General features: G+C 42.8%; 58 protein-coding genes (1 of these 58 running past the window's edge). 3 read left to right on the top strand and 55 right to left on the bottom strand.

Translation table 11 applies throughout. The features are described 5' to 3' along the window. The 17 genes from L5M10_RS07525 to rfaH all read right to left on the bottom strand — a co-directional run. Positions 1 to 815, bottom strand: partial view of a DegT/DnrJ/EryC1/StrS family aminotransferase gene (locus tag L5M10_RS07525; RefSeq protein ID WP_263255121.1) — the 5' portion only. 349 nt of this gene lie to the left of the window's left edge; 815 of the gene's 1,164 nt are visible here — the first part of the coding sequence; the start codon lies at positions 813 to 815; its stop codon lies off the left edge, out of view. A gap of 38 nt (positions 816 to 853) precedes the next feature. After that, positions 854 to 2,200 (bottom strand): ANL family adenylate-forming protein, encoded by a 1,347-nt coding sequence (locus tag L5M10_RS07520; RefSeq protein WP_263255120.1) that lies wholly within the window; start codon positions 2,198 to 2,200, stop codon positions 854 to 856. Then, positions 2,200 to 2,904 carry an SDR family NAD(P)-dependent oxidoreductase gene (locus L5M10_RS07515; protein WP_263255119.1) on the bottom strand — a complete coding sequence of 235 codons (705 nt, stop codon included), beginning with the start codon at positions 2,902 to 2,904 and terminating at the stop codon, positions 2,200 to 2,202. Before L5M10_RS07515 ends, L5M10_RS07520 begins: the two co-directional genes overlap by 1 nt. Then, positions 2,904 to 3,197 (bottom strand): hypothetical protein, encoded by a 294-nt coding sequence (locus L5M10_RS07510; RefSeq protein ID WP_263255118.1) that lies wholly within the window; start codon positions 3,195 to 3,197, stop codon positions 2,904 to 2,906. The genes L5M10_RS07515 and L5M10_RS07510 overlap by 1 nt, the downstream gene beginning before the upstream one ends. Position 3,198: 1 nt before the next feature. Then, positions 3,199 to 3,948: an SDR family NAD(P)-dependent oxidoreductase gene (locus tag L5M10_RS07505; protein WP_263255117.1), complete on the bottom strand. Its 750-nt coding sequence runs from the start codon at positions 3,946 to 3,948 to the stop codon at positions 3,199 to 3,201. A gap of 4 nt (positions 3,949 to 3,952) precedes the next feature. Beyond that, complete coding sequence (locus L5M10_RS07500) at positions 3,953 to 4,183, bottom strand: acyl carrier protein (protein ID WP_263255116.1); 231 nt, start codon at positions 4,181 to 4,183, stop codon at positions 3,953 to 3,955. Further along, complete coding sequence (locus tag L5M10_RS07495; protein WP_263255115.1) at positions 4,180 to 5,265, bottom strand: ketoacyl-ACP synthase III; 1,086 nt, start codon at positions 5,263 to 5,265, stop codon at positions 4,180 to 4,182. The genes L5M10_RS07500 and L5M10_RS07495 overlap by 4 nt, the downstream gene beginning before the upstream one ends. Positions 5,266 to 5,271: 6 nt before the next feature. After that, a complete protein-coding gene (locus L5M10_RS07490) occupies positions 5,272 to 5,796 on the bottom strand; it encodes a GNAT family N-acetyltransferase (protein WP_263255114.1) in 525 nt (174 codons plus the stop codon). Positions 5,797 to 5,798: 2 nt separating this feature from the next. Next, the gene (locus L5M10_RS07485; RefSeq protein WP_263255113.1) at positions 5,799 to 6,200 is read right to left on the bottom strand and encodes a sugar 3,4-ketoisomerase; all 402 of its coding nucleotides are present in this window, start codon (positions 6,198 to 6,200) and stop codon (positions 5,799 to 5,801) included. After that, positions 6,190 to 6,747, bottom strand: coding sequence for a dTDP-4-dehydrorhamnose 3,5-epimerase (rfbC, locus tag L5M10_RS07480; protein ID WP_263255112.1), 558 nt, complete (start codon positions 6,745 to 6,747; stop codon positions 6,190 to 6,192). Before rfbC ends, L5M10_RS07485 begins: the two co-directional genes overlap by 11 nt. A 134-nt stretch (positions 6,748 to 6,881) precedes the next feature. Further along, positions 6,882 to 7,757, bottom strand: a complete 876-nt coding sequence (gene rfbD, locus L5M10_RS07475) for a dTDP-4-dehydrorhamnose reductase (protein WP_263255111.1) — start codon at positions 7,755 to 7,757, stop codon at positions 6,882 to 6,884. A gap of 59 nt (positions 7,758 to 7,816) precedes the next feature. Further along, positions 7,817 to 8,677 carry a glucose-1-phosphate thymidylyltransferase RfbA gene (gene rfbA / locus L5M10_RS07470; protein WP_263255110.1) on the bottom strand — a complete coding sequence of 287 codons (861 nt, stop codon included), beginning with the start codon at positions 8,675 to 8,677 and terminating at the stop codon, positions 7,817 to 7,819. 108 nt (positions 8,678 to 8,785) lie between these two features. Continuing rightward, the gene (gene rfbB / locus L5M10_RS07465; protein ID WP_263255109.1) at positions 8,786 to 9,907 is read right to left on the bottom strand and encodes a dTDP-glucose 4,6-dehydratase; all 1,122 of its coding nucleotides are present in this window, start codon (positions 9,905 to 9,907) and stop codon (positions 8,786 to 8,788) included. A 287-nt stretch (positions 9,908 to 10,194) separates the two neighbouring features. Continuing rightward, the gene (locus L5M10_RS07460) at positions 10,195 to 11,157 is read right to left on the bottom strand and encodes a Wzz/FepE/Etk N-terminal domain-containing protein (protein WP_263255108.1); all 963 of its coding nucleotides are present in this window, start codon (positions 11,155 to 11,157) and stop codon (positions 10,195 to 10,197) included. A gap of 243 nt (positions 11,158 to 11,400) precedes the next feature. Continuing rightward, positions 11,401 to 11,760, bottom strand: a complete 360-nt coding sequence (locus tag L5M10_RS07455) for a four helix bundle protein (RefSeq protein WP_263255107.1) — start codon at positions 11,758 to 11,760, stop codon at positions 11,401 to 11,403. A 253-nt stretch (positions 11,761 to 12,013) separates the two neighbouring features. Further along, positions 12,014 to 14,752 (bottom strand): SLBB domain-containing protein, encoded by a 2,739-nt coding sequence (locus tag L5M10_RS07450; protein WP_263255106.1) that lies wholly within the window; start codon positions 14,750 to 14,752, stop codon positions 12,014 to 12,016. A 970-nt stretch (positions 14,753 to 15,722) separates the two neighbouring features. Further along, the gene (gene rfaH, locus L5M10_RS07445) at positions 15,723 to 16,229 is read right to left on the bottom strand and encodes a transcription/translation regulatory transformer protein RfaH (RefSeq protein WP_028761162.1); all 507 of its coding nucleotides are present in this window, start codon (positions 16,227 to 16,229) and stop codon (positions 15,723 to 15,725) included. Positions 16,230 to 16,702: 473 nt separating this feature from the next. Between rfaH and L5M10_RS07440 the strand changes: the two genes are divergently transcribed. Next, positions 16,703 to 18,208, top strand: a complete 1,506-nt coding sequence (locus L5M10_RS07440) for a peptide MFS transporter (RefSeq protein WP_263255105.1) — start codon at positions 16,703 to 16,705, stop codon at positions 18,206 to 18,208. Positions 18,209 to 18,322: 114 nt separating this feature from the next. Here L5M10_RS07440 and L5M10_RS07435 read toward each other — a convergent pair whose 3' ends face one another. Together L5M10_RS07435 and L5M10_RS07430 are read right to left on the bottom strand one after the other, a co-directional pair. After that, the gene (locus L5M10_RS07435; RefSeq protein WP_263255104.1) at positions 18,323 to 19,426 is read right to left on the bottom strand and encodes a response regulator; all 1,104 of its coding nucleotides are present in this window, start codon (positions 19,424 to 19,426) and stop codon (positions 18,323 to 18,325) included. 121 nt (positions 19,427 to 19,547) lie between these two features. Then, positions 19,548 to 20,333 (bottom strand): VacJ family lipoprotein, encoded by a 786-nt coding sequence (locus L5M10_RS07430; RefSeq protein ID WP_219233968.1) that lies wholly within the window; start codon positions 20,331 to 20,333, stop codon positions 19,548 to 19,550. Positions 20,334 to 20,552: 219 nt separating this feature from the next. Here L5M10_RS07430 and L5M10_RS07425 point away from each other — a divergent pair, with 219 nt between their 5' ends. Together L5M10_RS07425 and L5M10_RS07420 are read left to right on the top strand one after the other, a co-directional pair. Then, positions 20,553 to 22,460, top strand: a complete 1,908-nt coding sequence (locus L5M10_RS07425) for a hypothetical protein (RefSeq protein WP_263255103.1) — start codon at positions 20,553 to 20,555, stop codon at positions 22,458 to 22,460. A 61-nt stretch (positions 22,461 to 22,521) separates the two neighbouring features. Continuing rightward, positions 22,522 to 22,830: an EscU/YscU/HrcU family type III secretion system export apparatus switch protein gene (locus L5M10_RS07420; protein ID WP_028761167.1), complete on the top strand. Its 309-nt coding sequence runs from the start codon at positions 22,522 to 22,524 to the stop codon at positions 22,828 to 22,830. A 53-nt stretch (positions 22,831 to 22,883) separates the two neighbouring features. Here L5M10_RS07420 and L5M10_RS07415 read toward each other — a convergent pair whose 3' ends face one another. From L5M10_RS07415 to L5M10_RS07240, 36 genes are all read right to left on the bottom strand, one after another. Continuing rightward, complete coding sequence (locus tag L5M10_RS07415; RefSeq protein ID WP_028761168.1) at positions 22,884 to 23,282, bottom strand: DUF2802 domain-containing protein; 399 nt, start codon at positions 23,280 to 23,282, stop codon at positions 22,884 to 22,886. Between the two features lie 230 nt (positions 23,283 to 23,512). Continuing rightward, positions 23,513 to 24,007, bottom strand: a complete 495-nt coding sequence (locus tag L5M10_RS07410; protein WP_006082380.1) for a chemotaxis protein CheW — start codon at positions 24,005 to 24,007, stop codon at positions 23,513 to 23,515. A 7-nt stretch (positions 24,008 to 24,014) separates the two neighbouring features. After that, the gene (locus L5M10_RS07405) at positions 24,015 to 24,998 is read right to left on the bottom strand and encodes a chemotaxis protein CheW (protein ID WP_263148463.1); all 984 of its coding nucleotides are present in this window, start codon (positions 24,996 to 24,998) and stop codon (positions 24,015 to 24,017) included. After that, on the bottom strand, positions 24,982 to 25,773 hold the full coding sequence (locus tag L5M10_RS07400; RefSeq protein ID WP_028761170.1) for a ParA family protein: 792 nt from the start codon (positions 25,771 to 25,773) through the stop codon (positions 24,982 to 24,984). Before L5M10_RS07400 ends, L5M10_RS07405 begins: the two co-directional genes overlap by 17 nt. A 69-nt stretch (positions 25,774 to 25,842) precedes the next feature. Next, positions 25,843 to 26,364, bottom strand: coding sequence for a membrane anchored protein in chemotaxis locus (locus tag L5M10_RS07395; RefSeq protein ID WP_263255139.1), 522 nt, complete (start codon positions 26,362 to 26,364; stop codon positions 25,843 to 25,845). Between the two features lie 13 nt (positions 26,365 to 26,377). Continuing rightward, positions 26,378 to 27,505, bottom strand: coding sequence for a chemotaxis response regulator protein-glutamate methylesterase (locus L5M10_RS07390; protein WP_263255102.1), 1,128 nt, complete (start codon positions 27,503 to 27,505; stop codon positions 26,378 to 26,380). A 20-nt stretch (positions 27,506 to 27,525) separates the two neighbouring features. Continuing rightward, the gene (locus L5M10_RS07385; protein WP_263255101.1) at positions 27,526 to 29,775 is read right to left on the bottom strand and encodes a chemotaxis protein CheA; all 2,250 of its coding nucleotides are present in this window, start codon (positions 29,773 to 29,775) and stop codon (positions 27,526 to 27,528) included. A 15-nt stretch (positions 29,776 to 29,790) separates the two neighbouring features. Next, positions 29,791 to 30,528 carry a protein phosphatase CheZ gene (locus L5M10_RS07380; protein WP_028761174.1) on the bottom strand — a complete coding sequence of 246 codons (738 nt, stop codon included), beginning with the start codon at positions 30,526 to 30,528 and terminating at the stop codon, positions 29,791 to 29,793. A 13-nt stretch (positions 30,529 to 30,541) separates the two neighbouring features. Beyond that, a complete protein-coding gene (gene cheY, locus L5M10_RS07375) occupies positions 30,542 to 30,925 on the bottom strand; it encodes a chemotaxis response regulator CheY (protein ID WP_007649667.1) in 384 nt (127 codons plus the stop codon). A gap of 47 nt (positions 30,926 to 30,972) precedes the next feature. Then, positions 30,973 to 31,686, bottom strand: a complete 714-nt coding sequence (locus L5M10_RS07370; RefSeq protein WP_028761175.1) for an RNA polymerase sigma factor FliA — start codon at positions 31,684 to 31,686, stop codon at positions 30,973 to 30,975. Further along, positions 31,679 to 32,560: a MinD/ParA family protein gene (locus L5M10_RS07365; RefSeq protein WP_263255100.1), complete on the bottom strand. Its 882-nt coding sequence runs from the start codon at positions 32,558 to 32,560 to the stop codon at positions 31,679 to 31,681. Before L5M10_RS07365 ends, L5M10_RS07370 begins: the two co-directional genes overlap by 8 nt. Before the next feature lie 4 nt (positions 32,561 to 32,564). Next, complete coding sequence (flhF, locus tag L5M10_RS07360; RefSeq protein ID WP_263176618.1) at positions 32,565 to 33,947, bottom strand: flagellar biosynthesis protein FlhF; 1,383 nt, start codon at positions 33,945 to 33,947, stop codon at positions 32,565 to 32,567. Positions 33,948 to 33,958: 11 nt separating this feature from the next. Continuing rightward, entirely contained in the window at positions 33,959 to 36,058 is a 2,100-nt protein-coding gene (gene flhA / locus L5M10_RS07355; protein WP_028761177.1) for a flagellar biosynthesis protein FlhA, read from the bottom strand. Between the two features lie 183 nt (positions 36,059 to 36,241). After that, positions 36,242 to 37,372 (bottom strand): flagellar biosynthesis protein FlhB, encoded by a 1,131-nt coding sequence (gene flhB / locus L5M10_RS07350; protein WP_263255099.1) that lies wholly within the window; start codon positions 37,370 to 37,372, stop codon positions 36,242 to 36,244. 18 nt (positions 37,373 to 37,390) lie between these two features. Beyond that, positions 37,391 to 38,188: a flagellar biosynthetic protein FliR gene (gene fliR, locus L5M10_RS07345; RefSeq protein ID WP_028761179.1), complete on the bottom strand. Its 798-nt coding sequence runs from the start codon at positions 38,186 to 38,188 to the stop codon at positions 37,391 to 37,393. Between the two features lie 4 nt (positions 38,189 to 38,192). Then, complete coding sequence (gene fliQ, locus L5M10_RS07340) at positions 38,193 to 38,462, bottom strand: flagellar biosynthesis protein FliQ (protein WP_012587225.1); 270 nt, start codon at positions 38,460 to 38,462, stop codon at positions 38,193 to 38,195. Between the two features lie 18 nt (positions 38,463 to 38,480). Continuing rightward, positions 38,481 to 39,227 carry a flagellar type III secretion system pore protein FliP gene (fliP, locus tag L5M10_RS07335; RefSeq protein ID WP_028761180.1) on the bottom strand — a complete coding sequence of 249 codons (747 nt, stop codon included), beginning with the start codon at positions 39,225 to 39,227 and terminating at the stop codon, positions 38,481 to 38,483. Next, positions 39,224 to 39,652, bottom strand: a complete 429-nt coding sequence (fliO, locus tag L5M10_RS07330; protein WP_105251944.1) for a flagellar biosynthetic protein FliO — start codon at positions 39,650 to 39,652, stop codon at positions 39,224 to 39,226. The genes fliP and fliO overlap by 4 nt, the downstream gene beginning before the upstream one ends. A 30-nt stretch (positions 39,653 to 39,682) precedes the next feature. After that, a complete protein-coding gene (fliN, locus tag L5M10_RS07325; protein ID WP_028761182.1) occupies positions 39,683 to 40,063 on the bottom strand; it encodes a flagellar motor switch protein FliN in 381 nt (126 codons plus the stop codon). 11 nt (positions 40,064 to 40,074) lie between these two features. Next, on the bottom strand, positions 40,075 to 41,103 hold the full coding sequence (gene fliM, locus L5M10_RS07320; protein ID WP_105251943.1) for a flagellar motor switch protein FliM: 1,029 nt from the start codon (positions 41,101 to 41,103) through the stop codon (positions 40,075 to 40,077). A 39-nt stretch (positions 41,104 to 41,142) separates the two neighbouring features. Beyond that, positions 41,143 to 41,670: a flagellar basal body-associated protein FliL gene (fliL, locus tag L5M10_RS07315; RefSeq protein ID WP_028761184.1), complete on the bottom strand. Its 528-nt coding sequence runs from the start codon at positions 41,668 to 41,670 to the stop codon at positions 41,143 to 41,145. Between the two features lie 84 nt (positions 41,671 to 41,754). Beyond that, positions 41,755 to 43,350, bottom strand: coding sequence for a flagellar hook-length control protein FliK (locus L5M10_RS07310; protein ID WP_113939468.1), 1,596 nt, complete (start codon positions 43,348 to 43,350; stop codon positions 41,755 to 41,757). 241 nt (positions 43,351 to 43,591) lie between these two features. Further along, a complete protein-coding gene (fliJ, locus tag L5M10_RS07305; RefSeq protein WP_028761186.1) occupies positions 43,592 to 44,038 on the bottom strand; it encodes a flagellar export protein FliJ in 447 nt (148 codons plus the stop codon). Between the two features lie 29 nt (positions 44,039 to 44,067). Continuing rightward, positions 44,068 to 45,405 (bottom strand): flagellar protein export ATPase FliI, encoded by a 1,338-nt coding sequence (gene fliI, locus L5M10_RS07300; RefSeq protein WP_263255098.1) that lies wholly within the window; start codon positions 45,403 to 45,405, stop codon positions 44,068 to 44,070. After that, positions 45,374 to 46,369, bottom strand: coding sequence for a flagellar assembly protein FliH (fliH, locus tag L5M10_RS07295; RefSeq protein WP_263255096.1), 996 nt, complete (start codon positions 46,367 to 46,369; stop codon positions 45,374 to 45,376). The genes fliI and fliH overlap by 32 nt, the downstream gene beginning before the upstream one ends. After that, positions 46,356 to 47,408: a flagellar motor switch protein FliG gene (fliG, locus tag L5M10_RS07290; RefSeq protein ID WP_028761189.1), complete on the bottom strand. Its 1,053-nt coding sequence runs from the start codon at positions 47,406 to 47,408 to the stop codon at positions 46,356 to 46,358. Before fliG ends, fliH begins: the two co-directional genes overlap by 14 nt. After that, positions 47,401 to 49,089, bottom strand: coding sequence for a flagellar basal-body MS-ring/collar protein FliF (gene fliF / locus L5M10_RS07285; RefSeq protein ID WP_028761190.1), 1,689 nt, complete (start codon positions 49,087 to 49,089; stop codon positions 47,401 to 47,403). The genes fliG and fliF overlap by 8 nt, the downstream gene beginning before the upstream one ends. A gap of 45 nt (positions 49,090 to 49,134) precedes the next feature. After that, positions 49,135 to 49,470, bottom strand: a complete 336-nt coding sequence (gene fliE, locus L5M10_RS07280) for a flagellar hook-basal body complex protein FliE (protein WP_028761191.1) — start codon at positions 49,468 to 49,470, stop codon at positions 49,135 to 49,137. A gap of 231 nt (positions 49,471 to 49,701) precedes the next feature. Next, positions 49,702 to 51,045 (bottom strand): sigma-54-dependent transcriptional regulator, encoded by a 1,344-nt coding sequence (locus L5M10_RS07275; RefSeq protein WP_198572626.1) that lies wholly within the window; start codon positions 51,043 to 51,045, stop codon positions 49,702 to 49,704. After that, positions 51,038 to 52,120, bottom strand: a complete 1,083-nt coding sequence (locus tag L5M10_RS07270) for a sensor histidine kinase (protein WP_263255095.1) — start codon at positions 52,118 to 52,120, stop codon at positions 51,038 to 51,040. The genes L5M10_RS07275 and L5M10_RS07270 overlap by 8 nt, the downstream gene beginning before the upstream one ends. Positions 52,121 to 52,229: 109 nt before the next feature. Next, entirely contained in the window at positions 52,230 to 53,663 is a 1,434-nt protein-coding gene (locus L5M10_RS07265) for a sigma-54 dependent transcriptional regulator (protein WP_105251936.1), read from the bottom strand. A 287-nt stretch (positions 53,664 to 53,950) separates the two neighbouring features. Next, entirely contained in the window at positions 53,951 to 54,361 is a 411-nt protein-coding gene (gene fliS / locus L5M10_RS07260) for a flagellar export chaperone FliS (RefSeq protein WP_113939464.1), read from the bottom strand. 8 nt (positions 54,362 to 54,369) lie between these two features. Then, entirely contained in the window at positions 54,370 to 54,723 is a 354-nt protein-coding gene (locus tag L5M10_RS07255) for a flagella biosynthesis chaperone for FliD, FliT (protein ID WP_263181641.1), read from the bottom strand. A 110-nt stretch (positions 54,724 to 54,833) separates the two neighbouring features. Further along, the gene (gene fliD, locus L5M10_RS07250; RefSeq protein ID WP_263181642.1) at positions 54,834 to 56,189 is read right to left on the bottom strand and encodes a flagellar filament capping protein FliD; all 1,356 of its coding nucleotides are present in this window, start codon (positions 56,187 to 56,189) and stop codon (positions 54,834 to 54,836) included. A 148-nt stretch (positions 56,190 to 56,337) separates the two neighbouring features. Beyond that, positions 56,338 to 56,736 (bottom strand): flagellar protein FlaG, encoded by a 399-nt coding sequence (locus L5M10_RS07245; protein WP_411569340.1) that lies wholly within the window; start codon positions 56,734 to 56,736, stop codon positions 56,338 to 56,340. A 292-nt stretch (positions 56,737 to 57,028) separates the two neighbouring features. Next, positions 57,029 to 57,671 (bottom strand): flagellin (locus L5M10_RS07240; RefSeq protein WP_263255093.1); only part of this gene is annotated, 643 nt, incomplete at its 5' end.

Below are 57,671 nucleotides of genomic sequence, written 5' to 3'. Positions count from 1 at the left end.
ATGCGTGGGTTATTAATACCTTCGCAATACATAGCTGCAATGTGTTGACGACGGGCAGTTTCTGCCTCTAAATGGCGCAATTTGACCCGTAACATTGCAGCTTGTATTTCATCTAAACGGCTATTCACGCCTTGGTATAAATTTTCATACTTTTTGTGCGAGCCATAATTACGTAGGGCTTTTAATGTTTGGGCTAACTCATCGTCATTCGTAGTAATAGCGCCGGCATCCCCTAACGCCCCGAGGTTTTTACCTGGGTAAAAGCTAAACCCAGCCGCATGACCCCAATTACCGGCACGTTTGCCGTTAATTTCAGCACCGTGTGATTGAGCGCAATCTTCCAGCACTAATAAGTCAAACTCTGCTGCAAGCGCCATAATTTCAGGCATAGGTGAAATTTGGCCATATAAATGCACAGGTAAAATAGCTTTTGTTTTAGAGGTAATCGCTGCGCGTACAATAGAGGGTTCTAAATTAAATGTTGTTGGATTGGGTTCAACCAACACAGGCACCAGATCGTTTTCAGTAATAGCGAGTACTGATGCAATATAAGTATTGGCTTGGACTATGACTTCATCGCCTGCTTTGAGTTTGCCTAATTCCTTCCAGGCACGCAGAGTAAGAATTAACGCATCTAAGCCATTGGCAACACCTATTGCATGTTGAGTACCGCAATAGGCTGCAAATTCGGTTTCAAATTGGGTGAGCTCGTTGCCCATAATATACCAACCAGAATCAATCACCCGAGCACAAGCGTCTTTTAGCTCCTGCTGATATTGGTTATTAATGGCTTTTAAGTCTAAAAAATTAATCACTATTACCCCCTTACAGATCAATATCTTTTATGTTCGAACTATTTAAGTCTAAGTTTTTTAAAGCGCTCACCAAAACTTGTTTTATCTACAAATTTGAAACGAGCAGGAACTTTATAAGTGTCAAGTTTTGTTCGGCAATAAGCTTGAATAGTTTTTTTAGCTTCCTTCTCTAAAGCACCATCATGTAATACAATCTGCACAGCAACCATTTGCCCTGTAATTGAGTTCTTTTCACTATAAACCATACAGTCATCTACGATATCTAATTCAAGTATTACAGACTCAACTTCAGCAGGCAGTACTTTTTCACCGCCTACGTTAATTATTTCTTTTGCGCGACCTTTTATTTTTAAATATCCGCTATCTAACTCTTCAACTAAGTCACCGGTTTTAAACCAACCATCATCAGTAAAACATTCCATTGATGCGTTTAAATATCCAATAACCTGCGTTTTACTTTTCAACCATAATTCGCCATCAACTATTTTACATTCAAGGTTTGGATCATCAAATTTCATTTGCAAACTGTCTGATGAACGACTTGACGTCTGCGCGATCCCAGTCTCGCTTGTTCCAAATGTTTGTAGCAATTTAGTTCGAGGGAAAAACATTTTGATTTTTTTAAGTAAACTTTCTGGCATTGACTCTGTGCCATAAGTAATCATCTTTAGTGAGCTTAAATTAAAACGTTCTTGCACTCGAGCCATTAGCATCATATTTAAAAAAGTTGGTGATGAAGGTAGCACGTGTATCTGATGCGCTTCAATCAATGCAGCAATATCATCAGGATTACGAGTGTTAGGAAAAACGACTTTAGCCCCCATGGCAAGTGTATTTAATAAGGTATTTAAGCCACCGATATGGTCAAACATTAAAAAAACCAACATGTTGATATTTTTTTGTTTTTTTCCTTGATAGCTGTTAGCTAAGCTGTCCAGATTATGGATCATCGCTTTTGGCTCACCCGTACTACCACTACTGAACAACACTAAACCAGGTTGCTTATTAAAACAGAGCGTTTGTAACATCTGATGTCTGTCTAAGTCATTAGACTTATTCTCAACATGCACTTCACCATGGTCATTGAGTTTTATGATAAAATCTGGGTTCACTACACAAAAGCGTTTATCAATCTCTTCTTTATTATTCGAAACAATAGGGGCAATAATTGATTTTTTTTGTAACAGAGCAAAAAAAAGCGCAACTGCATTGAAATTATAATCTGATAAAATCACAACAACTTGACTATCATCAAATTGTACATCCAGATAATTTTTATAAACATCAATTTGCGTTGCTAGTTGGGCATAAGTAAAGGCCCCTTGAGAATCAACAATAGCAGGTTTGTCTGCTAGAAATCTAAAATGCTCTATAAACCAGGACATTAGTGAAACACCCCACCTAAATAAATAATTTGACCAGTAATGAAATTACTTTTTTCAGAATTAAAAAATTCTATTACATTTAACACATCATCGAAATCACCAAATCGATGAATCGCTTGCTGAGCAAGTAACTCATTAAGTTTGTGTTCAGGTATATTTCTTATCAAATCAGTTTTAACTGGAGTAGGTCCTAAAGCATTAACTCGCACTCCAAATTGAGCTAATTCTTTTGCCGATACGCGAGTGAAACTTTCTATTGCTGCTTTACTCGCCGCATAAACAGCCTCACCTTCAAGATCTAGAGGGACGGCTACTGTAGTGTAATTAACTATCGACCCCATCTTTTGTTTCATCATTACTTTTGCTACTTCACGACTAAACAAGAAAGTGCCAAAAAAATTAGTATTAAACACATTATGAGCATTTTGGTAAGGGGTAGTTAAAATATGATTCATCGCAGCAATACCAGCATTATTTAACAAGATATCAATACTGCCAAAGGCCTTTTTAGTCTGCCTAACCATTGAAACCACAGCTTTTTCGTCTGAAACATCACACTCAAAATGAAGATAATTTTCATGTTCAATAGTAGACTTACCCCGACTACATCCGGACACTCTATGCCCCTGAGCTAGGTAATATTCTGACAAAGATTTACCCAGCCCCTTTCTTGTACCAGTGATTAGATAGACTAATTGCTTCATTACTCAGCCTTAGCCTCTTCAATCAACTTATTTATGTAATTTGCAAGTGCCTTAACACTTCTAAATGGTGAGGTTTTTTGGCTCATCGCTCGTTCATCAGCCAGTGTTAAATCAACGCCGAGATCATCAGAAATAAGACTTTCTAGGTCAGTTACCAAAAAGACTATACCCATGCTATCCAAATTTTCACCGAATAAACGAGTATCTTCTGTGGCATCGATTAGTTCTTGATTATTCTGATCTTCACCGATTTCTTTTACCGTTTCTAAAACTAAATTTAAAATTTTGTCCATTTTAAGCCCCTAAACTTGCACCACCATTAACATCAAACTCACTACCCGTTATCCAGCGAGATTTTTCATCGAGCAAAAAACAAACTAGATTGGAAATGTCTTGTGCTTTCCCAATTCCTAACGGGTATTGTTCATTAATTTTATTAATATAGTCAGCATTATAAACATCTTGCCATTTTTCAATCATCTCAGTCATCACAAAACCAGGCAACACTGAATTAACACAAATATTTCTCGGCGATAATTCCTTTGCCATAGAACGCATAGCACCGTTCAACGCCGCTTTAGATGCGCTGTAGTTTACTAGTCCAGATTGCCCAATCTTGCTGGCTATCGAGGAAATAAATAAGATTGAACCACCTTGATCTTGCATAACACGCTTATCGGAAACGCCTCGCGCCAATGCCAGTCCAGCAAACACATTTAAATTAAAAATCTCCAACATTTTTCCGTAAGTGTTTATCTGCAAAGGGATAATCTGCTGTATTCCGGCTGAATGTACAAAACCAGCAAATCGCCCTCTAAGTTTAGATTGCGAAACTACCCATTTAGGCAAACTATCAATATCAGCGGTTAAATCAACTGATTCAAAATAAAAAGTTAATGGGTAACTAACTAGCAGTTCTTCTACCTTATCATTCGCATTACGGCTTACGCCTAACACTGAATAACCAGATGCGAGCAGATCGCTTGTGATTTGAAAGCCAATCCCTGAACTAACACCTGTTACCAAAATTAGTTTTGATTTCATAAACCTAATCTGTAATTTTATCGCCAGCACGAACCATTAGTTCATGCACCGTATTAAACTTTTTTAAATCATCAAAATTAAGAGTGATGCCATATTCAATATCAAACATCGACATCACACCTAAACTAGCCATAGAATCCCATTCAGGGTATTCAACTAATACCGCATCCTCGGTGATAGTTTCATCTAGTTGCATAATTTCAGTTAGTTGTTCTAAAAAATCTTGCTTATTCATTTCGTACCCTCTTTATTATAAATTGAAACTGGTGGACAAAAAATATTTTCCAGATTAACAATAGCACTAGCCCAAGACAAGCCAACTCCAAAACCAGAAAGAATAAGTTGTTGCTGACTGGTGGCAACTTGTTTATTTAGTGCATCATTAATTGTGCACGGTATAGAAGCGGAACTCTGATTACCATATTTACTGACCGTTTCACACGGTGCTTTTTCTAACGGTAGTTTTAATCGTTTCGCTATATTGGTAATGATGTATTTATTAGCTTGATGAAAAACCACAAAATCAATTTCATCGATTATTTTTTCACTGTACTCTAATATTTCAGTGATCGCTGCTGGTTCAGTTTTAATTGAAAAATTGAATACTTCACCACCATTCATGTGAAGATCATCTTGAGAGCGCCAATTTCCTTCTGAATCTTCTATTGATGTTGCAGTTTCAGAATTCGACGGACAACGAAATCCACCGGCAGGTACTTTGATAAAATCATGTCCAGAACCATCAGTATGTAAGCTGAAAAAAGATGGTTGAACTTGTTCTGATTTTTCAACCAAAGTAGCACTGCCAGCATCCCCAAATAATGGTGCTGTAGTGCGATCTTTAGCATTAACATATTTGCTAATCGTATCGCCGGCTAAAAGTAATACTTTTTTGCATGTACCCGAAGCAATCATCATGTGCGCCATCCATAAACCATAAACATAGCCTGAACAACCTAAATTTATGTCAAAACTTGCACAAATTTTTTCTAATCCTAATCGACCATGCATAATTGCGGCATTAGAAGGCTGAAAATGATCTGGAGTTTGGGTAACGAAAATTAATCCATCTATTTCAGTTTTATTTATACATAACCCTTCGATTAACTTAATAGATGCTTGATAGCACAAGTCAACACTAGTGGTATCTTTATCAGTTACTCTACGTTTATCTAAACCAACTGCTTTTTTTATACGTTGTATTTGTTTTTCATTACCGCCATAAAGGGCGATTTCGTCATCAATAGATTTTTCAATCTGGGGGACGACTGTTACAATTCCTGAAATTTTACAATTTTTGAACTTTGAAAAAGCCATATTAATTTACCCAATATATTTGCTAAATTTAGATTTCATTTTTAGAAAATCATCTTTTATAAATTTATAATAAACATCTTGAGAATCTTCTGATATTTTCATTGACCCGTATGACTCATGAAAACGCTTGACTTTCTTGTTCCCTTGCCTAACATCAAAAAGTATATACAACTTATTGAGCTCATTAAAAACAAAATCATACATTAATAACACACTTTCAAAAGTTGTTTTGAAATCAGTATTATCTTTAATTATCCAACTTCCTGGAGTAGCATGTGAAGACTCAATATTATACAGACGATATGTCCCCACTGGGGTTAAATTTAAATCGGTAATAATAAAATAGTATTCAATGCCATTTACTTCTCTTTCTTTATATAAACTCATCCATTTCATCTGTTCTTGAACAGTAATATGAGATTGATTTAAAAACTTCGACTTTTTCTCATTTTGCCTCAAGCTCAAAATAAATTCACTGTCACTTATATTTGCCAATCTCATTTGACAGTATTTACCAGTTAAAAAAATCATAGTTACAAACCCTTAGCATAAGCTATGAAATCATCGTAATCTCGAATGTAATCACTTTCTTCGTAGAGTTGATCCGCTAATACCATGAGTACACAGTCATCTGAAAAATCGTACATTTCTCGCCACATAAATGACTCGATCAATAACCCTTTTGCAGGATTATCGAGTAACACCTCTACCTTCTCTTTACCGTCATCCAATACAAAACGACACGAACCACGCACGACAATAGCGACTTGCTTGAGAGTCTTGTGAGCGTGATAACCACGTCGCACCCCTTCTTTAGTATTAAACAGGTAATACACCCGCTTAACTGGAAAGGGGATATTGATCCCCTCTTCTAAGGCTATTAGCGAACCACGATCATCACCGTGCGCTTGGAGAGGGATAAGCTTAATTTGCATGTACAAGTTCCTGCTTAAACATTGAGAAGGTTTGTGCTAACACATCTTTTTCTGATAATAAAACGTCCTGATTAGGCCATTGAATATTTAAATCTGCATCATTCCAAACAAGGGCACCTTCACTTTGTTTATGATAATAATTAGTCGTTTTATACAAAAATTCTGCCGTCTCACTTAACGTCACAAATCCATGGGCAAAACCTTCGGGGATCCACAATTGACGCTTATTCTCAGCAGAAAGATGCACCCCAACCCACTGGCCAAAGGTGGGTGAGCTTTTACGAATATCCACCGCCACATCGAATACTTCACCCAGCACACAGCGCACTAATTTAGCTTGAGCATGGGGGGCAAGTTGGTAATGAAGGCCACGCAACACCCCTTTACTCGATTTAGAATGGTTGTCTTGGACAAAATGGACCGGATAGCCGACAGCAGCTTCAAATAACTGCTGGTTAAAGCTTTCAAAAAAGAAACCACGTTCGTCGCCAAAGACTTTTGGCTCGATAATTTTTACGTCAGGGATATTGGTATCGATGATTTTCATTTCTAAAGCCGTTAATGGTTAATAGTTAATGGTTAATAGTTAGTGGTTAGTGGTTAGTGGTTAATGGTGAGTTGTTGGTTTTCACTGACTCGCCGTTTATCTCAAATAACCAATAACTACTTACGAATAACTGCCTATAAAAAACCTTTCAAATTTTTTAACGCTGCTTGCCAGTCGCTGGGCTGAATACCAAAGCTTTGTTCGATTTTACGGCAATCCAGCTTTGAATTGGCAGGACGTTTAGCTGGAGTTGGATATTGGTCGCTTGCTATGGCGTTGACTCGAATCACTTTATTTAAGATGCCTTGCTCATTTGCCTTATTGAAAATGTTACTGGCAAATTGGTGCCAGCTAACATGGGGCAAACCTGCGTAGTGATAAATACCAAATGATTGATTACCTTCGCTAACGGCTTTAGCCATAACGATTAATGCATTGGCAATGTCACCTGCATAGGTGGGGCCACCGAACTGATCGGCTACCACGCCAAGCTCATCACGACTTTGCGCTAAACGCAGCATGGTTTTTACAAAGTTATTACCTGTTTCGCAAAACACCCAAGCGGTACGCAATATAATATGCCGAGGACAAGCGGCTGCAACGGCTAACTCACCGGCCAGTTTACTTTTACCATACACACCTTGGGGATCAATCGCATCAGTCTCTAAGTATTCACCCTGTTTATCACCGGCAAAAACATAGTCAGTGGAAATATGTAACATAACTGCGCCGACGCTGTTAGCTGCTTCGGCTAACCATTGCGGGCCATCACGGTTGATAGCATAGGAAAGTTCGACTTCTTGCTCTGCTTTATCTACTGCGGTGTGCGCCGCTGCATTAATGATCGCATGAGGTTTAAAGTCATTAACTAACTTGGCGACAGCTGCAGCGTCGGTAATATCTAATTGAGTACGATCAACCGCCAAAAATTCAATCTCTGGCATCTGGCTCAATTGTTTAACGAGGCAACTACCCACTTGGCCATTACTACCGGTGACTAATATTTTCATAATTATTCGTTATTCGTTATTCGTTATTTGTGTTTCACTTACCATTAACTATTAACCACTTACACTAGTTTGGCCAAATACTGGCCATAGTCATTTTTAAGCATCGGCTTGGCGAGTTCGTGCAATTGTTCGCGTGTTAGCCAACCATTGCGATAGGCTATTTCTTCTAAACAGGCCACCTTTAAGCCTTGCACATGTTCGATGGTCTGAACAAAAGATGAAGCCTCGTGAAGGCTCTCGTGAGTGCCTGTATCAAGCCAAGCAAAGCCACGACCGAGCAATTCGACATTGAGTTCACCCGCATTGAGGTACATCTCATTGAGAGTGGTAATCTCAAGCTCACCACGGTGCGATGGTTTAACCAGTTTCGCCAGTTCAACCACTTTGTTGTCGTAAAAATACAGGCCTGTGACCGCGTAATTAGATTTTGGCTTCGCGGGCTTTTCTTCAATTGAAATGGCTTTCATATCTGCATCAAATTCCACCACACCAAAACGCTCGGGGTCTTTCACTTGGTAGCCAAATACAGTCGCGCCAGATTCACGCGAAGCGGCATTTTTGAGTGTCTTGGAAAAAGACTGACCGTAGAAAATATTATCGCCAAGCACTAAGCAGACATTCGAATCGCCAATAAACTGTTCACCAATAATAAAGGCTTGCGCTAAGCCATCTGGTGAAGGTTGTACGGCATATTCGAGGTTAATGCCAAAATCGGAGCCATCACCTAATAAGCGCTTAAAGGCAGCGTTATCTTCGGGAGTGGTGATAATTAAAATATCGCGAATACCCGCTAACATAAGTGTTGATAGCGGATAATAAATCATCGGTTTGTCGTAAATTGGCAACAGCTGTTTAGATACGCCGCGAGTTAATGGATATAAACGCGTACCTGAACCGCCGGCTAGAATAATTCCTTTCATAAATCCTCAAATTCGATAACGGTCAACGGTCAACGGTCAACGGTCAACGGTCAACGGTCAACGGTCAACGGTCAACGGTCAACGGTCAAAAAAATAAGTAGAATAACTTTAGATACCTAAACGTTCTCTTTGGTAAGAACCGTCTTGGACATGTTGACACCACTCTTGGTTAGCTAAATACCATTCAATGGTTTTACGAAGGCCTGTTTCGAAGGTTTCTTCTGGTTGCCAGTTAAGCTCATTACTCATTTTCGTAGCATCTATGGCATAACGGCGATCATGGCCTGGTCTATCGGCAACTTCAGTGATTAATGATGAATACTGTGTGTTGAGTGAGTAACCACGCTCGTGCATTGGCGCGAGTTCATCCAAGATTGCACAGATAGTTTTGACTACCTCAATATTTTGTTTCTCGTTATGGCCACCAATATTGTAGGTTTCACCAATTTTGCCCTCAGTAACCACTTTGTATAGTGCGCGTGCATGGTCTTCGACATATAACCAATCGCGGATCTGGTCGCCTTTACCGTAAATAGGCAATGCCTTGCCTTCAAGTGCATTAAGGATCACCAGTGGGATTAGCTTTTCAGGAAAGTGATACGGACCATAATTGTTGGAGCAGTTTGTGACTATGGTCGGTAGTCCATAGGTCCGCAGCCATGCCCGCACTAGATGGTCGCTTGAGGCTTTAGATGCCGAATAAGGACTACTAGGCGCATAGGGTGTTGTTTCGGTGAACAGCGGTAAGTGCTGGTTACTTGTTATTGGTGAATCGTGATTAGCGCCCATCATGATTTCGTCAGGATGAGGTAAATCGCCATAAACTTCATCAGTAGAAATATGATGAAAACGAAAAGCTTTCTTTGCTTCCGCAGATAACTCGTTCCAATAAGCACGCGTTGCTTCTAGAAGTGTATAAGTACCAACGATATTGGTCTGAATGAAATCTGAAGGACCAGTAATAGAACGATCTACGTGAGATTCTGCCGCTAAATGCATTACGGCATCAGGTTGATGCAGAGCAAACACGCGCTCAAGCGCTACACGATCGCAAATATCCAACTGCTCGAATGCGTATCGTTGATTTTTTTCAACACTCACAAGAGATTCAAGATTGCCAGCATAAGTCAGTTTATCGACATTAATTACGCTATCTTGAGTATTGTTGATGATATAACGAACGACTGCAGAGCCGATAAAGCCAGCACCACCTGTAACCAGAATTTTCACTAAAAATACCTCGATAAAATATAAAATGTAACGCTTGTGAGAGTTAGAAAGCGGTTAACGGAACGCTTCGCGGCTAGAGCGGGCTACGCGCCCTGCTAGAAAAAGCAGAGCGTCGCTCGATAACTGCTCCTACGCTCTTATTAAAAAGCGTGCTACCTCCTGCATCTGACCACCATGGATGGTGGAAATGTCAGATTTTGTATGGAACAAAATTGACCATGCAGTCGTTTGCTTCTTCTAGAGTCTAGAACAGCGCTTTTTACTGCGTCCTAGAACTGAGCGTTAGCCTAAGCCTCTTTCCTCATAAAATGCCTTACCAGCACAATCATCACCCCTAACATGCCGCCAAGCATGGTACCTAATACGCAAATTAATGCGCGTTTTGGTTTGGCCTTTTCTTCAGGTATTAATGCTGGGTCAATAGTTTTAAAAACGTATTCATCACGCACTTCGGCAAACATAATGGTTTTAGCTTGTTCTTCTACTAACTTATACAAAATTGTTCGAATATCAGCCACATTAGTTAAGGCAATTTGTTTATTTAAAAACTCACTGCTACGATTCGCCTCAGCAACGTCACGGTCTTTCATCACTTTGTTAATATCTTGGATTAACCAAGCTACCCACTGCTGGGCAACAGCAGGTGATAAATGCTCAACTGAAATAGTGACCATTCCAGTTTCTTTCGCTTTATTAACAGCAATCATTTTGCTAAAAACTTTATAAGCCTCCTGCATTGAAGGCTCTGGTTTAAATGGCGCTTTGACTTCACGTACCCAAGTACTGGTTTGTTCGTTGTAAAGTTCAGGATCATAAATTAATTTATCAGCATCCCTATCCCATTTTTCGACGGCCATTAAATCGACGAGGATATTGTGTCTTTGAATAAAATCACTGGTAAATTGGCGGGATTTCAATACCTCGATGGCGAGCTCTGTTTTATCCGTACCGCCCTTAGCACCTAAATTTACCCCAGCTAAGCTTGCTAAGCCCCCAAACTGCGATGCTAATGCACTTAAACCACCGCCTTGCTCTTCAGATGCGGGAGCTAATAAAGCTTCGGATTTATAGATATTGGGTTGTTTTATAGCAAAAATAACTGCACCAATTGCGAATACAGCTGTAATGGCAATAATTAACCATTTGCCTTGCCAGATGACAGAGAATAATTCACGAAGATCAATTTCGTCATCTTGCACAGTCGACGGAAACTTTGCATCTTGTTTATATTTGTTTATTTCATTAGACATTTAAAACTTATCTCGTTATGTAAGTTCTCGTAGACGGTTGACGGAACGCTCCGCTGGCAGATAACGGTAAAAGCAAAGCTAAGAACGTTGACAGTTGACGGAACGTTCGCAGTCTCACTCACGGAACGCTGCGCTTACGGATAACAGACAATGCTTTTACCGTAAAGGCGAAGCCCGTTCCGTTATCCTAGTAACATCCGTTAGTCACGTAGTGACATTCTGTAGCCGCAAAGCGGCGTGCGCTTATTTATTTTCTGAATTTCGACCTTTAATCGATTTGATTAACCCAGCTAGCATAGCGGATATTCTTTCAGTTTTTATTAGTAAATCATCAACATAATTTGGTTCTAAATAACCAATATCTTTACCAATCATGGCTTGCGTAATCAATTCCGCAAGCGAAGCTTTAGCAATATATAAAAACTGTATTTGCTCTTTAGCGCCGTAACGTTCCATTCCCTCAGCAATATTTGACGGAACAGAAAGGCCGGACCGAGTAATTTGGTCTCTGAAGCCCCAATCTCGGAGGTCTTTTGTAGCTATATAAATAGAAGATGATAATTCGTAACTAAGTTGCCAGACTTCTAGCTTTTGAAACTTCATATCCACTTCTTGGAAAAATTTAAAACCGATCACGGTTGACGGAACCGGAAACGTTGACTGTTGACAGAACGCTTCACTTACAGATAACGGTAAAAGCAACAAGAAATTCGCTTACCGTAAGGGCGCAGCCCATTCCGTTATTGTAGTCGCAACGCGGCGTACTTTTATCCGTAAGGGCACTGCCCGTTCCGTTATCCGCAAGTCACGTAGTGACTTTCTGTAGCCGTAAAGCGGCGCTCCTAGATTCCTAGTTCTACAGGCCTGCGATAACTGATACAGCTACGGCGGTGTTATAGATAATACCCGTGATCTGTGTCCAGAGACTTAGGTTATCTTTATATTCCGTATCTAATGGCACAATAATGGTATCACCCGGTTGTAACTGGTCTTCACTACTAAACCAACTCGAACGACCAGGCATGAGTACTGAACCATTTGCTTGGATAACATAAGTGCGGTCTTCATCAGCACGTTTACGCGCACCACCGGACATAGCTAAATATTGGTCTAAAGTTAAGCCATCTTTAAATCTGTGAGTTGCTGGGTGCTGAACCTCTCCCATCACTGCAATGGTTTGCTTAGTCGATGGAACATAGAGGATATCGGCATCTTCAAGCTGAATATTCGCTTGTTCAATCCCTAATGAAATTGCAGGTAAATCGACAACGAGGCGCCCTACCGCTTTGATATTTTCTAAATCGGCCAACATCAATTGCGCATCAGCATAATTGACCATAGTGCCATCCTGCGATACACCTCGTGTGGCTATATCTCGACGCAATTGATCGGCTAACTTTTTAATCTCTATTTGCTCTTGCTTACGAACAGATTCGCGCACAAATACAGCTGATGGCAAATAAGCATATTCAGTAAACCCACCCACACGAGCGATTAAATCGTTAAGTGTTTCACCGCGGCGGATATTGTAGCGTCCAGGGAATTTTACTTCGCCTCGGATTTCAACAACTTTAGATTCTTGCCAATCAGGAGTCGTCATCACTGTTAGCATGTCGCGCCCAGTTAAACGTATATTGGCACTTTCGATTCCTTGCAATGCTTGTGTTAAATCCAGATTATTATGCTTAATTCTCGAGCCATTGATATCGGTTAAGGTAGTGGTTAATTCAGCTCTAGCGGTATAAGCACCTTCTTTTAAACCACCTGCAGCGATCACTAAATCATTCACCCGAGCACCCACAGTCAGTGGATATACTCCTGGCTCTCTTACCTGTCCATCAATAGCAACTATTTGAATACCCGAGCCTGCTCGCCCTTGGCTATTTAATTTAACCATTACTGGGTAGAGTAACTCTTGACGGCCCATCTGATTACTGAGTTTAAGCAATTCTGTATCGTCAAATAAATTAGCCAACATTTTATTGACTACGCCTTTAACAACTTCAGCCTCTTCAGACTCTTTCTTATCTGTTAGTACTACACCAGCAAGATCGGTACGTTGCGATAACTTAGTTTTATCGAGTTGAACAAAACCGGCTTTAAATAAATCTGAACCTAAAAGATTACTTGTATTTAAAGAAGTGACTTTTTCAACACGCTCTTTTACTAATTTATTTAGCTCATAGCGGTTCTGTATATCATCTGAAAAATTAAACAGAATGATTTTATCTCGCGCATTTAAGCTAAGGTCTTGGCCACTTTCTTTAGCACTAATTGCTTTCCCTGGTGAGAATTGATGCACTTCAATATCACCGTACTGATTCACTTCACGGATCACGATTGCGTAATCGAGATCAGCAGAAGCCGCTAAGTCTCCCCACAGAGAAGGTAATACGTCACTTACTTTTTGACCGGCAAACCATTGATATTTACCCGGACGAACAACAGCCCCGGCTATAGTGATGGCACTCTCGTATTGCTCCGACGCACTTTTCACGCGAACAATATCACCTGCTTTGGCTGGTGTATTTCGACCTTGCTCAGAGGTTAAATCTACGTTCACTATGGTTTTCAAAGATTTACTATTATAACGCTCTATTGAACTGCTTTTAGGATATGCTCCTGTATTTAACCCAGCGGCCATTGCGATAACGTCAGCCATGCTCTCATTGTGTTTTAGCTCGTAAATAGCTGGGCGTCTTACTTCGCCAGTTACGCTTACAAGGCCGCCAATAGAAGGAATAAACACCACATCACCAGAATGGAGTCTTAAATCCCCCGAGGCATCACCTCGCATTAACAGGTCATAAAGATCTAAAGTACCAACTAGTTTGCCATTACGTTTCAGCTGTACATTACGTAATGAACCGATCTCGTTAACACCACCAGCGACAAACAGAGCCTGAGTGATAGTTGATAAACTTGAAACCGTATACGAACCAGGTTTATAGGCATCACCGGCCACAAAAATGCGTATCGAGCGCAACTCACCCATAGTGATGTTGGACTCAATACCTATCATTTGCTCACTAATACGCTGGGATAAAGAGTCTCTGAGCTCAGAGAAACTAAGCCCCATGACTGGTATTGGACCTAGCTCAGGGAACTGGATAACCCCCTCACGGTTAATGACGAGGTCATACTCTTTATTTTCTTTACCATAAAGCTGAACTTTAATGTTATCGCCTGGACCGACGAGATACTCTCCCGGAACCGGTACATCTGACACAGGTGCAAATGTGCTTGGTTCACCAGCAAACATCTCATAACCGAAACGACGCAATTTTATTTTGCTGGTATCTTCAGAAAAATCTAACTCAGCTTTAGCCGCTTTTTTATCGGCATCAGACACACGAGGATTGGTGTCTCTTTCCCCTACTACTTCAGGATTTGTAACCTGAGTTTGGGCCTGAGAACCTGAAAGCATATTAGGATCAATACCGTATTGCTTAGCAAGCCTTGCCTGTTCAGATTTCGGTAATTGCTTGAACTGCTCAATCATTTGTGGAGATGGCGTAACGGCATGAACCTGAGCGCCCATCAATATTGTGGCGCCAAGGCCTACTATGATGAATTTTTTGATTTGTTGTAACACCAGATATCTCCGATTGGATTTAAAATGATAAAAAGCAGAGTTGCTAGAAAAAACAGAGCGTCGCTCGCTCCTTCTAGAGTCTAGGACGCTATGCGGCTAGAGCGGGCTACGCCCTGCTAGAAAAAGCAGAGCATCGCTGCGCTCCTTCTAGATTCTAAAGCAAGCCTGCGAGCGTTCTAGAGCGAAGCGACCTAGAGCGAAGCGACCTAGAGCGAAGCGACCTAGAGCCACGAAGTGGCGTTCTAGCAGACCGAAGGCCGTCCTTTTTTGCTTTCAGACACGCTACCGATCCGCGTGGCGGCCCGAGGTCTTCGGCGTCCGCTTAACGAATGAAACTATTCATTCTTCAACTATATACCTCTATAAATGCCAGTTCGGCATCCATGCCTCTCGTTCGAGAGCTTAACCTGCGGTTTCTCACCTTTCAGACACGCTACCGATCCGCGTGGCGGCCCGAGGCCTTCGGCATCCGCTTAACGAATGAAACTATTCATTCGATGTCTTTCAGACACGCTACCGCCCATAGATTGCGGCTTCTATATTGCCCTTCGCGATGCGAAAATTCATATTTTTCATTAACATAAAACAGCTTTACAATAATAGTTAAGTTCTATGCTAATCCAATTTTATGGTGTAACTAAATCTAGTTACATTAGTAAAACACCTTAAAAATAGGATGCAAACACTTAAGATAAGAGCTTATATTCTAACTTTATGATTACAGAATCTTACTTCAAAGATTCACTACCGATAGAACATTTAATGTTCAAACGGCCATTTTTAAGATCACACCTTAACAGGTTGCATTTTAAAAATGTAACTACAAACCCTAAACAAAATCAACAAATTGATTTTTAAGTAAATATTAAACACCTTGTCGCTTTGGTAAATACTTTATCAACTTCAAGGATAGCTAATATCTTACAAAATACTGAGCATTACTCTTACAACAGGTTTTGTACTTATGCACTTAAACACAAATTCGTTCCACACTTTGCTGTGGTACAGTCACTGTCTTTATCTGCCCCATAATATTAAAAAGAACATGGCAACGTTTGTTTGGGCATTTTTCTTGAAAAATGCCTTCGAGATCAACAAAGGGGCCATCTGTAAAACGAATTTTTTCCCCCGTTTTTAGCTCTAATTCTTCGTCTAATACTGTTTGGGAAGGCGTTAGTTCTTTCATGCGGATGGCATGGATAATTCTGTCGTCAATAGGCGTCATTTTCTCTTGACAATTAACGATTCGATTAACGCCACGAGTAGAATGGACCTGCCTGACACTTGTCTGACTTGGGTCAAAATTGATGAATAAATAATTAGGAAAGAGTGGTACACGACAGACTTGTTTGCGCCCGCGCTGAGATTTCTCTTCAGAGACCATAGGCAAATACGTCTCTAAATTTTGAAGTGCTAAGTTCTGTTGTGCTCTCGCTTCACTACGAGGTTTACAATACAAAAGGTACCATGCCTTCATAAGCTAATCTCACTACCCTATAAATAAGTGATGTCCATTCACGGGTCGCAATCATAGCAAAGATGCTCAAGTCGGTGGAAGTAATTTTTCGACTATTCCAGTCTCTCGCTCGGTATGCATACAATGACGCTCACATTAACTAATTCATAATTAAAATCACAACACTATACTGCTGATAATGTCACCACTTAGCTTACCAAAATTGACTTTGGTTGCTTTTAAGGGGTATATAAGGTGGGATTTTAGCGAAAATACTCATTTTACTGCTAAACACATTACTTTTATTATAAGAACGTAACAATAACCCATACGTAACTAGCGGTTATTCAACAATTAATGAATGCTATAGCGCGAATTAATGGTTGATAAAAACCTGCAGGCGATATTGGGACGAGCAACAACCATTTTTCTGTGGTGACATCATCCTGTTTCAGGGGCCCACAGGCAATCACGAGCTTAAGGTGGAAGACTTCATGAGCGTAGCAAAACCACAAGGAACGATGCTTGGGCATCCCAAGGGATTGTTCCTGCTGTTTACAACAGAACTTTGGGAACGATTTAGTTATTATGCAATGCGTGCCATTTTGGTGCTGTATTTAGTTGATCAGGTGGGTAAACAAGGCGGTGGCGGCTTAGGATTTAGCCAAGCTGACGCTTTATCCTTATATGGTACTTTTACTGCGTTAGTGTATTTAACGCCGCTGATTGGTGGTTGGTTAGCTGATAATTTTCTGGGACAGCGCAAAGCCATTTATTTTGGTGGTGCGTTAATGGCGGCTGGCCAATTTATGCTAGCTGCGCCTCATGCTTGGTTTTCAGGTATTGAAACGACAATTTTTTATATCGGTTTAGGTACCCTCATTCTGGGTAATGGTTTGTTTAAGCCGAACATTTCCACTATGGTGGGCGATCTCTACGAGGAAGGTGATCACCGTCGCGATGGTGCATTTACTATTTTCTATATGGGAATCAATTTAGGTGCGGCATTATCCGGCTTTATTGTTGCTTGGGCTTATACTAGCTTTGGCCACACTGAAATGGTTAATGGCCAAGAGGTTTTTGTTAATAACTGGCAGGCAGGTTTCTTCTGTGCTGGTATTGGTATGCTGCTGTCGCTGGTGATTCAATTTTTATTTGCTCAAAAACTGTTAGGTAACATTGGTACCGTGCCAGCGGCCAAGCTAGAACGTGAACGCCAGGCTAAGCTAGGCAATACCCGTAAAGAACCACTTACTAAAATTGAGCGTGATCGTCTCAAGGTAATTATGGTGCTGGGTTTGTTCACTATTATTTTCTGGGCGGGCTTTGAACAAGCGGGCGGATTAATGAACTTATTTACCAATGAGTTTACTGACCGTTACATAGGTACTTGGGAAGTGCCCACGACTTATTTCCAATCGCTAAACGCTATTTTTATTGTGTTATTTGCCCCTGTAATTGCTTCTATCTGGATCCGTTTAGGTAAAAATGAACCTAACTCGCCAGTGAAATTTGCCTTAGGTTTGTTCTTATTGGCGATTGGCTTCTTGTTCATGATTGGCGCTGTGGTTGAGATGGGTAGCGATCCTACAGCTAAATCAAGCATGTGGTGGTTAGTGGGTGCTTATTTCTTCCATACTATGGGTGAATTATGTTTGTCACCTATTGGCTTGTCTATGGTGACTAAGCTTGCTCCACTGCGTATTGCCTCTTTGATGATGGGCGCTTGGTTCCTGTTTATTGCGATGGCGAACAAGGTTGCTGGGGTCGTAGGCTCTTTGATTGGTCACGGTGGTGGCAAAGAGGAACAACTTGCTAATGCTATGTCAATTTTTGCTGGTATCGCGATTACAGCGGCTCTGTCTGGCGTGATCCTGTATTTTATGGCTGACAAATTAGTCGATTGGATGCATGGCGCAGAAACCAAGCATCATACTGAAGCCGAAGCCTTAGAAAGTGAAATTGCAGTGACGGCTGAACATGAAGCGATAAAACGTTAATTATCCTGTTCAACTGTTTTTGACTGTTAAAACAAAACGCCTTACTCGCAAGAGTAAGGCGTTTTTGTTAAGTCAGCTATTCGGTATACTCAATTTCGCCAAAGCGTCAAAAAACTAAAGGCTTAACTGTAGAAAACCACCTGCGGGTAGCGTTGCATCATAGACTAAGCCCTTAAACTTGTTATCAAGTAAAGCTTGTTTATGCTCAGGCTCACTTGTCGCAATACACAACTGTTCTTGCGGTAAAATACTGCGGAACTGAATGCTCGGTTTACCCCAATCCAACACGCCAAGCTGAAGACTCTCAGACAGTGCTAACGGGCTTAATCCCTCGTCATTACGCAGATAACAACGCAACCCCTTACCCGCCTGTGCAATAGCTGCACGGTACTTAGTTAGCTCAATGGCAACATAAATCATATCGGCTTTGATATCGAGACCAGATTTCACTAAACGCTCGTTCAAATAGCTCATCATGTTAAAAGGCTCAATAATGCTTTGACTCTGACCATTTCGAAAATCTTTAAGCTTCTGATTAACAAAACTTCTCAGCAGAACGCAGGCAAACGCAGCTCGATTATCCTCTGGGTACAAATGGGCCATGTACATAATCAGGTAATCACTACCTACCATAGTTGAATCAATGAAATAACTGCTTATATCGCTATTTTTATAAAGGCTATAGTCAACCTTGGCTGCCGGATAACTAATATTTGAAGCGGGAAAGAGTTGTTGCTGAACTTGTTTTGCTGCAGCAACACTTTGCTCAAGCAATGCTAGATTATCACTTAATTCTTGGTGGGATAACGCGTCAAAATCTGCGGCTTGAGTATCATCAATGTAGGGACTATGAAGGCTTTGTTTAATGGCTTGTTCAATAATAAATAAATCAGATACTGGCTTAACGAGATAATCACTTGCGCCAATGCGTAAGGCTTCTACGACGTCAGCCATGACATTATTACCCGAGATCACGATAGAAGGCACTAAAGGTGCTAACCTTGTCATTTCCTTAAGCATATCGAGCCCACCGAGCTTAGGCATACTCAAGTCTGCAAGAACAATATCGAAGCGCTGCGATTTAAAAACTGACAATCCTTGTTCACCATCACAGGCTTGTGTGACTTGCGCACCTCTGCTATCGAGAAAGCTTGCAACAATCTGCCTAAACACGGGGTCATCTTCAACTAAAAGAACCGCAACACCATTTAACGCCATAAAGGTTCCCGAATAAAGTTCATCGCATAGCCATTACTCAAGTGAATATGCCAATAACAAAATTTAACAAGGCTAGCATTTGACGACTAAAGACAAATGCTGTCAAGTACGGCCAATAGGGTTACTCAAGCTCCTGCATATACTGATCGAGCAACTCATCATCATCTTGCTTTTGAGGGACATTACCATCATAGACTTTATAGTCCATGTGCTGTAAATATGCATCTTTGACAAAGGCATAGGGATCGAGTGCATTATCAACAAGTCGCTCTTGATCGATTGCTGATGCTCTAGAATGAAGGTTTTTAAGTCCCCATTTAACAATGGATTGCCACATTGTTAACTCAGACAATGGAAAGTATAGACCATCAACCCAATCAGACGCGAGTTCTCGCACAACATAAGGACCCGCAAATGGCGCCATAAAGTAAGGTCCATTAGGCACCCCATAATAACCTAGCACCTCATTAAACTCATCTTGCTTGCGGCTCATACCCATCATGTCAGCGACATCAATGACACCTAATAAGCCGACAGTAGAATTGATTGTAAAGCGTCCACCCGCATTAGCTGCCCAGCCCCACTTACCCTGCAGCACGTTGTTTACTAAGCTGCTAGGTTCCTCTAAATTCTGCACAAAGTTATTGATACCTGTTTTAGCAGGCGTAGGAATATAATCGTTATAACCATGGGCTACAGGACGATATAAATATCTATCTAGGTAGAGATAGTTGAAGTCCCACATAGCTCGGTTAAAGCCTTCGAACGGGTCGCGGGGATCATCATAGGTAATTTGTACCTTAGCAGGTGTTTCCTGCTGAATGGTATCTGGTAGGGATACTTCAGCCGATTGCACTTTAGGCAACAGCATTAACCCCAAAGATAATCCCATCCATTTTAACTTCATATCGCTCTCTTAATATAAATGTACAGTTTAGACATCAAATTTTCGCTAAAGTGACAATACAAAAATGACGATATAAAGATAATTCGTCTTAGTGGCATACTATCCAGTATGACAGTTCCTTTGTCACAAGGCGCATAAGCATACTTGGCAAAAAAAATTGGTCAATTGTTAATTTTACTAAACGAATGTATCGCAGGATAAACTATATAAGGTCATTAAATGGAGTCGATTCCACTTGTCAGCAGTCAAAATTCGCAGTTACACACTGCGGTGGCTAACACTGATGCCCTCAATGCTACTCCACGCCCCATTCCGGCTCAGGTGCAAACATCACCTGAGGGAGATAGTATTATTCTAAACGGTACAGAATATAATTTAAAGCTAGTTAATGCTCAACAGCGGCAAATATTGTTGACTGCTAATAGCTTTTTAGTCACGCCCAATGCGCAGAACAGCTCAACTCCAACTACGATAGTGCAAAACTCAACTAGCCAACTGCTTGCATTAGCTACACCTCTCGTACTGAAAATTCCTGAGGCAGTGATCAATCTTGCGCAACAAAATGGCATCTCTCAGACGCAGCTTTCAACGCTCGCGGCTCGCACACAGGGCTATCCATTACCCAACGTCACTATAGTTAACAAGGAGTTTCAATTTGCTAATGGTACCGTTGTAGCACAAGATCCTGGACCCCAGCTGAATCAAGGTGAATTCATCGCGAAAATAGCCTTTCAACAAGGGCGCCCTATTTTATTACTCACCCCAATACAGAGCAAACTCGAAATCATAATTGGGACGCCAGTAAATGAAACTCACGTTCCCACAAATAAACCATCTTCTGATCTTGTGATCGCGAAAATTGAACCAGCCCAGATCATTGCGTCCTTTCTAAAAAAACTCGAAAATATCAACTTTCTACCTGAGCCCACAAAACAAATTGTCACGGCCAAAGTCGATATAATGCAGCTTCAAAGTAAAGTAGATGTTCCATCAGCGCCTACTGCGACTGGCTCACAGAATATCTCTAACGCGCAAGTCATAACGCCAACAACTAAAGACCGAGGTCAGATCAGCACCCAAAACTCAGCCCTTGAAAATCGGCTTGTGGGTCAATCACTAGCATCACAAATGGGTGAAAACGTAAATAGCAAAAACGGGTTACCTCAAAGCTCAAAAACGTCACAAGAAATCCTAAGTGTGAGTCCTACAGACATAAACAAACTTAAGAATATTTTAGGTTCCAGTAACCAAAAGAGTGAACAACCAGGCAATGATGCTAAGACTGATACTTCGATAAAAGTAGCTGATGTCTTACAAAAAGCGTTCAATAAAGCGGGGGCACTTCCTATTGAGCTATCTCGTTCTAATAGCAACTCGAATTTAGCATCTGAGTTATTGAAACACCTACCGCATTTAGGGCTACCACCACTGAGCCAATTAAATGATATCGATGAACTCAAAGCCAATATTCTCGGTCTAGCGAGTCTAAATCTTGCTACGCCTCAATCAAATCAAGCCTCAATACTCATCAATGGGAGTGCAATTACCTCACTTTTTCAGCTGCTACTTGGCTTTAAAGCCAATAACAATTCGAATTCCGTGAGCAAAAAGCTTGCCGACTACCTTGAGCAGTTACAAGCTAAAGTGGGCTTCTCCACTAAACTACTTGGGCAACTGAGCAAAGCAGGAGGCCTTGATAGCATGGGAGTATTAGCCTCTAACCTGCATTTATACCAACAGGCAAGTAATGAGAGCGCAGGCAATTTGGTGTGGTTCTTTGCCCTGCCCTATGGCATTAACCAACGACAGGAGCAACTGGAAGGGAAATTTGAGCAAGAAGCCGATCCTGATGACCCAGATAAAAAAATGGGATGGCGTTTACAACTGAAGTTTAATCTAGCACAAGGACCTCTGCTGATTTCAGCCCAAAACCACAATCAACAATTAGATATCCAGTTTAAAGGCAATAGTCAGATACTACTTAATAAGGTTAATAACTTTTTAACGCCCTTAAGCCAAAAACTATCACAACTGGGTTTTACGCCTGGAGAACTATCAACTCAAATAGCGCAAGTACCAGCAACCTTATTACCTGGTGATCATTTCCTCGTAAAGACAAAAGCTTAATGAGTGACAATGCTCCAACACTAATATTGAGTTCATTATACAAAACATTGGGAATAACGATATGAGCGAAGAGAGTGAACCTAAACAAGCTGTCGCACTCAGCTACGATGGCCGTAACGCTCCTAAAATAGTCGCGACTGGTGAAGGGCTTATCGCAGAAGAAATTATTGCCTTAGCTAAGGCTAACGGCGTTTATATCCATCAAGATCCCCATCTGAGCCATTTTTTGCAATTGCTAGAGTTAGGAGAGGAAATTCCCAAGGAGCTTTACCTGCTTATCGCCGAACTGATTGCATTTGTGTATATGCTCGACGGTAAATTTCCTGAGCAATGGAATAATATGCATAAAAAAATTGTCGAGAAGGCATAAAATAAAAAAGCTAATTCAGAAAAATTAGCTTTTAGTGTTCAATTGGCTACCGATTACTTACGATGCAGACGGATCAACAGCTCGGCTTCAGCTTTAGGTAATTCGCATTCCTTAATCAACTCGTCAACGCCAGCACCAAGCGCGACCATCTTCATGGCTCGAGTATAAAGTTTTGCCTGTGGATCCTGCTGAGTCGTCTCTTCAATCCGTTCAGACTGTTGCAATATGCGTTTCTCTAATTCAATAACACGACGGCCTACACCGATTGTGCCACTGCGTAATTCTTGCAATTCGCGTTTAAAAGACTCTCGCTGCCGATCGCCCTCTTTGACTAACACAGTCAATGCCTCAACTTTGCTTCTTAATTTACTCAATTGCTTTTGTAAAAAGAGTACTAACCCTAAGCATGCGATGACATAGACTAACGCTGCGATCAAAAATTCATCGCCCATCAAAAATCCTTATACTCACTCAAAGCCATAGATTTGGAGCTTGCTTACAATTGAGTTATCTATTCCAAAGTGCTCACTTAACGTCACCAATATAATTGGCCATTGTTCAAGCTATGATAAAAAGACTTCGTCTACCCATAAATCGTAAATACTCAACATCATCGATTTATTCGCAAATAAACAAAATGGCTGAATGAATTCTAATCATTCAGCCTTATCACACTCATTGATTAGATCTGAGTCAACTCGGCCCATTCTTCGTCGGACAATAATTTGTCGAGATCAACTAAGATAAGTAATTCATTGTCGCGATTGCTCACGCCTTGAATAAACTTAGCACTCTCTTCCGTTCCAACATTAGGCGCATTGTCAATTTCAGAGCGGCGCAAATAAACCACTTCTGCAACACTATCAACTAAGATACCAATGACCTGTTTTTCAGCTTCGATGATAACGATTCGGGTTGAATCATCAACTTCAGCAGACTGCAATCCAAAACGTGAGCGGGTATCAATTACAGTGACGACATTACCACGTAAGTTAATGATCCCTAGTACATAATAGGGGGCACCAGGTACAGGAGCAATTTCAGTATAACGCAGCACTTCCTGCACTTGCATTACGTTGATACCGTAAGTTTCATGGTCCAACTTAAAGGTAACCCATTGTAATACTGCATCATCTTTACTTGCAGCGACTGCTGCTACATTTCTTGTATCTTTCATGTTTACCTCAACCAATTGAGTCCTGACAACCTAAACCCGCATTAAGCATTTCAACTAAGGCTTGTACGTGCAAAATGCCACACATCTGTTCTTTAACTACACCCGCTAACCAAGGGCGTTTACCCGCTTGACTACGCCAGTTGACTTGCGACTTATTAATTTTTACCGCATTGACCAAGGACTCACAAGTCAATCCCCAGTTACTGCCTTCTAATAATACAAGATATTGATAATTTACTGATTGCGCCAGTTTATCTGTGTATTTTTCTGGCATAACCCACGCACAAGTATCAACAATGTTCAATTGCTCCTCCCTATGCGTCTGTACACCAAGAAACCATGCGGGTCGACCAAATATGTGGTTTATCCGCTCAACTTTTACTATTCCGCCTAAACTCACCAAAGGCACAGCCAATGTCAGCCCTGCTACTTTAAAGAATAGTACCTGAAACTCATCATCGAGCACTTCTTGCAAATCTTTTGTCACACTAGGAGGCGTAATGCCGACTTGTGTTTCTGGCTCAACGATTTCATCAACAACGGTTTCATTAACAACATGCTGAGCTTGTGGTACTTCTACCACAACAGGTTGAACATCAATAGGTGGCGCTATCTCTACTGAAGGAGGTATAGGTTCTAACCTTGCAGTCTTTAGTACTGGCGCTAGTAATTTCTCTAACGCTTGCTTATTCACTTGAGCTACAACCTGGCTTACCGGAGCAACAAACTCATGTTGTCTCGGCACAGCTTTTGGCTGCAACTGCGCAGTAGGCGTTATGGCCTTCTCTACATTCTGCGGTGCGGCAGTGCGACCATTTTCAGCCAAAATAGCCGCATCGAGCAATGCTGCCTCCGTTTGATTAACGGCAACATTTTGATTTGAGTCTGCTTTTACAATGCTTTGAGGGGAAACAATCTGGTTTGGACTGTCGTCTTCCTGTAGCAATAATGCGAAAAAATCAAAAACAGTTTCATCAACCGATTTTGACATGGCCAAACTCCCCAACTAATAAGAAATCTAATAATCTTTCATAGGCTTTAACGCCGCGGCAACCACTCGCATAATGCGATGCTGGTAAATGTGCCAAACTGGCATCTCTAAACTTAGTGTCTACTGGAATAACGTCTTTCCACAAAGTATCACTGTATTCGGCACCAAGAACTTGCAAAGCCGCAGGTGATGCTTTAGTGCGTTTATCGTACATGGTAGGCACAACAGTGTAACTGTAGCGCGTCTTCTTAGATCGGCCCATTAACTCCATCGTTTTAATCATCCGCTCTAGCCCTTTAATGGCAAGAAACTCCGTCTGCACAGGAATAATGATATGCTGACTTGCCGCAAGCGCATTGACCATTAATACCCCGAGTACGGGTGGGCAATCAACGATAGCAACATCATAATCATCAGCAACCAGTGCTAATAAATTACGTAATACTAATCCCATTCCTTCTTGATGACCTAAGGCTCTGTCTAAGGTAGCCAATGCCATAGTTGCAGGCAATAAATCCAAACCATCGACTAAGGTTGGCACAACATGGGATAAAACGAGTTCCTTAGAAAGGTTTTTATGGGCAAGAAAAACATCAAACAACGAGCCTGGAACCTCTTCAGAATCAATACCTAAGTAATAACCTAACGAAGCATGTGGATCGGTATCTATCATAAGAACACGCTTACCACGCTTAGCTAATGTTCCCGCTAAACTCGCTACCGTCGTGGTTTTACCTACGCCACCTTTTTGATTCGCTATGGTCCAGACTTTCAAGAAGTGACCTACCTATACTGGTTAATATGCTAATGAACTAGAAAATTGTGAGTTCACAAATTCTAAAAATTACTGATCTTTTCTGGTCGTGACTCGAATGCCGCCATTGGGCAAACTAATCACTTTGACACCATCGGCATTCTCAGATATCACCACGGGCAGCATCTCTGCATTTTGGGGGGCAATTGTCTGAGAAACAGCTTTAACCTCTTTTTCTGGCGCTTGAAGCTGTTTAGGAATAGAGGATTCCAGATTAGTTTTTTCCTTCGCCGTATCTATTTCAGTATCTGGTTCGCCCAGCAAAGGCGGAATGCTATTTTGTACCGGCTCAGGACCAATCGCTACAGCCTTCTGCTCACCAGGAGCCGCTAATTGCAACATTGCTTTAGTCTGATCGGGATGAGACGCTAACCAAGTTGCAATGGCCTCAGCCTGTTCGTCAGGTACCATTAACAGCACCTGAGTCGATTCCAAACGTTTTACATCCGCCTGCAGCAAACTATTCTTACGCTTGTAATCAAGGCTTAAGGCACCAAGAACCAAAATGGCTATGCCCATCAACAAGATGATGAGCACACTATTTGTGCTCATCGGATATTGGTTTTTAGACACGAACAGACTCTTTTAAAATACATTCGGCCATGTTGTCTAAGGCTATCGACTGGGTGGCAATCCCAGCACTCGCAACGGCTTGTGGCATACCATAAACCACACAACTGGCTTCATCTTGCGCCCAAATGGTTGCGCCTACAGCTTTCAACATCCGCGCGCCTTCTCTGCCATCCGCCCCCATGCCAGTTAATACAACAGCAAGCACATCACCACTAAAGGCTTTAGAAGCAGAAGCAAAGGTGATATCCACACAGGGCTTATAATTCATATCAGCACTGCCTGCGATAACTTTTAATCGGCCACTTGCTCCAGTACGTTCAACCATCATTTGCATACCACCCGGCGCTAAATATGCACAACCCGGTTTAAGCAGATCGCCATTAGCGGCCTCTTTTACTTCAATTTTACATAAGCCATTTAAACGACTCGCAAATGCAGGGGTAAAAGCTGCTGGCATATGCTGAATTAATAGAATTGGGTGCGGATAGTTTGCAGGAAACTGCGTGAGTATTTTTTGCAGCGCAACCGGACCACCAGTAGATGTACCGATCAGCAATAATTTATACTGTTTACCACTTGCACGAATCGTCGTTGCCGTTGAGGTCCTAACAGGAGCTGCGACAGGCGTATGAGCCGATATACTCGTTGAACCTAAAACGCTACCTGTTGGACGCGCACTAGGTGTTGGCGCGACCACAGGACGTGCAATCGGACGAAACATTCTGCGTCGTCCCAATGCCTTAACTCTTTGTTGCAACAATAAAATGGCATCATCTTTGTTGGTCGCAATATCTTCAAAACGTTTAGGTAGAAAATCTAATGCACCAGCATCTAAAGCGTCTAACGTTGCTTTAGCGCCATCATGGGTTAAAGAAGAAAACATCAAGATCGGAGTCGGACACTTAGCCATGATTTCACGAACAGCAGTAATACCATCCATGACAGGCATCTCAATATCCATAGTGATAACTTGGGGATTAAGCTCAGCAGCCAACTTCACCGCTTCGGCCCCATTTGAGGCCGTCGCGATAACTTCCAGTTCAGGATCTTGATTGACTATTTCACTAACACGTCGTCTGAAAAAACTTGAGTCATCAACGACTAATACTTTAATGGCCATTCCATTCCTTAGCTTGGAAACTAATTCTTACTTTTCGCATAATGCTTTAGCAATCCAGGAACATCTAAGATCAGTGCAATACCACCATCCGATGTAATTGTCGCACCAGCCATCCCAGGTGTGCCATGTAACATAGCGCCAAGAGGTTTAATAACGACCTCTTCTTGTCCTATTAAGGCATCCACTACAAAACCAATTTGCATCATGCCTAATTGCACGATAACCACATGACCATGCTTTTTATCGCCATGTTTAAAGGTCGTTTTGTTTCTATGTAGCCAGTGTTCCAAATAGAACAAAGGTACGGCCTTATTACGTACTATGACAGTCAGTTGCCCATCAACAATATTGGTTTTTGTGAGATCGAGATGGAAAATCTCATTCACGCTAGATAGAGGTAATGCAAACACTTGTTTAGCGACATCGACCATTAAGGTTGGCATAATCGCCAGTGTTAACGGTACTTTAATCTCAAGTATCGTTCCCTTACCTTTCATGGAATCAATATGTACAGTGCCATTCAGCTGGGTGATACGAGTTTTTACCACGTCCATCCCAACACCACGGCCTGAAATATCTGAAATCTCAACTTTAGTTGAAAAACCTGGTGCAAAAATCAAATTGTAGGCTTCGCTGTCTGTCATTCGCGAAGCAGAATCTTCATCGAGCACACCACGGTTTATGGCGATTTTTTTGAGTTTTTCAGGATCCATGCCTGCGCCATCGTCTTCGATTTTCAGCAGTATATGGTCGCCTTCCTGACTTGCAGATAAGGTAATCGTTCCCGTTCTTGGCTTACCACTAGCTTCACGCTCATTTGGCATCTCGATACCATGGTCAACAGAGTTACGCACTAAGTGGACGAGTGGATCGGCAAGCGCTTCAACGAGGTTTTTATCTAAGTCAGTTTCTTCACCGACCATGATCAAATCAATTTCTTTGTTTAGTGTACGAGCAAGATCACGTACCACCCGAGGGAAACGACCAAACACTTTCTTGATCGGTTGCATACGGGTTTTCATCACAGCGCCTTGCAAATCGGCAGTAACGAGATCTAAGTTCGCGAGAGCTTTCGACATCTCCTCATCATCACGGCTGATGCCTAAGCTCACCAATCGATTACGCACTAACACTAACTCACCCACCATATTCATGATCTGGTCGAGTCGTGCGGTATCTACACGTACTGTTGTTTCACCCTGAGGCACATTCGCAGAGCTAGCCTTAGCAGGTGCTTTATCGACAACCGCAATTTCCACCTTAGGTTTTGCAGCAACGACTGGAGCAGGAGCTGGTACTGCGGCTTTAACTGGCGCAGGAACATGTGGTGCAGCAGTAGGTGCTACGGTCGCAACAGGGGGTGTAGGCGCTTTAACTTCGGCTTTCGCAGGTGCTCCGCCTTTCCCATGGAGTTCATCGAGTAATCGCTCAAACTCATCATCAGTAATTTCATCAGCATCTACAATCGGTTGAGGCGCAGGTGTTGCCACAACCTTAGGCTTAACAGGCACTTCAGCCTCAGCTTTAAATTTACCTGAGCCATGAAGTTCATCCAGTAACGCCTCGAACTCATCATCAGTGATGTCATCACCTGATGTTGAAGGTGTTTTAATTGGTGCAGCAGGCTTTGCAGCAACTGGTTCAGATACAAATGTGGTAGCAGCGACCGCAGGTCCCTTTCCTGAACCATGAAGCGCATCCAATAAAGCTTCAAATTCAGCATCATTAATATCATCGATACTTGAAGACGTATTTTCAATGGAAGATGAGTTATCACTTATATCAGCAGGGATTTCTTGAGGGGTAGGAGTATCAATAATGACTTCAACAACAGGTTCTGGCTCTGCAACCTTGGCGGAAGCGACTTCAGATGGCAAAGGTGCACCTGAACTGAGCATTTTAAGTCTCGCTAGCAAACCTGAATCGGCGGGGTCTTGTTGCTCGCCCTGCTGGGTTTGCGCAAACATGGTATTAATTGCATCAACAGCCTGCAAAATAATATCCATCAACTCTGCGTTAACGCTACGCTTGCCTGTCCGCAATAAATCGAAGGTATTCTCAGCCTCATGACAAACATCAACCATGGGAGTTAAGCTAAGAAAGCCAGCACCACCTTTAACGGTATGAAAACCTCGGAAAATGGCGTTCAGCAAGTTAGTATCATCAGGATTATTTTCAAGCGCAACGAGTTGCTCTTGCAGAAGCTCTAAAATTTCACCGGCTTCGATTAAAAAGTCCTGGAGTATCTCTTCATCTACATCAAAGGCCATCAAATTGACTCCCAGTTAGAAACCCAGACTCGATAGAAGATCATCCACTTCGTCTTGACCCGTTACCACATCTTGACGAAGCTCGGCATTCATTATCGGGCCTTCTGCTTCAATATTATTTTTCTGAGCAATCTGACTTTCAATCATAGGTTGCTCACCAAATACCGTCAGCATAGAAACCAGATTACTTTCTACTTCCATTACTAGATCAATAACACGACGTATTATTTGTCCTGTTAAGTCTTGAAAATCTTGCGCCATCAAAATTTGATTAAGCAATTCACGTAATCGAGTCGAGTCATTTGCACTACGAGACATAAGGTCTTGTACATCATGACAAAGGCCCTTAAATTCAGTCAGCGCTATCTCGCGTCGCATTAATCTGTCCCAAGATGGCATGACATTTTGAATATTTACGGTCACGGCATTAGCCAAAGGTAAACATTCTTCAACCGCATCCATGGTTTTATTTGCAGCTTGTTCGGTCATGTCAATAACGTAATTTAAACGTTGCTTGGCATCGGGGATCTCTGTATTGGCTAATTCAGCAAGACGATTATCAACTTGAAAATCCATCAGCGCACTATGAAGTTGCCGAGTTAATTTACCTACTTCTTCGAATAATTCTCGTTGCAGTGGAGCAGCAAGCTCCCGAAATAAATCATCAGCCTGACTTTGCTCACCTGCACTTAATAATTCAACTAAATGCTGAGCTTGCTCGAGCGTGATGAGCCCTGATGTTTGTGACTTCATAGCTCATCCTTGCTCAAGCGAGTCGTTCGAATATTTTATCTAACTTCTCTTTCAGCGTTGCAGCGGTAAAAGGCTTAACCACATAACCATTCACTCCCGCTTGAGCGGCAGCAATAATTTGTTCACGTTTTGCTTCAGCAGTTACCATTAATACGGGTAAATGCTTTAGCGAATCATCAGCGCGAATTGCTTTTAACAGATCGATTCCTTGCATACCAGGCATATTCCAATCTGTAACAACAAAATCAAAATCCCCCTTTTGCAACATCGGCAGGGCTGTTGAGCCATCGTCTGCTTCTTGGGTGTTATTAAACCCCAAGTCTCGCAACAAGTTCTTGATGATACGCCTCATTGTCGAAAAATCGTCAACAATGAGAATCTTCATATTCTTGTCCAAGGTTTCCTCCGGTGAGCTGACATTCTGTGCTCGATTAATAATTATACTTATGTCCAGTGCTTGAGTTTAGCTTTCAATCGCAACATTGCCTGACTTAATATCTGGCTAACCCGCGATTCACTGACTTCAAGAATGGCGCCAATCTCTTTTAAATTCAATGCTTCATCGTAGTACAGGGATAACACTAATGCATCTCTTTCAGGCAATAATTTAATTGCCTCAACCAGAGCAGAATGAAATTGGTTCTCAGCTAATGCTTCAAATGAATCATCATCGGACCGATCACTCACTGTAAGTATATCCTGAGATACGCCTAAATCTTCTATCCCTATGATTTTTCCGACAGAAACATCGTTAAGAATATGATGGTACTCATCGAGCGTCATATCAAGTTTTTCTGCAATTTCTGTGTCGCGTGCATCACGGCCCAGTTCTTGCTCTAACTCATCAATAGCGTGTGCAACCTTACGATTGTTACGATGAACGGAACGAGGGACCCAGTCGCCACGACGAATTTCATCTAACATGGCTCCACGTATGCGTATGCCAGCGAAGGTTTCAAATTTCGCACCCTTGCCACCATCAAACTTGGATGATGCTTCTAGTAACCCCATCATCCCAGCTTGGAGTAAATCATCTAACTGCACAGATGCAGGTAGTCTGGCGAGTAAATGATGCGCAATTCTTTTAACCAACGGAGCATACTGTTCAACGATCGACGATTTATTGTCTAAACAAGTATACGCAGCGGCTTTATTCACTCGTTTTTTCCTCTTGAAAATCTGGTCGTTGTACTAAACGCTCAACGAAAAACTCCAAATGCCCACCAGGTTGCTGCGGCACAGGCCAGCTCAAAATTTTATTTGCCAATCCTTGATACGCAATCGCCGCTGGTGATTTAGGATAAGCTTCAACCACCAATTTTTGTTTACGAACTGATTTACGTAAGTTTTCGTCAAATGGAATCGTGGCGACTAATTCAAGTGCAACATCTAAAAATCTGTCGGTCACTTTACTGAGTTTAGCAAATAATTCCATACCTTCGCGTAAACTAAGCACCATATTGGCAACTATTTTAAAACGGAACACGCCATGCTCACGGCTGAGAATTTTAATCAGGGCGTAGGCATCGGTAATCGAAGTGGGTTCATCACAAACAACGACTAGCACATCCTGCGAAGCACGTGAGAAACTGAGCACCATATCTGAGATCCCAGCCGCTGTATCTACGACTAGAATATCAAACTGAGTCCGCATCTCACTAAATGCACGGATTAATCCAGCATGTTGCGCCGGGCTTAATTCCACCATCCCCTGTGTTCCTGAGGTGGCTGGTACTATGCCTATCCCCTTTGGACCACGAACGATAATATCGTCAAGCTCTGCATCACCAGAGAGAACATGAGAGAGGTTACGCTCGGCACGAATACCCAGCATGACGTCGACGTTTGCTAAGCCAAGGTCAGCGTCAAGTACCAAGACACGCTTGCCTTTTTCGGCTAATGCCACAGCAGTATTAATAGAAACGCTGGTTTTACCCACGCCTCCTTTGCCACCAGTGACCGCGATTACTTTCACTTTTTCGTTATAGGGTTGATTCATCATACGTAAACCACTTGCTTGATCCAGGGTCATAAATCTACTCAAATGCACAGGCCATATTATCTGACCACGCTGTGTCTTGTAATGATTGTTGTTCTGTACTATCTAACGCTGCGAGTGCCTGCTGGGCTAAATCTAGGGTATCCGCAACTTTCATATCTTCAGGAACTCTTTGTCCATCAGTAATATAACTTAATGGTAATCCGTTTTGGATCAACACACTTAATGCCCCTGCTAACGACACAGATTCATCGAGTTTTGTGAGAACGACACCAGATAGGGGAATGCGTTTAAAATGATTGACTGCATCTTGCAGCACACGGCGCTGCCCTGTCGCAGACAGTACCAGATAACTGCGGATAGGTATCCTGCTATTTGCAGTTAAATTATCAAGTTGCTGGTAAAGGCGCATATCTCGCTGTCCCATGCCAGCCGTATCTATCAATACTAGCTTGCGATTCCTAAACTGATAGAGAATTTGCTCTAATTCATTTAGATCATGAGCTTGCTTTACTGGGCAGCCCATTATTTTGCCATAAGTTGCTAATTGCTCATAGGCTCCGATGCGATAATGATCTGTGGTAATTAAAGCAACATGTTCAGCACCATGATGTGCCGCAAAACGGGCAGCAAGTTTAGCTAATGACGTTGTTTTACCAACGCCAGTAGGACCAACTAATGCAACCACCCCGCCCTGCTTAACAATGTCATCGCCCTGATTATCAAGCATATTAGCGAGACTTTGTGGTAATGCTCTGACTAATTCAGCCGGCGTATAATGCTGGCTCAGCGCGGCTAATTTATTCGCAACCGCAGGGGAGAATTCAGCCTCAAGCAATTTGGCTTCGAGCATAGCACCGACGGGATCGATGCGTTTTTTATGTTCCGTCATCAAGGAGGATACTTGATGTGTCAGTAAATTACGCAGTGATGCTAATTCATCACGCATGGCCTCAATATCGGCAGTTTGCTTCTGAGAGGTTTGCGGTTTCTTGTCAAACGTCGCCGGAGGATCACGACGTTCGGGCTTCGCTGCGGCTGGCGCTTGTAACCCTTTAGCCCATGCAGGTAACTCGGCATCAACTTGCTGATGTGACATTTGTTGATTCAAACGGCTTTGCTGCTTCTCAAGTAAGGCTTGTAATGAGTCTGCAGGTGCGGCTGGCTTAGCGCGAGTTTCTACACGAACTGGCTGCTTAGCACCCAGGGACACGAGATCGTCGCTCACGTCCATAAAGGTCGGTGCAGGCGCAGTGGCTGCAGTTTTCGCTTTAGGTTCGTCATAGTCAACGGCAGCGACAATTTCGATGCCACCGTTCACTTTTTTATTTGACATAATGACGGCATCTGAGCCGAGTGTTTCTTTCACTTGGGCCAGTGCGGCGCGCATGTCTTTGGCAAAAAATCGTTTAATCTTCACTTATGCGTCCTCTACTGGCCGACTGCAGATACGATACGTATTTGCTTCTCATCAGGTATTTCTTGATATGAAATGACTCTGAGATTAGGAATAGTATGTTTAACAAAGCGTGACAGCGTCGCGCGTAACATACCTGACGTCAACAATATGGCGGGTTGTCCGACCATTTCTTGCTTCTGAGCCGCATCGGCAAGGGACTGCTGCATGCGTTCTGCAAGACCGGGTTCAATATTAGGACCATCACCACCGGTTGCTTGCATTGACTGATGCAACATCTGTTCCAACTCTGGCGCCAAAGTAATGACGGGGATTTCGAGCTCTGGGCCTGAGATTTCCTGAACTATCATACGTTTCAAAGCGATACGCACAGCGGCAGTCAAGACTTCAGTGTCATTACTCTTAGTGCCATATTCTAACAAAGTTTGCACTATAGTACGCAAGTCTCTAACTGAAACCCCTTCATTTAATAGGTTCTGCATCACTTTTACGACATGTCCTAGTGGCATGATATCTGGAATAAAGCCATCAACCAGCTTAGGTGAGTGTTTCGCAAGCATATCCATCAGTTGTTGCACTTCTTCGTAGCCTAACAACTTAGCGGCATTATTTGTGAGTAATTGACTAATATGAGTTGCAACAACAGTGGCGGCATCGACGACGGTATAACCTAATGTTTGTGCGTGCTCACGTAACTCAGGAGCGATCCATACCGCTTCTAGGCCAAAAGCGGGATCGCGCGTTTCGATACCATCGAGTTTGCCATAGACTTGACCAGGGTTGATCGCCAATTCGCAATCATGACGAATATCTGCCTCTCCGACGACGACGCCCATTAATGAAATGCGATACGCATTAGGCGATAAATCTAAGTTATCGCGAATATGCACCGCGGGCACTAAGAAGCCTAGTTCCTGAGACAACTTTTTACGCACGCCTTTGATACGGCTTAGTAACTCGCCACCTTGGCCCTTGTCTACCAGAGGGATCAAACGATATCCAACCTCAAGACCAATAGTGTCAACATGATGTACATCGTCCCAACCTAGCTCTTTAGGCTCTTTATCTTGTCTTTCTATTGGACCCGATTTCACTTGTTCTAGCGCTTTAAGACGTTTGTTTTCATTTCGTTTATAAACAAAATAAGCTGCACCAGCCGTCATAAAGGCAAAGCTTAAAAACGCCATGTGCGGCATACCAGGAACAATACCCATGACAAACAGGACTCCGGCGGCGATACCCAATGACTTATGACTGTCAAACATCTGACTCATCATCATTTGGCCCATATCACCTGACTCGTTTTGACGAGTCACCATCAAGGCTGCGGCGATTGACAATAATAGACCAGGGATCTGCGCCACTAAACCATCACCGATAGTCAGTAAGGTATAAATTTCAACCGCTTCAGAGAAACTTAAGCCATGCTGCACAATCCCTATGATGAAACCACCTACGATGTTGATCACTAAGATCATGATACCGGCAATCGCATCCCCTTTAACGAATTTGGACGCACCGTCCATCGCACCATAGAAATCGGCTTCACGGGTCACTTCGGCACGGCGTATTCTCGCTTGATCTTGGTTTAAGGTTCCAGCATTTAAGTCAGCATCGATTGCCATTTGCTTACCAGGCATAGCATCCAAGGTAAAGCGGGCACTGACTTCTGCGATACGACCAGCACCTTTAGTCACCACCGCAAAGTTGATGATAATCAAAATGATAAATACCACTAGACCAACGGCATAGTTACCACCGATCACCACAGAACCGAAGGCTTCAATCACCTTACCCGCGGCATCACCGCCATTATGACCCTCAAGTAAAACCACACGAGTAGAGGCAACGTTGAGCGCAAGGCGTAATAACGTCGCCACCAGTAACACAGTTGGGAAGGCAGCAAAATCTAAGGGTCTATCGGTATAAATAGCCACCAGCAATACGATGAGAGCTAACGCAATGTTGAATGAAAAGAGTATGTCTAATAGAAATGGAGGGATAGGTAAAACAATCATGGCCAATGCAGCAAGCACAACCACCGGCGTGCCAATGCCTTTAAAAGTGCTGAGCCTAATTTGTTTTACTTGACCAAGAGTCGCTTTAACATCCATTCGCTATAACCTAAACTTTGACGTGTAATAGCATGAAGCAAAAAACGCGCCAACAAGATTAAAGCCATTAATGAAGGAAAGATATGTACTGTGACTGATTGATATACATAAAATTAGCCATAAAAAAACAAATGAACTCGACATCATCAGCTTTGCCAATGACTACCATCTGAGACTAGTGGTTCAATATTTCAATTCATCTGGTATAGGTTGATTGAGTGGGACAGGAATAGGTTTACGGCCGCGTCCTTTTTGATATTGGCGCAGCTGGAATACATAAGCCAAAATCTGTGCGACAGCAGTAAACAAACCTTCAGGGATCTGCTGATCTAACTTAGTCGTATGGTAAATAGCCCTTGCAAGTGGTGGGGCCGAGACAATCGCAATATTGTGCGCGCGGGCAATCTCACGTATTTTAAAGGCCACATCATCAACACCTTTCGCTATCACAAAGGGAGCCGCAGAGCGCTGCACATCGTATTTAATCGCAACGGCAAAATGCTCAGGGTTAACGACAATCACATCGGCATTTGGCACTTCAGCCATCATTCGACGCTGCGCCAACTCGCGCTGTAACTGCCGTACTCGCCCTTTGACTTCAGGCTTCCCTTCAGTATCTTTATACTCATCTTTTACTTCTTGTTTGGTCATCTTAAGTTGTTTGTTGTGATTCCAAAGTTGAAATGGCACATCTATGACAACAATAAACAAAATCGAGGAACATAACAGGATAAACATCCAAACCAACAAATCTAATGCATGGTAAACATTACCAGGAAGATGATCGCTAGACAGCAACATGATGTCATTGAAATAGAAACTTAATAAAAAATAAGCAGAAAACGCTACTACCGAAAATTTAGCAATGCCTTTGGTGAGCTCAACCAGAGCCTGCACGCCAAACATGCGTTTAAAACCAGCAAGGGGACTCATTTTACTGGCTTTTGGCATCATAGCTTGGGTCGAAAAATTGATTCCTCCAAGAGAGACGTTACCAATAAACGCAACAACCACAATCAGTAGCATAATTTTAGCCATGGGCCAGGCTATTTCACTCGCAACAACACCCCACACGTTGAACATTTCATTAGTATCAAAAATTTGCGCCCTATCCATGGTAAATACAATTTCAAACACCCGAGTTAGGCTAATGGCCAAACTCGGGCCTAGCATATAAAACCCACATGCCGCCGAAATCAATACCGCTGCAGTCCCGAGTTCTTTCGAACGTGCAATTTGTCCTTTTTCCCGCGCCTGTTCTAGACGCCTCCCCGTGGGTTCCTCTGTACGTTCGCCACTTGATTCTTCAGCCATGGGCTTCTCCTAATCCCATCATATCAAGCCATCAGCGTTACATTGGAGCGCTAACATATCGCAAAGCAGCACTTGAGCCGTCGACCATACTTCATCGAAGTGCGCCATTACCGGTGTTAGGGTTAACCACAGAATAAACAGTCCACCAATCATAGTGATCGGAAAACCAATAGAGAAAATATTCAATTGCGGCGCGGCGCGGGTCATGACCCCGAAGGACAAGTTGACTAATAACAAGGCGATAATCGCAGATATCGACATAGTGAGTGCCGCACCAAACATATACGACCCCCAATCAGCCAGCGATCGATAACTTGTCAGTGTTAAGCCTTGATTAGAAATCGGCAAAGTTTCAAAGCTTGCCACTAGCATACGGATCATCAAAAGATGGCCATCCACAGCTAAGAAAATCAATGTCGCCAATAAAAGAAAAAAGTTACCAATAACGGGTGTTTGTTGGCCAGAACCGGGATCAACCATAGAGGCAAAGCCTAAACTAGTCTGCATACCAATGATCTGTCCGGTGAGCACAAAGACTTGCATCACCATTTGAGTCACAAATCCCATGGCAACACCGATTATAATTTGCTGCGCCGTGATGAACACTGCGCTTAACGAAAATAAATCCACATTTTGAGTTGGAGGAAGAACGGGTGCTATCGCAAAGGTAATTGCCATCGCCAATAATAAACGCACTCGAGTTGGTGTCGTTGCCGCCCCAAATACTACCATGACCATCAACATGCTCGCGACGCGAAACAATGGCCAAATATAAGCAGCAATGGTTTGCATTAAGGTATCGAGCAGCAGCTCCATCGCGTTAGCCTATCACTTGAGGAATGCGATTCACCATCTCGATGAAAAAGTCCATCAGGGTTTCAACTAACCAATGTCCCATAAACATTAGGCCAAAAAGTGTCACTAACAAACGCGGAAGGAAACTTAAGGTTTGCTCGTTAATAGAAGTCGCCGCTTGAAACACAGCAACAATTAACCCAATTCCCAGCCCAGGCAACACAATAGCAGACACCATCATAACGATAACAGCGAGAGCTTCACGAAAAATATCAATTAGCGCCTCAGGACTCATGTGTTTACTCTCCCTTAGCTATCCGAAACTATTCGCTAATGTCCCGAGGACTAAGCTCCAACCATCTACGAGCACAAACAACATGATCTTAAACGGCAGCGACACTATCATGGGGGATAACATCATCATACCCATAGCCATCAAGATACTCGCCACCACTAAATCGAGTACTAAAAAAGGCACAAATAGCATAAAGCCAATCTGAAATGCGGTTTTTAACTCACTGGTAATGAAAGCGGGCACTAACACACTCATAGGTGCTTCTTCTGGAGACTTAATATCCTTATAGCCAGAAATCTCAATAAAGGTCTTTAAATCCGTCGTTCTTACTTGTCCCAACATAAAGCCTCTCAGTGGCTCTTTCCCTTTATCAAACGCTTGCTGCAAGGTTAATTGCTCATCGATATAAGGCTTCACCCCTTCATCATAAATCCGGTCGAATACCGGTGCCATGATAAAAAAAGTCATGAACAAACTCATGCCAATTAAGACTTGATTAGATGGAGTCTGTTGTAATCCAATGGCTTGGCGTAATATCGACAGGACAATGATAATCCGCGTGAAAGAGGTCAACATGATGAGCATCGCAGGTAAAAAACTCAGCGATGTCATCAGCAGTAAAATCTGCATTGTGACCGAATATTCCGTTGAGCCGTCTGGCGCCGTTGTTACTGTTACAGCAGGTAAGACGCCATCTGCGGCCCATGCTGACGGCATCAATAGCAGCATAACTAACCCAACTAACGCGAGGATACGTGTTGTCATTGTTTTAATTTCGCCTGGCGTAATCGACTCGCAAACGAATCAGCTTCTAGATGGATAGGTTCAGCTAACTTATCAATCAAACTCACCTGCTGCGAGCTAACTCCAAGTAAATATTGTTGTTCTCCCACCTGAACCAAGACTAAACGCTCTTTTTGACCGAGGGAAGTCACAGCAATAGTCTTTAGCACGCCATTGGTCGTGGGGACTAAATTAAACCTTCTCAGTAAATAAGCTAACGCGAAAATTAATAATAAAACCAGAATCAAGCCGCCTAACATACTTGCTAAGGTCGCAACTTGAGAAGGTTCTGCCATTTTTGTAGCAGCAGGCGCTATTGAAGCAATATTCGCTGCGCCTTCCCCACCGAGGCTATCGGCGCTCGCTTGAACCGCTACCACTAAACTCTGTATTACCGATGTGCTCATTTAAAGTTCCAACGACTTTTACATCTCGTATTATTTAAGCTTTTTAATTCGCTCAGTTTGACTGATCACATCCGTTAAGCGAATACCGAATTTATCGTTTACCACCACCACTTCACCGTGAGCGATAAGCGTGCCATTGACCATCACATCTAACGGTTCACCTGCAACTCTATCTAACTCAACCACAGAACCTTGGTTAAGTTGTAATAAGTTTCGAATACTAATATAGCTACGGCCCACTTCCATCGAAATGGTGACAGGAATATCTAAAATTGTATCTAACTTAGCCGCTTCAGCCTTAGAAATAGGTCTTGAATCATCAACCAGCTCATCGAGTTCAATTGCGTTGGCTTCTTCTAACGCTTGTTCTGCCATTGCTGCAGCCCAATCATCCGTATCGTCTGTGCTCATCTTACTTCACCTTATAATTCTGATATATCACGAGATTTACCCTTACGCGTCACCAATTGCAGCTCAGATTTAACTGTCTCTGGCCGAGGGATTTTCTCACATATTTTAAGCGCTAGGTTATCTCTAGAACGGCCCATTTTACAACGATATGTCGGTAAATCCTCGATTTTCATCATGATAAACTCGGGTAACTCAATAGGAATAATATCGCCCGCTTTAAAATTCATAACCTCTTTGAGCGTTAATTCATGTTCAACAATATTGGCATCGAACCCGACCTTCACATCCATGATTTCATCGTGCAATGCCTGTGACCAACGCATATCAGTATCTTGCTTGTCACTTTGCACACCCGCATCGAGTAACTCTCGGATAGGTTCAATCATGGAGTAAGGCATAGTGATATGAAAATCACCACCACCTCCATCGACTTCAATATGGAATGAATTAATCACCACAACTTCGGTAGGACTAACAATGTTCGCCATGGCGGGATTGACTTCAGAGTCCAAATAATCAAACTCAACATCCATTACGGGCGCCCAAGCATCTTTATAATCTTCAAATATAATCTTAAGCAGTAACTGCACTATTCGTCTTTCTGTCGGCGTAAATTCTCGCCCTTCAATCTTGGCATGGAAACGCCCATCGCCACCAAAGAAGTTATCTACTAGGATAAATACCAGTCGCGCTTCCATGGTGATCAATGCTGTGCCTTTGAGTGGGCTAAAACGCACCATATTCAAGCTAGTTGGAACAAAAAGCGTATGTACGTACTCACCAAACTTGAGCATCTGTACACCGTTGATCGACACTTCGGCCGCTCGGCGCATCATATTAAACATGCTGATGCGCAAATGGCGCGCAAAACGCTCATTCACGATTTCCAGCGTCGGCATACGCCCACGAACTATTCGATCTTGGGAAGAGAAATCGTAGGAACGGGCATCTTCTCCAACAGCGTCAATTTCGTCATCATCAACGTCATCAACCCCGTGCAATAGCGCATCAATTTCGTCTTGGCTTAATAAATCACTCACTATATTGCCTTCGCCTCTTTTGGTGCTGAAGTTAAAGGATTATTGCATTACAAAACCGGTAAATAGTACTTTCTCGACAACCTTACGCCCAGTTACTGACTGTAGAGTATTTTGCACACTCAAAAGTGCTAACTGCCGTAACTCATCTTTCCCCGCTTGCGTGCTGAGCTTTTGCACATCTGCACCACTAAAGGTCGTTAAAAGCGCATCTTCAATCAGCGGAATATGTTTTTGTGTTAGCACATCATCATCGGTACCACGCACCATAAGCTGCACTTTAATCTCAACTAAACGAGCCCTATCAGGCCCTGGTAAGTTGAATAAAAAAGGACGTGGCATAGGCACGTATGATGCGGTAGCTACTTCTCCTGATGCTGGTACTTCAGCCTGAACAGCACTATCTGCTGCTACGGCGGGAACCTCTTCGGTACTGCTTCCCATAAAGAACCAGACACCGCCACCGATTAACAGCGCGACTAAAACGCCTACACCAGCAAAAATAAATAGTTTCTTCTTACTCTTAGGCTCTTCAGTACTTTCAAGTTCTAACGATTCTTCCTTAGCCATCACTATTCTCTTTAATTTAGGCGGAAACTCATTACAGTTTTATTTGAAACGTAATTATGTCAGTCATTGCTATAGGTTACCTGCTTAAGCGTAATAATCTATACCTGAAGTTACACTAATCGCTTGATTTAAACCTAAATGTAACTCTTCTGCCGAGATTTCATCCATATCAGCCGCATTTGAACTGCCGCCATCACCGAAACTACCTTCCCGACGCTCACCTTGATCGCCTTGAGAAACATGGCTGTCAGCCAACTGCATCCCTTGCTCTTGCAATAACTCACGTAATCTTGGCATAGCTTGTTCAACCAGATCACGCGTTTGCGGCTGAGTAACATGGAACTGTACTTGGGTTTGGTCGCCATGCACTTGGATCTTTACCAACATATGCCCAAGCTCAGGGGGATCGAGCCGGATTTCCGCATGTTGGATGCCTTGACTCACCATAGTAATCAATTGCTGCTTCATTACAGGTGAAAATCGTTGGATCATCTCCTGCATTTGGTTTTGCTGTTCTACTCCTTGACGCAATGACAGCTGAACTTGCATGGTTTCTTGGCGATTTAATTGTGACATCGAGAGTGTCTGTATGGATGATGTCGACTTAAGTTCTGAGAAAGTATTACTATCATCCATAAAACTTTCGTCTCTGGGAATATCCATCGCAACCGTTAATTTAGCATCTTTCAGTAATAGGTTAGCAGCCAAATCGGAATTGGGACTCCCATCAAGATCACTTTCTGTTACAGATGTTGTATCTAATGGTTCAGATGAAGTTGAAGAGCCTAAGGTATTCAGGTCGAAAGTATTTCCCGAGGTCGCGATATTAGCCGTATTGGGACTATTCACTGTCGAGCTACTAGTCGTTGCTTTTGCCGCAGTGTTGGTTGCCGACTTTATCGTTGCACTGTTCGCTAAGCCCGCTTGATTAATCACAGCATTAAGTGTGACCTCATTCTCAACTAAAGACTCATCTATACTCACCCCGACTTCAGTGGCAGAGACAAGCTCAGTGTCTTCTAAAGGTAATTCTGAAGCGTCATCGGTCAAATTTGGATCAATCACAGCATCACTATCCGCTGACACTTCAAGTATATTTGGGTCTATGGGGAGAATTTGTACGAGTGACTTATCAGTCAAAGAAGATGGTTTCACGTCATCTGCGATTGAAATTGCTGCCATATCTGGGCTAGTAGAAACTAACTTTTGTAATTCAGCAGAAAAACCCGCGTCATCGGCATCTATATCTGATGCCAGTTCAATCTCAGCAGAAACAGTAGATGCCAATGCTGAGCCGATTAATAACGCTGATGAAGTATCAATATTTTCTTCACCAGTTATATCTTCTTCAGCATTTAAAAATGCTAGCGGCAAACTATCTCCATCTGATGCCGTTTTCTTCATATCATTTGCCATGCTAATTTGGGCAAAAATGAGATTTACGTCGGCGTCATCAGTTGATATATCGTCATCTTTTACTTTATCCGCAGAGGTAACCTGCACAGTATCATCAGTGTTAGCAATGGTTTTTTTAGACGCAGAAATAGAAAATGAGCTAGCGGTGACTGACGCAAGTGTAGATGAAAAGTCTTCATTATTAGACTCTTGGGAAGATGTCTTAGCGGAATTGGCCGCAGAGTTGCCTGTTTTACTTAACAGGATATTGGTCATTTGTTGCATAAGTGCTCCCAAACATCACCCAGCAAAAAAAGAAAATGGCTAGGTAGAAACGTCAATTAAACACTGCGGTTGCAGGGTCATGGACTAAATCAAAGCAAATAAGATGCCAAAACATCAGGTTTTACGACAGCATATCGAAAAGAATTAACTCTGGGAGGTGTCAAATTGATGCTTATGCCATCAATACAAAAAACTAAAGAGCCTATCCGGCTCGCGAGCAGTAAAGATGCCTATCATTTCACTAACGTTGATGACGGCGATAAAATTGCTGGGAAGCAAATTCATCGGTCATTTTTTGCTCCCTTTTTTGTTCAACCACTTGACGCTTCTTCTCTTTACTGGCTAAGAGTAATTCTACTGCCTTACGTTTTTTTTGCTTTTCCAACCAATGTTGTTGTCGATATTCTTTTTGCTTTTCACCGTCGGCTACGACGCGATTTTGCTGGATAATTGCGTCATCGATCTGACGAATAAAACGGTGAAACTGGTGATAGTGACTAGCACTGATGGCTTGACCTTGCTGGGATTGCATTTGCTTCATGTATTCTAAGCGATAGTTATTCAGAGCACTGAGTTGATTCAACCGTTTTTGACACTCTAACTGCGCCGATTTTAACAATAACGCCGCTTGTTCTTCGGCATCATTGGCAAGCTTTAACACTAACAACAAGGGATCGGCATTAGCCATACTAGACCTCGATTAATTCGATGACGCCATTATTTGCACTGTGCAGCAAGTTGCCCAAGCATGACTTGGCTATCGGCAAAGCTAAATGCATCACGCATGGTTTGTCGCAAAAAGGCATTCATTGCTGGCTGCAGTCGTATCGCATTATCAATGCGAGGATCGCTTCCTTGGGCATAGGCCCCAATAGAAATCAAATCTCGATTTTGCTGATACAAAGAATAGGTTTGTTTCACGCGGCGCATCGCCTCCAAATGTTCATTGGAAATCACCATAGGCGCGACTCGGCTAATAGAAGCTTCAATATCAATCGCAGGATAGTGCCCCGAATCCGCAAGCGAACGTGACAAGACAATGTGACCATCAAGGATCGCCCGCGAAGCATCGGCAATGGGATCCTGTTGATCGTCTCCTTCCGTCAACACAGTATAAAATGCCGTAATTGAACCTTGCCCAGGGCCACCGTTTCCGGCGCGCTCAACTAAACGTGGCAATTTTGCAAACACAGAAGGCGGATAACCTTTAGTCGCAGGCGGTTCACCCACAGCCAAAGCAATTTCACGCTGCGCTTGGGCGTAGCGCGTTAAACTGTCCATAAGCAATAAAACGTTATAGCCTAAATCGCGGAAGTATTCGGCAATACGAGTCGAGGTTTCACAGGCGCGAAGGCGCATCAAAGGCGATGTATCCGCAGGCGCAGCAACGACGACCGAACGCGCTCGACCTTTCTCACCAAGAATTTCCTCAATAAACTCTTTCACTTCCCGGCCCCGTTCACCCACTAGCCCAACCACAATAATGTCGGCGGTAGTACCGCGAGTCATCATACCTAAGAGCACACTCTTACCGACACCTGAGCCCGCAAACAAGCCCATACGTTGGCCTTTGCCCACGGTCAGCATAGCGTTGATAGCGCGAACGCCAACGTCCAGCGGTTCAGTAATGGCACGGCGAGATAAAGGATTAATGGCAGCGCTATGTCTTGGCGCTTGTTGGTCGGTTTGCAACGCGCCTAAACCATCTAAAGGCACGCCGTTACCATCGAGTACGCGTCCTAGCAGGGATAAACCAACATTGAGTCCAGTTTGTTCCCCCAAAGGCACAACCCGCGCACCAGGCAATACACCACGCAATTCTTCAATGGGCATTAAATATAATAGTTCGCCATCAAACCCGACCACCTCGGCGATTAACTCGCCCACCATGGTTTCAATCGAACATAAACTGCCCACAGGCGCACGGCAACCGCTTGCTTCTAAGGTTAAGCCGACAACACGCACCAGTTGACCACTGGCCACTGCGCGAAATGGCGGCACCTTACCCTGATGATGATTAAGCCTATTCAGCAGTTGATGTTGGCGATTTTGCATCTGATTCTGCCTCTAATTGCTCACCTGTGTTTGAGGCAAATTGTATATCCTCAGCATGTTGAGAAACCGTATCGACAACCTGATCATCAAGCTCTGATCCCACAGCCTCAGAAGCAGCAATGTGTTTTGCGGTATCTTCAACCTCTATCGCCTCTTGCAGTTGACGCTGCTTGTCACTTAAGTGAGCATGTTGGTTCCGTAAGGACTCAAATACAGCATCGATACGCGATGCGAGGGTCAAATCCACTAAAGAACGATGACTACTGAGAATACAGTCACCTGGACTTAAGGAAGGGTCAACTTCAAGTTCCCACTTACTGCGGGTCAATTGAGCGCTGGAATAAAGTTGTTCGACTAAAATAACATCGTCAGGATGCAAGCGGATTGTGACTGTTTGTTCTTTTATCGGCAACGATTCTATACCTAAGCGCAATGCCGAAAGCACTTGTTCTGGATGAGTTTTTAATTCGTGGCCAATGACAGATTTCGCTAATGTCATACTCAGGTTCAATAGCGAGAGTTCAATATCGCCATCGAGCAATTGCAATGGTTTTTCAAATTGGGCTAATAAGGTTTCAAAACGCGAGAGCAATATTTTTGCTTGGGCTAAACCGGTTTCTAATCCTTGCTCATGCCCTTGAGCGAGCCCTTCAGTATGGCCCTGCTCTAACCCTTCTAAACGCCCTTTTTCTAGCCCTTGCTCATACCCTTGCTGCTTACCCTCGCTAAAGCCTTCTTCTTCGGCTTGGGCGCGAATGTCTTCAATCTCAGCCATAGTCGGTGGAGAAACACTTTCCACTGTAGTCGACTTAGCGGCTTGATGATTCGAATGGCCGAACAGATTTGAGATAGAATCATCATCGGCTTCAGTCACATCTGGCAGCGCCCAGTGACTAAATTCGACATCTCCTTCGCTCAAGACTTTATTCAACAATTTATTGTCGCTCGGATTAGAGGAACTCATCGCCACCACCGCCGCCTAACATGATTTCGCCGCTGTCACTTAAGCGACGAGCAATAGACAGGATTTCTTTTTGTGCGACTTCCACTTCACTGATACGGATTGGGCCCATAGCTTCAAGATCATCACGCAATAATTCAGCGGCACGTTTTGACATGTTACCCAATATTTTTTCTTTCAGCTGATCATCTGTGCCTTTGAGCGCCTTCATCAGTACATCTTGCTGCACTTCACGCAACAGAGCTTGAATACCGCGGTCATCGACATCGATTAAGTTTTCAAATACAAACATCAAATCTTGGATTTGCTGCGCCATTTCTTCATCAGACTCGCGCATGGTTTCCATCAACTGACTTTCGATACCCGTATCTAAGTAGTTCATTATGTTGGCGGCCGCTTTTAAGCCACCCATTTTCGCAGCTTGGGCGCCACCTTGACCGGCAAACTGTTTCTCCATGATGTCGTTCAACTCTTGCAGTGCAGCGGGCTGCACTTCTTCAAGATTTGCAATACGCATCATCAAGTCTAAGCGGGTATTCTCAGGGAATTGACCAAAAATTTCCGCCGCTTGATCGGGTTCTAGATAAGACAAAACAATGGTTTGAATCTGTGGATGTTCGTTTTGAATAATGGTCGCCACTTGGCGCGCATCCATCCACTTCAACGAGTCCAAACCTTTAGCGCCACTGCCCATGATAATCTGTTCAATCAGATTACCCGCTTTATCTTCACCCAGCGCAGCGGTTAAGGCTTTACGGACGAACTCTTCGCTGTTGAAACCAATTGAAGAATACTTTTGAATATCATCAAGAAACAGCTTATGTACCCCGATAACTTTTTCCTGACCAAACTCATCCATTGCCGCCATGGCCATACCCACTTTTTGCACTTGCTTCGGCTCTAAGTGTTTTAAAATGGATGCAGCATCAGCCTCACTCAAACTGAGGAGTAAAATAGCGGTCTTTTCAACGCCACTAATATCTTTGATATTAAAGGCAGGTGCGGCCGCAGGAGCCACTTCTTTCGTTTTATTCTCAGCCATTGTCTTGTAACCAGTTTTTCACGACTTGAGTAGAGAGCTCAGGCTCATTCGCCACGAGCGCACGGATAGCTTTAATCATATCATCATCTTTGTGAAGATTAGGGATATGAATTGAACCATCGTCAGCATAACTGTATTCCGCCTCTTGAGTATTGAGCATCCCTAGCGTATCAGCCGCATATTGGTCCTCAATTTCGGCTAATTCATTACCTAATCTGCCATCCTCAGGCATATTCACACTGTCAGGATAGATTAAGCGTTTCAGCATAGGACGTACCACAGCTAAAATCAGCACCAAAATCACTAGCGCACCAATCCCAAGCTTAATCGCACGCCAAAACCAAGGTTGCTCCCAAAGCTCAGGTGCGGGTAAATCTTCAACCAATTGATCCATAAAGGGAACGGTTACCACTTCCAGCACATCACCCCGTTGTGAGCTAAAACCAACCGCGCCTTCAAGCAAACGACGGATATTGGTCAGTTCTTGTTCGGTACGGGCAACACGGGCTACTTGACCATTTTCTCCAGCGGCGCCAGGTTTAAAGTCTACCGCGACTGAGACACTAATGCGGCGCACTGCGCCAACTTGCTGGCGGGTATGGCTAATGGTGGTATCTAATTCAAAGTTACGGGTCGCTTCGCGGTGCGAATTACCTGCTGCAGCTGTTGCTGACTCTGCCGCTTTTGTTGCATCTTCTGGAATATTAGACTCCATTGGCGGTTGATTGGATAACGCGCCAGGGATCCCACCAGAAGAGCCGCCAGTGGTGTTATTTTCAACTGTCATTTCACTGCGCAGTGCTGGTAAATCAGGGTTAAAACGCTTTGATGTTTGCTCAACAGCAGTAAAATCCATACTGACGTCGACTTGAGAGGTAAAATTATCAGGACCTAAAATTGGCACCAGAATCGATTCAATCTTAGTGCGATATTCAGCTTCTTTTTGCTGTACTAATTCAAGTTCACGCCGAGCCGTCGCAGACGCGCCATCTTGGCTGCCAGAGTTCAATAAACGGCCGTTAGAGTCAGTTACCGTCACCCTTGATGGTTCTAAACCTTGTACTGCAGAAGCAACAATATCGACGATAGCATCGACTTCACCTTGGCCTAAGCCACCGCGACGGGTATTGATCACCACAGTTGCACTCGGTTTAGAGGCATTGCGGGCGAAGACGTTTTCTTTAGGTAACGCAAGAATGACTTTGGCACGGCTGACACTTTGTAGTTGCTCAATCGCACGGGCGAGGTTTTCTTCTTGGCTATGCTTAAGACGAGCCTGTTCCATGCGTTGGCTGACACCAAAGCCACTGTCTTTATTCAAAAAATCTTGGTTGGCTGCAGGACTGTCGATACCAGCACGGCTCAACATCATTTTGACTTCTTGATATTTATCTTCAGGAACTTTAATAACGTCCACGTCGATTTGGTACTTAACTTTATTTTTATCAAGTACATCTAGCACTTGAACCATTTCCTGAGTTTCCATTTTACCCAATGGACGATACTCCGGCTCCTGTGCCCACAGCATGACAAATACCGCCAAGGCTAAACAAATCGCTAAGGCTAAAATCATAGTCACTTGGCGCATCATATCGACACCACCAAGATTTCCCATCATTCCTGACTTATGTTCTTGCTGAACACCTTGGTCAGCTAAACCGGAATTGGATCCGACAATCATTTCTGTACTCACGATTCGTACCTGCTAATTGGGTTATTCACTGGCCTAGACAGGCATGCTCATTATTTCTTTGTAGGCTTCGACAAGCTTATTACGCACTTGCACCGTCGCCTCGAAAGCGACACTCGCTTTCTCACGGGCAATCACAGTGTCCGATAAAGAAACGGTAGTATCACCCATCTCTAAACGTGTCGCGAGGTTTGACGATGCGGACTGTAAGCCGCTGACATTGCCGACGGCTTGCGAGAGTAACTGACCGAAGTCCGCACCACTGGTGTTATTCACTTGTTGCATGATATTTGGCTGAACGCCAAACGACGGCGTTATTTCGCCTTGGAGTTTCTGCATTTCCTGCAGGAATGAATTTGCGCCTATTTGCATGCTGAGCTCCCAGTCGTCGAATTCTTGACGATCAAAATACCGATAACGGGACAATGCAAAATAACGGCCAAGTTTTCAGATGGTCGTGATTGATAATAAATTGACGGGATAAGAAGATGCCAATATCTAAGGATTTTGGATGAAATGAGCCACTTTTGCAGTTGTGTGTTTTAATAAATACAGCCTCACACTCAATGTGGAGGCTGCGTGATGATAACTTGAATTTATAGACTAATTTGGCAGTTGGATCCCCATATCACGCATCCTTGCCATCTTGTATCTTAGGGTTCGTGCGCTAATTCCTAGCTTTTCGGCGACTAACTTACGACTTCCTTGGCATTGATTAAGGGTCTCTAAAATAATCACATGTTCTTGAGCTTTGAGCTCTTCACCTAAACCGTCTGGCTCAGAAGAAAATGGGTCTAGATCTTCACCGCTTAAAATCACATCCTGCGCATCGATAATAATGTCATTGGCAGTGATCAATTGACCAGCTCTTAATATCAAAGCACGCTGGATCACATTGTCGAGTTCACGTACGTTCCCAGGCCAGCGATGACTCAATAAACGTCGACGCGCATTCTCATCCAACTCAGGCACATCGGCAACATTCAATGCCTTAGCATGTTTAGCCAGTAAATGACGCGCAAGAGGTAAAATATCTGCAGGACGTTGACTTAACGCAGGCCAAGCTAAAGGAAATACGTTAATTCGATAGTAGAGATCTTCCCTAAATCCCCCTGCGGCGACCACTGCCTTTAAATCACGATTGGATGTAGCAAGCACGCGCACATCCAATTTAATAGTTTTACGGCCACCTAAACGCTCAACTTCACGCTCTTGCAAAACCCGCAACAACTTAGCTTGTAAGCCTAAATCCATCTCAGAGATTTCATCGAGCAGCAAAGTGCCACCTTGAGCCTGCTCAAATTTCCCCGGACACGCTTGATAAGCCCCCGTAAATGCACCCTTTTCATAACCAAAAAGGGTAGCTTCGAGCATGTTCTCGGGAATCGCGGCACAGTTAATGGCCACAAAGGCTTGATTAGCACGGCTACTGTGTTGATGAATATAACGGGCCAAAACCTCTTTACCCGAACCGCTAGGACCTAAGATCATGACAGAGGCATCGGAGGCGGCAACCCGTTGAGCCAGTGCTAATAAGGCTAAACTTTTTTCATCAGCGACGACGGGCTGATCCACATTTTGTTTTAATGGCAAATAGCGTGAGACTTGATTGAGTAACACTTCTGGTGCAAAAGGTTTAGCTAAATAATCAACAGCGCCTAATTTTATAGCGTTCACCGCGCTACCAATAGTCGCGTAGGCCGTCATCAACAGCACTGGCAACTTAGGATGATGCTGCTGCAGATAGTTCAATAAACCTAAACCACCAATACCTTGCATCTGCACATCGCTAATAACTAAATCAAACTGATGTTGTTTCAAGGCTAAAATAGCGTCTTCACCGGAGGCAACATCAACACACTCATACTGAGCCAGCATTAAGGTATCAAACAAGGCTTCACGTAATGAAGCATCATCCTCAACGAGCAATAACTTTGCTTCAGACATGGGTAATCTCCAAAGGTAATATCACCGCGGATTTAGCCCGTGGGAATACTAAAGACACAGTACAGCCTTTATTCGGTACACAACTGAGTTGCAGTTGCCCCCCATGATTGCGCACCACAGATTGCACAACGGCTAACCCAAGCCCAGTTCCCTGCGACTTAGTCGTAAAGAAAGGTTCAAATACCTTCTGCTGCATAGTGGCGTCTAAGCCTTTACCATTATCGATGACGTTCAATAATAACCGTTCGCCCTCTTCCTTCGCTTGGATACGAATTTCAGTTGCTCCGGCTTCTATGCTGTTCATGACTAAATTATTAATCGCCGAGCTTAATGCATTGGAATTAGCTAACATCGAGCTGCTTGACGCATCATCAAATAACAAGTCACAGCCTTGCTTTGCCGCTATTGGCTCACAATTTGCCAAAACATTGTCGATAACCTCAGCCAACGAGATTAGATCTCCAAGTTCATCCTGACGGCCTTTCGCCATCAATAGCATGTCGTTAACCTGCCGCTCGAGTTCATTGAGTCTATCAACAAGTTTTTGTTGAAATTTCGCTTTAGCAGCATCGGATAACTTAGGACTCGCAAGATTTGAAGCATATAACAAAGCGGCTGATAAAGGCGTGCGCACCTGATGAGCCAAAGTTGCTACCATCTTGCCCAGTGCAGATAAACGTTGTAAATGGGAGATATTTTTCTGTAATAACCGAGTTTCAGTCAGATCAGTTAACACAATTAATTGACCAGGCTCTGGCGTCAATGGCGTAATAGCTAATTTAACGCGACGGCCATTACGCAGCGACACTTCGTGGCCATCATCGTCCTGCGGCGCAAAGGCACTGTGGATCACATCAATCCAGCGAACGCCACATAAGGAGCGCTCAAGTAATTCAACTGCTACCGGATTGGCATCCGTGACTATACCGTCGCCATTGATAATCACCACGCCGGATGGCATAGCCTGTAAAATATGCTCCATTCGATTGGACATATTCGCGGCCTCACGCAGTTGGTTCCATTGTTTGCTAGTGTGCTTGAATGACTCAATTTGCGCTAGTGGGTTGGCTGACATAGTCACTCCGTCAAAAAATTGCTTATGACGGGGTGACTGCAGTATCTATGCCAAATTGGAAATTGAACTTTAGAGGTTAAAACAACTTATATAACAATAAAATAGAAAACTAATCTTTGGTCATTCCGTACTTACGCATTTTTTCTACAAGCGTTGTACGGCGTATTCCAAGCATTTCAGCAGCGCGAGCTACGACATTATCTTGTAGCTCTAGCGCCTGACGTATCATGTCTATTTCTAGTTCTGCTAACAAATCCTTAAGGTTCACACCTTCAGGCGGCAGCTCACTAGGGAAACGCGTTTCAGGGATTTCAACCGGCTCTTCATCGCTAAAGATAGAAGCTAAAGCATCACGTTCCTGTTGCTCTTCACTCATCTCTACACAATATTCGGGCACATCGATATGGCGATATTTGACAGGTAAATCGTTAACATCGACCAGTCCACCCGGATATAAAATGGTGAGGCGTTCGACTAAATTAGACAGCTCGCGCACGTTGCCCGACCAAGCATGTTCTTTCAGCGACTCTATCGCACGCTGCGTAAAACGCACCTTACCACGGCCTTCGTTATAGACTCGGCTAACTAACTCTTGTAATAGCAAAGGCACATCGTCCTTGCGATCACACAACGCGGGCATTTCAATCGGGAATACGTTTAGGCGGTAATAAAGATCCTCACGGAACTCATTAACGCTGATCATGGTTTCTAAATCTCTATGTGTCGCAGCAACTACGCGTACATCAGCATTAATTGTCTTAGTACCACCAACGCGCTCAAATACCCGCTCTTGCAGCACACGGAGTAATTTAACTTGCATTTGTAGTGGCATGTCTCCTATTTCATCGAGAAATAGTGTACCACCTTCAGCTAATTCAAAACGGCCTTTACGAGAACAGATTGCCCCAGTAAATGACCCTTTCTCATGACCAAATAGCTCACTCTCTAATAACTCAGGCGGTATCGCACCACAGTTAACAGGGATAAACGGACCATCACGGCGCTCAGACAAATAATGGATATTACGGGCGACCACTTCTTTACCTGTACCTGATTGACCCAGAACAAGCACAGTTGCCTCAGATGTTGCTACTTGATTTATCAAGTGTCTCACATTCGCAATACCATCACTGCGTCCCACTAAGCTTCGGAATAACTTTGTTTGATTCGCACTAGTAGGGACTTGAGGCCGTTTAACTTGACCGAATACTTGGCAAAAGTGTAATAATTCAGTGAGCTGAGGATACGTTAAAGGTTCTTCTATATGTCCAAGAATATTAGACACTTGCAGATCGTCAACATTGCCAAGCAACAGCATAGGTTGCCATGGATGTTGACCTGCGATGTTTTTAAGCCCATCAGCATCCATAACATCAGTTAGGATAACTAAAGCTCGAAAACGGGTATCTTGGAGGCTAGCACTTAATTTTTCGGTGTCAATTTGTACAAATTGCTCACCTAAAAAATCCAAAATGCAACACAGGCGATTTAATCGCTCTGATGGAGGGCCGATAAGTAAAATTCGTTGATCTGTTTGCATCATTCAGTAGGCCGTAAAGCTCTAATATGTATTAATTCGCATTAATTATTTATGATTAGTTGCTGTAAAAGCTTAACAAATTCAATGTAACAATCTGTGCCACCATCACTACTTGTGATGAATATTGTATTATCAGCAGACGAGAAGCAAGCCTCAGATGAGGTTTATGCCAAACTGAATTGATTTTAGTTCATTTACATCATGATTCTAGTCTAAAACGTCAATACTTTGACTTTAAGCCAAAAAAAAGACGCAACCAGTGCGTCTATTTTTAATAACGAAATAAGATATTAACCCGCTTCAGAATGCGCAGAAATATTATGTTTATCTGCAGGAATTGCATCCCAACTCTCTTTTAGAGTACGAACTAAGTCACTTACATCATCAATCGCTTGAACATCATTATTCAAATTCGCCTCTGAAATACGGCGCAACATAAAATCATATAAATTACTGAGATTGTAAGCAACACTGCCTTCAGCTTCCATATTTAGGCAGCTATTCAGCCCCGCGATAATCCCTAGCGATTTACCAATAAGAAGCCCTTTTTTTGCAAAATCACGCTGCTCTATTGCATATCGACTCTGAGCCAAACGCTCAAGCAAACCAGCAAACATCATTTGAATAATGCGGTGAGGGGATGCCACTGCTATTTCACTTTCTAAAGAAACCTTACGATATGACTGTAATGAACCTCTCATATTAGTACCTACCTATTTGCATCTATCGACTTGTATACATTGATATGACGTTGACTATTACTACCAGCATGCAATAGAGCTTGCCTGTCCAGTAAGAAAACATTGGCTTTCTCTGTACATGCTTGAGTTAATGAAAACTGTAACTGCAAATAATCTCTGTCAACAAATTGCTCATCTGCAACCAAAGCCTCAAGTAATAATTGACGCTGGCCAACAATTTCTTGCAATTTTAATACCAAAAAATCAATATTTTCATTATCTATTGATAATGTAGTCACTTGTCTAATGATTTCATTCATTTGCTCATTAAGAGAATCTAATGTGCTAACAACATTCTGTGTATTAATTTGGCTATGATGCATATATAGAATCTCTTACTCTGCCACTTTAGATAAAAAACTCATAAAATCCAAAAACTGGCAAACATCGTGTAAATCTATCTTACGGTAGGGACAATTTGGCTGATAAAATATTATCGTTTGCTCACAAGCCCTGGAAGAGAGTCGAGTCGCTGAGTTAGCATACTACCTTGAGCGTTCATCTGGCCAACAATCAAATCCATAGCATTGTACTGCTTTAATAACCTAGCTTCATAGGCCTTCATTTTTAAGGTAAGAGTCTCACGGCTATCGGTAATACGAGAAAGTTGAGTATCTAAACTTTCATCTCGACTATCTAAAATCCCCCCAGTTTTTACATAGGAGTCAGTAACATCTTTCATTCGTGTACCAAACCCAGTTTTTTCCGCTGAAAAAAAGTCGGATACGGCATTAATATCTTTACTTAGCACTTCATCAAGCTTTTTATCATCAATTTCAAGACTACCCGTCTGAGTGGTTTTTATACCCAGATTCGCTAACATCATAGAGCTATCACCACCACTCGTTGATGACAACACGCTTCTCATCTGATTTTGAACACCACGAATAACAGAATCACCCTGCAATACACCTGCTTTCTTAGTTTTTGGATCATAACCTGACATGCTAGACATCGTTTTCATTAACTCATTGTATGAATTAACAAAATCTTTGATGGCTGTTTTCGAAGAGTCACGATTAGGTTCAATTTTGAGTGTCGTTGTTTTATCTTTGTTAGCATCCGTCAATGTTAAGTTGATGCCAGTAATCGCATTCTTTACTTCGTTTGAATCAGAGGTCACTTTTAAGCCATCAACATACAAAATTGCATCTTTTGCAGGTTGTAATTCTGTCATAGTAAATGTATCAGATAATGCAGTTCCAGCGTCATCCGTGGCAGATGCTTGCACTACATTATCCTCGCCAGTCTTGTTGGATGTAAGCACTAACTGAGCACCATTGTCGCCCTTAATAATAGTCGCAGTCACTCCAACATTATCTTTAGAAGCATTGATGTTTTTCATAATGTCTTGCAGAGAGTCATCTGCACCAACCGCAACATTAAAGCTCTCACTTCCCACTGTCAGACTTAATGAGCCACTTCCTATTGGAGCCGTAACATCTGTAACTGCTGTAGAACCTAATTTATGACTTTCAGCCAACTGTTCAACAATGACTTTATAATTGCCAGCCACTGCAGTCGGGTCAACTGTTGCGGTCATAAAGTCTTTATTGGAAAGCGTACTCTTAAAACCTGTAAAGGTTTTAGCATCAGATAGAGGTTTTATTTTCTCTAAGAAATCAGACATTGCACTTTTCAATGCCCCCAGAGCAGAGATCTGAGTATTTATCTTACCTTCTTCGGCATTGAATTTAGCTTCTTTAGGCGCTTTTTCTGCATTAACTAGAGCGGTTACAATGCCGCCGATGTCCATGCCAGTACCTACACCTAATGATGTTAATCCCATATCCACCTCTGATCTGCGTCTAAAAACTTACCAATACGTATAGTTAATAGTATTAATACAGCAAAATTCACGCCAAGACTTCAGTTAATATGAATGGCTTACCACTCTAGACTGAACCTCTCATGAATGCATATTAAAAAACTACGACTTAAACCTCTGTTTTTATTAATGCACCTGTCACTTCAGACAGTTTTTCAGCCAAAGCAAGCGCCTCTTCACTGGGAATTTGTCGCAGCACTTCGCCAGAGTCTATATCCATAACACTGACAACGGGCCTATCAGAACTCGCATCAACTTTAAATGCTAATCCCTTACGCATCATAGTTACCATATCCGTCAGGTCACTCGCAACCTTATCTAACTGCTCAACATTCGTTTTAGTATCTTTTGTAGACTCGCCATCTTCTAGCATGTTCACGCTGTTTGATTCGCCAAACAAAGGCTTTATTGAACCACTTGACTCTTGCTGAAGAGATTGTGAAGGAGCTAATTTAAGCTCAGTCTTCAACCCCAATACATTAGATGTACTAACTGAATTAATATCCATCATGGCACCCTCTTAGTCACACTGACTGATGTACTCTGGTACTGCTAGAAAGTACTAACCTCACAGATGAAGCGCAAAGCTACACGCTTAAGCTTTATCTTCAAACATTTACTAATCCGCTTACTACTCTATATGGATGGTGCTGCTAAACGTTATTGACTAATAATCACTTTATTAACAACACTAAACTGACCATTTAATGCACAAAGGGAAGGGTCTAAACGAACCTCCCCTCTCAGTGCCAAACACTTAGCTGTCAATCATCTCAGTATGAGATAACCGCCAATCATAATTACAGCAATGACAGGGCAACTTGTGGTAATTGGTTGGCTTGTGCCAACATCGCAGAAGATGTCTGAGACAGAATCTGTTTCTTCGTCATATCTGCAGTTTCTTTAGCAAAGTCAACGTCCTGAATACGACTACGGGCATCTGCTACGTTAGTTTGTACGTTACCCAAGTTATTGATGGTGAAGTTCATACGGTTTTGTACTGCACCTAAATCAGCACGTTGAGAGTCAATACCTGCAATTGCAGCATCAATAACAGCTAAAGCATCCTGCGCACCTGAAGCAGTGCCAATATCAACCTCTTTTACGGACGCAAGGGTTGATGTTGTTCCCGCACCAGTAATTGCCGCAGAGGTACCTGTCACAGTAAACGCAGCACTTGAAGAGAATTTCAATTCAGAGTTTACAACCACACCGCCTGCATCAACAGTATCTGATGCACCTGCAACTCCATTGGTAACCGTTGCCATTGTTAAGGTGCCACCTGCAGGGCCTACAGCCTTAATCCCTGCAACTCCATCCGCTGAAATACTCAGTTTATTAGTGCTTGAATCATAGGAAGCAGAATAGCCATCCTTTCCAATAGCAGTAGCTAAATCCTTCATACTTCCGTTAAATTTGCTTAAATCGTAAGACGTAGTACCA

This window comes from Shewanella sp. SM32, assembly GCF_025654235.1.
Taxonomy (GTDB): domain Bacteria; phylum Pseudomonadota; class Gammaproteobacteria; order Enterobacterales; family Shewanellaceae; genus Shewanella; species Shewanella oncorhynchi.
Note: the sequence above shows the minus strand (reverse complement) of the source record. Positions and strands in the feature narration are given on the sequence as shown.

Coding starts and splice junctions, on each gene's coding strand:
- L5M10_RS07415 (WP_028761168.1), bottom strand. CDS start 23,282: ATGGGCGATGAATTTTTGATCGCAGCGTTAGTCTATGTCATCGCATGC.
- fliF (WP_028761190.1), bottom strand. CDS start 49,089: ATGATTGTCGGATCCAATTCCGGTTTAGCTGACCAAGGTGTTCAGCAA.
- L5M10_RS07310 (WP_113939468.1), bottom strand. CDS start 43,350: ATGCAACAAATGACCAATATCCTGTTAAGTAAAACAGGCAACTCTGCG.
- L5M10_RS07390 (WP_263255102.1), bottom strand. CDS start 27,505: ATGGCCATTAAAGTATTAGTCGTTGATGACTCAAGTTTTTTCAGACGA.
- L5M10_RS07425 (WP_263255103.1), top strand. CDS start 20,553: ATGGAGTCGATTCCACTTGTCAGCAGTCAAAATTCGCAGTTACACACT.
- L5M10_RS07515 (WP_263255119.1), bottom strand. CDS start 2,904: ATGAAGCAATTAGTCTATCTAATCACTGGTACAAGAAAGGGGCTGGGT.
- fliO (WP_105251944.1), bottom strand. CDS start 39,652: ATGAGCACATCGGTAATACAGAGTTTAGTGGTAGCGGTTCAAGCGAGC.
- fliL (WP_028761184.1), bottom strand. CDS start 41,670: ATGGCTAAGGAAGAATCGTTAGAACTTGAAAGTACTGAAGAGCCTAAG.
- L5M10_RS07435 (WP_263255104.1), bottom strand. CDS start 19,426: ATGGCGTTAAATGGTGTTGCGGTTCTTTTAGTTGAAGATGACCCCGTG.
- fliD (WP_263181642.1), bottom strand. CDS start 56,189: ATGGGATTAACATCATTAGGTGTAGGTACTGGCATGGACATCGGCGGC.
- L5M10_RS07265 (WP_105251936.1), bottom strand. CDS start 53,663: ATGATGCAAACAGATCAACGAATTTTACTTATCGGCCCTCCATCAGAG.
- L5M10_RS07270 (WP_263255095.1), bottom strand. CDS start 52,120: ATGTCAGCCAACCCACTAGCGCAAATTGAGTCATTCAAGCACACTAGC.
- L5M10_RS07255 (WP_263181641.1), bottom strand. CDS start 54,723: ATGCATCATAGCCAAATTAATACACAGAATGTTGTTAGCACATTAGAT.
- L5M10_RS07455 (WP_263255107.1), bottom strand. CDS start 11,760: ATGAAGTTTCAAAAGCTAGAAGTCTGGCAACTTAGTTACGAATTATCA.
- fliN (WP_028761182.1), bottom strand. CDS start 40,063: ATGAGCACAGACGATACGGATGATTGGGCTGCAGCAATGGCAGAACAA.
- fliJ (WP_028761186.1), bottom strand. CDS start 44,038: ATGGCTAATGCCGATCCCTTGTTGTTAGTGTTAAAGCTTGCCAATGAT.
- rfbA (WP_263255110.1), bottom strand. CDS start 8,677: ATGAAAGGAATTATTCTAGCCGGCGGTTCAGGTACGCGTTTATATCCA.
- L5M10_RS07430 (WP_219233968.1), bottom strand. CDS start 20,333: ATGAAGTTAAAATGGATGGGATTATCTTTGGGGTTAATGCTGTTGCCT.
- L5M10_RS07405 (WP_263148463.1), bottom strand. CDS start 24,998: ATGTCAAAATCGGTTGATGAAACTGTTTTTGATTTTTTCGCATTATTG.
- L5M10_RS07510 (WP_263255118.1), bottom strand. CDS start 3,197: ATGGACAAAATTTTAAATTTAGTTTTAGAAACGGTAAAAGAAATCGGT.
- rfaH (WP_028761162.1), bottom strand. CDS start 16,229: ATGAAGGCATGGTACCTTTTGTATTGTAAACCTCGTAGTGAAGCGAGA.
- L5M10_RS07485 (WP_263255113.1), bottom strand. CDS start 6,200: ATGCAAATTAAGCTTATCCCTCTCCAAGCGCACGGTGATGATCGTGGT.
- L5M10_RS07440 (WP_263255105.1), top strand. CDS start 16,703: ATGAGCGTAGCAAAACCACAAGGAACGATGCTTGGGCATCCCAAGGGA.
- L5M10_RS07410 (WP_006082380.1), bottom strand. CDS start 24,007: ATGAAAGATACAAGAAATGTAGCAGCAGTCGCTGCAAGTAAAGATGAT.
- L5M10_RS07245 (WP_411569340.1), bottom strand. CDS start 56,736: ATGGATATTAATTCAGTTAGTACATCTAATGTATTGGGGTTGAAGACT.
- rfbD (WP_263255111.1), bottom strand. CDS start 7,757: ATGAAAATATTAGTCACCGGTAGTAATGGCCAAGTGGGTAGTTGCCTC.
- L5M10_RS07275 (WP_198572626.1), bottom strand. CDS start 51,045: ATGTCTGAAGCAAAGTTATTGCTCGTTGAGGATGATGCTTCATTACGT.
- fliP (WP_028761180.1), bottom strand. CDS start 39,227: ATGACAACACGTATCCTCGCGTTAGTTGGGTTAGTTATGCTGCTATTG.
- rfbC (WP_263255112.1), bottom strand. CDS start 6,747: ATGAAAATCATCGATACCAATATCCCTGACGTAAAAATTATCGAGCCA.
- L5M10_RS07395 (WP_263255139.1), bottom strand. CDS start 26,364: ATGAGCACAAATAGTGTGCTCATCATCTTGTTGATGGGCATAGCCATT.
- fliQ (WP_012587225.1), bottom strand. CDS start 38,462: ATGAGTCCTGAGGCGCTAATTGATATTTTTCGTGAAGCTCTCGCTGTT.
- flhB (WP_263255099.1), bottom strand. CDS start 37,372: ATGGCTGAAGAATCAAGTGGCGAACGTACAGAGGAACCCACGGGGAGG.
- L5M10_RS07385 (WP_263255101.1), bottom strand. CDS start 29,775: ATGGCCTTTGATGTAGATGAAGAGATACTCCAGGACTTTTTAATCGAA.
- L5M10_RS07460 (WP_263255108.1), bottom strand. CDS start 11,157: ATGTCTAATGAAATAAACAAATATAAACAAGATGCAAAGTTTCCGTCG.
- L5M10_RS07520 (WP_263255120.1), bottom strand. CDS start 2,200: ATGTCCTGGTTTATAGAGCATTTTAGATTTCTAGCAGACAAACCTGCT.
- L5M10_RS07505 (WP_263255117.1), bottom strand. CDS start 3,948: ATGAAATCAAAACTAATTTTGGTAACAGGTGTTAGTTCAGGGATTGGC.
- fliE (WP_028761191.1), bottom strand. CDS start 49,470: ATGCAAATAGGCGCAAATTCATTCCTGCAGGAAATGCAGAAACTCCAA.
- L5M10_RS07365 (WP_263255100.1), bottom strand. CDS start 32,560: ATGACCCTGGATCAAGCAAGTGGTTTACGTATGATGAATCAACCCTAT.
- flhA (WP_028761177.1), bottom strand. CDS start 36,058: ATGGATGTTAAAGCGACTCTTGGTCAAGTAAAACAAATTAGGCTCAGC.
- fliH (WP_263255096.1), bottom strand. CDS start 46,369: ATGAGTTCCTCTAATCCGAGCGACAATAAATTGTTGAATAAAGTCTTG.
- fliS (WP_113939464.1), bottom strand. CDS start 54,361: ATGAGAGGTTCATTACAGTCATATCGTAAGGTTTCTTTAGAAAGTGAA.
- L5M10_RS07420 (WP_028761167.1), top strand. CDS start 22,522: ATGAGCGAAGAGAGTGAACCTAAACAAGCTGTCGCACTCAGCTACGAT.
- L5M10_RS07495 (WP_263255115.1), bottom strand. CDS start 5,265: ATGGCTTTTTCAAAGTTCAAAAATTGTAAAATTTCAGGAATTGTAACA.
- L5M10_RS07380 (WP_028761174.1), bottom strand. CDS start 30,528: ATGAAGTCACAAACATCAGGGCTCATCACGCTCGAGCAAGCTCAGCAT.
- L5M10_RS07490 (WP_263255114.1), bottom strand. CDS start 5,796: ATGATTTTTTTAACTGGTAAATACTGTCAAATGAGATTGGCAAATATA.
- fliI (WP_263255098.1), bottom strand. CDS start 45,405: ATGCAAAATCGCCAACATCAACTGCTGAATAGGCTTAATCATCATCAG.
- L5M10_RS07500 (WP_263255116.1), bottom strand. CDS start 4,183: ATGAATAAGCAAGATTTTTTAGAACAACTAACTGAAATTATGCAACTA.
- fliR (WP_028761179.1), bottom strand. CDS start 38,188: ATGGAGCTGCTGCTCGATACCTTAATGCAAACCATTGCTGCTTATATT.
- fliG (WP_028761189.1), bottom strand. CDS start 47,408: ATGGCTGAGAATAAAACGAAAGAAGTGGCTCCTGCGGCCGCACCTGCC.